The following is a 57073-nucleotide window of genomic DNA, read 5'->3' as shown; positions in this document are numbered from 1 at the left end:
TTATAAATATCGCAAAAAACCGGCGATTTTTGTGTTCTGGCATGGGCGCAGTTTAATGCTGAGTCCGATTATTTGTCTGGGCGGAATGCATGCATATGCAATTGCAAGTCGTCACAAGGATGGACGAATGATGGCAAAATTACAGCACCTGTTTGGATTGCGGGCGATTTATGGTTCTTCGCACAAGGGTGGGGTGTCGGTTCTGCGCGAAGGGTTGCGTATATTGGCGCGTGGGGATCATGGTATATGTATGTCACCAGATGGCCCGGGTGGCCCGTCGTTGCGCGTGAAAGAGGGTGCGCTGTATTTCGCAAAAATGTCCGGCGCGCCGATTATTCCGGTGTGCTATACCGCAAAGAAAGCATGGATTCAGGACAGATGGGATAAATATCTGTTGGCGTTACCTTTTAATAAAATTGTATGCAATATTGGTAATCCGATTTTTGTGCCAAAGCGTGCAAGTGCCGAAGAATTTGAAAAAATCCGCAAGGGGTTAGAGGACTTTATGGTTGCACAAATGCGTGAATTGGACGCAGAATTTGGTTTGCCATATATCGAACAAGATTTAAAAAGTAGTGCGTATAAAAGACAAAAACGCGAAGCAAAAGCCGCAAAAAAAATGCAAAAGAAAGAAGGTAGAAAATAATGAAGACGCCTTGGTGGTTTTTAAGTAAAAATCCCATATCGCTGATGTTGGTGCCGGTGTCGTGGGTATATTATGGCGTTGGACGCGTTGTTTATTTTGTGCGAAAATTGTGGCCTTTGAAATCGCGTCGGCCAATTATATGTGTGGGAAATATTTTGGCGGGTGGTGTTGGTAAAACGCCTGTTGTGCGCGCAATTGCAAATCGGTATGGTGCGCCGGTTGTTATGCGTGGATATAAAAAAAGTGCCAAGACCGGTAATATCGGAGACGAGGCAACAATGCTGGCGCGTACGGGGTTGGCGGTGCATGTTGGGGACAGAAAAAGTAATATTTTGTTATTGAACAAGCAAGATGACGATACACCAATCATTATGGATGATGGTTTGCAAAACCCAACAATTAAAAAAGATGTATCAATCGTGGTATTTGACGAAGGGCTGGGGTATGGAAATGGATTAATGTTGCCGGCCGGGCCGCTGCGTGTGCCAAAGCGTATGGCACGCAATGCAGATGCGATTGTTGTTATTAAAAATAAAAGAGCGAAAAAGAACTTTGTTTTGCCGGTTGGGGTGCCGGTGTTCTTTGCGAAAAATCAGACAACATCACCGTATGATGAAAATGAAAAGTTGGTGGCGTTTGCAGGGATTGGTTATCCAAAAAAATTCTTTAATTCATTGAAAAATGTTGTGGCAAAACGCAGTTTTCCAGACCATTACCAATATACAAGTGAAGATCTTGAAAAACTGATTTCGTTGGCGAACAAGAAAAAAGCAAAGTTAGTTACAACTGAAAAAGACTGGGTGCGGTTGCCGGTCGAAGTTCAAGATAAAATCAAATATGCCCGTCTGGAAACAGTTATCGATTATTCATTTTGGGTTTGGTTAAAGGAGAAATTAGGATGAGCACTTTGAAAAAACAAGTTAAAATTTCAGGGGTTGGTATTCATTCGGGTGCGCCTGTTAATATCGTGGTAAAGCCGGGGACTGAACGTGGAATTTTCTTTAAACGTGTTGATATGCCGGGAACTGGTTTAATTGCGGCAACATATGATAATGTTGGTGAAACAAAAATGCGCAATACAACCGTGGGCCAGGTTGATTCTGCGCATGTGCAGACAGTTGAACATTTGATGGCGGCGTTATTTATTGCAGGAATTGACAGCGCGATTATTGAAATTGATGGGCCGGAAACACCAATTCTGGATGGCAGTGCGGCGCAATTTATTGATGCGTTTGAAAATGCAGGTGTGGTGCGTGGCACAATGCGACGCGTTGTGGTCAAGCGGCCGGTTGTGGCGCACGCGCGGGAAATGCTGCGCGAGTTGCCGTTATTTGTGCGGTTCAAGATTTGGTTGTTTAATACAATTGCAGGACGCAAAAGTAATGGATTTGTTAGTTTAAGTCCAAATGATGGTAAATCATTAGATATCAAGGCGACGCTGATTTATCCAGAAAAAATTATAGGAAATCAGTCTTGTTCATATTCGTATGATAATTCAGCAGAATCGGTTGCAGACTTTGTTGAAAATTTTGCGCGCGCGCGTACATTTGGTAAATATTCGGAATGGGAATACCTGAAAAAACGTGGTATGGGACGTGGGGCAAATGAATCAAATGTTATTGCGTTAAATGATGCAGGGGATGGAACACTGAATAAAACAATATGGCCAGATGAATTTGTACGTCATAAAATTATTGATGCGGTGGGGGATATGTTTACATCGGGTGCGTTTATATGTGGCGCGCTGGAATCATACAAGGGCAGTCACGCATTGAATAATTTAGTGCTGAAAAAATTGTTCAGTAGTCCGGATAACTATGATATAATCGAAGAATGAAAGTAAGGAGAGATAGATGAAAAAGATTTTTGCGATTTTTGCGGTTCTGGTGTCGGTTGCTGGGTGTAGTAATATGATTAAAAATGAAAATGGCAGCCAGTATTTAGTCCAACTGGATGCAGAACCAATTGGTTGTACATTTTTATATAAATTAGAATCCGAAGTGTCGGTCTATGCCGCCGAAGATGCACGCAGATATCTGGAAAACCGTATCGCAGACCAGGCACGCCCAGGTAATGCATACTGGATTACCAGTCAGCGTACAAAACCGAATGAATGGGTGATATTTGGGCCGGAACGTGCATTCGTATTGGTTGCAAATGTTTATGATTGTCCACATGTAAATAATGTGCGTACCGCGCGCGATGGTGGGGCGGCAACTGTGTCGCCAGCAGATGTGCCAAATGGATGTACATATGGAACATGTTATTAAAAAATCCCCGTTTGGGGATTTTTTAATAATGATCATCCGTCTGTGCACAGCACAGCCGAGATAAAAAGCGCAAAGAGCAAATAAAGACTGATGTATAAATGGAATATATTTCGTTTTTATTAGGGTTATGTTTGTGATATAATATGGGGTATGAGAAAAAGAAATTTATTATTTTTGCCGATTTTGTCGTGCCTGATTTCCGGGGTGGCGGTTGCCGATTGGCAGTATCCAGGAACGTACGTTGGGGATGGTTGGTACGAAGATGATGGTTCGCGATTTGTTATTTCAGCGCGTGGTGGTGCGGCATTCGGTATGGGCAAGATAGAAAACCAGGTTGGCGCGGTTACGATTGATTACTATCTGTTGCCAGATTCAGGTCAAGTTATCCCATGGGGACAGTGTTTTGTGACAGGGGAATGTGATGAACTGGACTTGGCAGGGTGGGCAAATTTAAATGAATTGCCAGCAACCAAAGATTTTGAAAGTTTTTCGTTTGCAGCCGGTGCTAGTATCGGTTGGACAATTCCAAATAAATCACAATGGCGTATTGAGGCCGGTTGGGATCATATTTCAGAAAGTGAATATAATTCTTCGCCAATGTTTGCGGGTGAAATACCGTTGGTGGATGGGGTTTTGTCGTCGGCGTATATAGAAATGTCATCAGTTAATTCAAAAATTTCGACAGATGTTATCAGTGTGATGGCGTTCTATGATTTTTTTGATGGTGTGCAAAAACCAACGCGCAAAATGATTCCGTATGTTGGGTTTGGTATCGGGTATGCGGATACGAAAACGGTGTTGAATCTGTTTGACCCGTATGGTGATATCTCTGCGCAAGAAGAATTTGATCAGTATGGTGAACCTGATGAAAAATATGGGCTGACCCGATTTTATAAATCTGAATATGAAACGTCGAATGTTGTGGGACTGGGGGCCATCGGTTTTTCATATGGTATAAGCGAGGCTATATTTATGGACTTTGGTGTGCGCGCGATGTATATACCACAGGTAAAATGGGAACTGTCAAATGAAGATGGCAGTAAACATCGTGAATTTTTCAGCGCAGAAAATATGTTTTATGTTAATGCGATGTTAGGTTTGCGTTTCGAATTTTAATGAAAACCGCCGATTGGCGGTTTTTTGCTGTGAATATTCGTTTGCCATTGTTTGGGATTTTGTGTTATAATTTGTATCAGAATATTCAGAGAGAGAATTTAATTGGCCAGTCAAACTGTGTATGTTAATCGTAAAAGGTATGCGGTTGGGTTGTTTTGGCAACCTGTTTCCGCAGGGTTTAACGCGCGTAACTATGCGCGCAGTTTGTCGCGTAATGTTGATAAAAAATTAAATTTATATACCGAATATCGTGCAATGATTGGTTTGGCCGCGCGTAAAAATGGTGCGCGACCGGGTATGCGTGTGGCCGCCGCCGCAGTGATGGACAGTTTTTCAGAATATACATCATTTTTGGCGGTGTTTGCAGTTGATAAAAAATTCTATTTGGTGGCGGCGCGTAATGGAATTATTCTGGATGATCGGATTTTTGATTCCGAAGATGCGGCGCGCAGTGAATATGTAAAATTGTCTGAGATTCCAGATTGGGGGGCGTTCTTTGCGCCGGGAACATGGGGTATGCCACGGGCGGCGGAACGTAATCTGGCGGATATTTTGGATGGCCATAATAATACAACATTACATTCAATCAGTCGATTTGGTGCGGGAATGGTGTCGCTGATTCTGGTTGGTGTGTTTGTGTTGGGGTTGGGATTGGTTTTTCATGATTCTATTATTCAGGCCATGTCGCCACGGCCTCAGGTGGCAGAATTAAACCCAGAACTGGTTGCAGAATACAAGCGTCAGATAGAGGAAAGTAGCAAGCAATTAGACGAGCAATTTGAAATTGAAAAAACTTTGCCGCCTGAACCGATTGTTATGCCGTATGAATTATTGCCAGATGTTGCGGCGCGTGCAGCGCAGTGTTATCAGGCGATTGGTTTTGTTATGCAACCGATTGCGGGTTGGAATCAAGTGTACGCAACATGTGGTGAAACACATGTGGTGGCGGAATTTGTTCGCAGTTTTGGTACGGTTGGTGAATTTTATGCCGCGGCGTCGGGATTAATGCCGGGCGCATTCGTGACCGAGGTTGATGCAGATACAATTCGTGTGCGCGCAACACTGCCGGCGTTGGATGTGTTTGCGTCCCAAGATGAACGTGATCCGGATACGGTTGTGCGGGATATTACAACGGCTTTCCAGGGGATTGATACAAATGTTGATACCCAGATTGTTGTTGATACATTAACAAATGGTGTGGAAACGGCGTCTGTTAATGTGGTAGAAATTGGTGCGGAATCAAAACTGGTGCCAATGCAGTTTATGAAAATATTTGATGAATTTGGCGGTGTCTATTTAATGCAGGCATCGTGGGATGTGCGTTCGCGTTCCTGGAACTATGAGGTGATTGTCTATGCAAAATAAGAAAATGTTTTTGTTTGGGTTGATTTTTTGTGGGGCGATTTCAAATGCCTTGGCCGCGGTTGATGTGGTCGAAGAAATTGATGTGGATATGGAAGAAATATCGGCCGATGCGGTTGCAGGATATGATGTTGATGGGTCGCTGTTTCAACAAATTACAGACCTGGAACAGGAAAAAGTTTTAATGCAGTTGGAAAAAGAACGCGCGCAGTTGGATTTAGAATTAGACCGTTTGGCGGCCGAGAAAATCAAATTGCATATGGAAATTGATACACTGTCAGGGCGTGCAGAACAACAGCAACAGGAAATCGAAACACAAAAGGCCAAGTTAGAGGCCGAAGCTGCACGTATCGAACGTGAAAAAGAATCATGGTTAGCGGATTTAGAAGAACAAAAGTCAGCCAAGGCGACATCGGTGTTGAAAACCGCAGATGAAGAACCGGAAATCGATATCGCAAAGAAGTATCGCCTGGTTAATGTTGTGGGGGCAGGGGCGCAATTGCAGGCAACCGTCGAAGATTTAAATACGGGTCAATCAAAACGCATTAGTGTGGGTAAATCATTGGATGGGTTGACGGTAAAGTCTATATCGTTGTATGACGGGGTTGTGTTTGTTGATAAAAATGGTAATACGCAAAACCTGAATGTTAGTAATGGGAAATAATTCTTATGGTGCAGAAAACAGATAATTTTGATGATATCGAATTTCAAAACACGCCGTCGATTCCGGTGGGGTTGGAATCGGCCGAGTCCAAGGATATTATCGATTACTTGTTTTCAAATGGGAATCGTTTGCTAACAGCGACTGGGGCAATGTTTGAATTACCCCGTGATACACAGAGTTTGATTGCGTATTTCACCGGTGGTGAAATTATTGTTTCGCGAACACATCGTTATGATGGGCGTGTGTTGGCGTTTTTGGAATTACTGAAAAAACGTAATCGCAAAATGCGCGCGCCGTTTTATTCGGACCTGGGATTAATTTCTAATATTTACAAATCGTATGAAAGTCATTTGGGTGGGGCACATCGCAGTCGTGCAGATTTTGATAACCAAATGCAGAAGGACTTTGTTGATATTATCGCCAAGGCCGCCGCACAGAAAGTATCAGACGTTCATGTCGAGGTTGCAGACCAAACAACAATATATTTCAGAATAGACGGCAGTATGCAGCCGGTTATGGAATATAATTCACAGTGGGGGGAATCGTTCCTGCGTGCGGCATTTGCATCGGCGGATATTTCAAATGCGAACTATGCGGTCAATGAATATCAGTCAGCACAGAAAGACGGACGCACACCACTGCGCGGGACCAAGGATTTATACCTGCCGTCGGGGGTGTTGGGGGTGCGTATGCAGTTTAACCCGATTGCGTTTGGTACGCGATATGCGGTTATGCGTTTGCTGTATGACAATCCGTCCGAAGGTATCAAGACAGAACAAGAATTTGGCCCATATGAACAGCGTCTGTTGGCGCGTATGCGTTCGTTTCCAACAGGGTTGGTTATTGTGGCGGGGCCAACCAGTTCAGGTAAATCGACGACGTTGGTGCGGAATATGTCGTTGATGCTGAAAGAACGTAATTATGAAATCAATATGATTACGGTGGAAAACCCCGTTGAACAAAAGATTTTTGGCGCGCGTCAGATGCCGGTGGTTAATGCTATGAACGAAGAACAACGCGAAGATAAGTATGTCGAAGCATTGGCGGCGGCGTTGCGCAGTGACCCAGATACGCTGATGGTGGGGGAAATTCGTACGTTGGCGGCGGCAGAACTGACGGTGCGTGGTGCATTGTCGGGGCATAATGTTTGGACGACATTGCATGCAAATTCGGCCATGGCGGCGTTAACACGTTTGCTGGATTTGGGTGTTGAACCGTTTAAGTTAAAAGAAGAAACGCTGATGCGGGGGTTGGTGTCGATGCGTTTGTTCAAAAAGGTTTGCCCACATTGTCGCGAGCCTTTGGCAAATCATCCAGAACGTGGGGCATATCGGCGTGTGATGGATGCATATGGTGAAATTGGTCTGCGCCAGGTGTATCAGCGGGGGCCTGGCTGTGCACATTGCAAGGGTACGGGAAATATTGGACGCGTCAAAGCGGGCGAGATTATTGTCACAAACAGTGAATTTTTGCGCCTGGCATTGTCTGGAAATACAGATGGGGCGATGCGATACTGGCTGGAAGATATGGATGGACGCACGTTGAAAGAGGCCGCCGCGTCATTAATGTTGCAGGGAATTATCAGTGTCGATGAATTAGAACGCTGGGTCGGGCAATTAGACCAGCCGGGGGCATATTGATATGAATAAACTGGAATTATTATATGCAAAAATGATGTTCCGGTTAAATACGGAAAAGCGTATGTCAATTTGTCGAAAATTGGCGTCGCTGTTGCGTAATGATTTTACATTGATTGATGCGCTGGAACGATTGGAAATGGTTGAATCACACAATGGTACAAAACCGCGTGAACCGTTTGCAATTGTGATGCGCGAATGGCAAAAGAATCTGGAACGCGGTATGACTTTTTCCGAAGCGACGCGCGGTTGGGTGCCAGAAAATGAAACGTTGTTGGTGACATCGGGGAATTTATCAAACCTGGTCGTGGCGTTGGAAAATGTTGGGCGCGTTGTTGATGGAACACAACGGATAAAACGTGCAATGGCGTCTGCGATTGGGTATCCAATGTTTTTGTTGGCGTTGACGTTCGGTATTATCATTATGGTGGGGTTGTATTTGGTGCCACCGTTGGCAGAAATCGCAGGAAACGATGTTGTTTGGCGCGGGTCGGCGCGATCACTGGTGTGGTTGTCGGATTTTGCGATTGAATATTGGTATATATTCTTGGTTGTGTTTGCGTCCGTTGTTGCGGTTGTATGGATAAGTCTGGCAAACTGGTCGGGACGATTGCGCGCAATGTTTGATAAATTACCGCCGTGGAATGTTTATAAAATCCAAGTGTCGGTTGGTTGGTTGATGAGTTTGGGCGCAATGGTCAGTGCCGGTGTTACAATTCCGGATGCGATGCGAATGCTGGCGGACAGTGCAAACAGATATCTGAAAAGTATTTTAGAACGCGCGTTAAAGTATATTGCAAATGGTGAAAACCTGGGGCGGGCATTGGCGCACACTGGACGTGATTTCCCGGATTCTGAAATTATTGGGGATTTGACAATTTATGCCGATATGAACGAATTTGATGAAAATCTGAATCAGGTTGCAAATGATTATTTGAATGAATCAGTGCGCAAAATGGAAAAGATTTCCAGCACATTAAACAGTTTGGGAATTTTGTTGGTGTCTGCAATAATCGCCTGGGTTGTATTGGGGACGTTTCAGATGCAGGACCAGATTACAAGCGTATTATCATAAAAATTAAATATAATAATTCATCTACGAGCGGGGGCGACAACTCATGTAACTTTTGTACACTACGTTGTCACCCCCATCTCGTATCTAAATCATTCTATTTAATTTTTTCCACCGCAAGAGGTTGTGGTTTTGAGCGCATCTATACCATTATCTTTATTTTTTACCCCACTGCTAGGAATAGCGCGCTAAAAAAGCGTTACACCATAAATGGCAGGTTTTCCAATGTGCCTTCGGCGACGCGGACGTTGACGTCAATCATCATAAAGACAGAATCTGGTGTGCGCGCAGCGTGATTAGCAAATATTTCTGAATCCAGCAGGTGGCTGGTGTTAACAGATAATTTGGTAATCAAATGGTCGTCATCCAGCAGTGTATAGATTGGCCCAATGTCACGTGGTGTGTTCGCGCCGATTTCATGTTCGTTCTGGGGGCAACGCAGGCCGTCCATTATCGTTTTAACACGGTTGTCGATGTCAGAACGCGGTACACCAACGATTTCTGGGTGCAACATTTGAATGTCCAGTTCTGCAATCAATTTCAGATTTGGTGTAATAATTGGATTCCAATCGATTCCACCGACGTGGCGGGTGGTAATTGGGCTTTTAGTTGGGTTGGGCACCATGTACTGGGTTAAATTGTTCCAGGGACTGTGTTCAACCAGTTTTTTTAGTTGTGGATGAAACTGCATACGAATGTCGGCAATATGCTGGGCCCGTTTTTTTGGATTAATCAAAATATCGCCAAAATATAATAATTTAAATTTCATATTATTTACCCCTTTGTTCTAGGATTTCGCGGAACATTTCAAGCCCCAGTGGGTGCAGTTTATAAAAGTTTGCATGGTGCGAATACTTAGGCTTTATAATAAGTTCGCGTTTGCGCGATCCCTGGATTATTTTAGTGCCACGTTTGAATTCGGATGCCATGGTGGATTGAATTGTTTCTAGGTCGTATTTTTTATCAAATTTTTTTACCAAATCGTGTGCAGTCATAAAATCGTCTTTGGTAAATTTTGGTGTTGTGTCAACCATTGTTTTTATCCCCTTTTTCCTTGATAATTATACCAGAAATTGCTATGTTTTACACAGAAAAAAGAAAGGAATGTTATATGGCAGTTAATAATGAATATACAGGTGATTCGATTAAAGTCCTGAAAGGGCTTGATGCTGTTAAAAAACGCCCGGGTATGTACATCGGTGACGTGGGCGAGGGTGGTAACGGTCTGCACCATATGATTTATGAAGTTGTGAATAATTCTATTGACGAAGCAATGGCGGGTTATGCGGATACGGTCTATGTTTCGTTGAATCCAGATGGGTCTGCGACAATTCGTGATAATGGACGTGGTATGCCGTTTGATATCAATCATGATACAGGGCGCAGTGCGCTGGAACTGATTATGTGCGAATTGCATGCCGGTGGTAAGTTTGATAACGAAGGCAGTGGTGCGTACAAGGTTTCGGGCGGTCTGCACGGGGTTGGTGTGTCGGTGGTGAATGCATTGTCAACGTGGCTGGAAGTTAAGGTGTGGCGCGGTGACAAAGAAGCGTTTATGGCATTTGCCGATGGTGTGCCGACATGTGATTTGAAAATTACTGAAAACAAGTCTGGAATTGAACATGGAACGGAAGTGACGTTCAAACCGTCGCCGGATACGTTTACAGGGACTGAATTTAGTTTCGATACATTGGAAACATGGTTGCGTGAACAGTCTTATTTGAATGCAAATGTTAAAATTGTTCTGGAAGATTTGCGTGGCGGGGAAAAGAAAGAACGCGAATTTCACAGTGTTGACGGGTTAAAAGGGTTTGCGACATATCTGGATAAGTCCAAAGAACTGTTGAACAAAGAACCTATTCAGATGATTAAGCAGATTGATGATACATATATCGAAATTGTGTTGCAGTGGACGACGGCGTATACGGAAACATCGTTATGCTTTACCAATAATATTCCAAACCGTGACGGTGGAACGCATTTGGCGGGATTTCGTGCGGGACTGACGCGTGCGATTAACAAGTATATTTCTGAGAAGGGTACGAAAAAGGATATCAACCTGTCGGGGGAAGATTTCCGCGAAGGTTTAACCAGTATCGTCAGTGTGAAAATTCCAGATCCAAAATTTGGTTCACAGACCAAGGATAAATTGGTGTCCAGTGAAGTGCGTCCGATTGTGGAAAGTACTGTGTCGGAATTGCTGTATGAATTTTTGGATGAAAATCCAGCAATTGCAAAAACGATTGTTGATAAGATTATCGAAGCCGCCACCGCACGTGAGGCGGCGCGCAAGGCACGCGAATTATCGCGCAAGAAAACAGGCCCAGAACTGGGTGGTTTGCCGGGTAAATTGGCGGGGTGTTCAGAACGCGATCCGGCAAAGTGCGAACTGTTTATTGTTGAGGGGGATTCGGCGGGTGGTACAGCCAAACAGGGGCGCGACCGCAAAACCCAGGCGATTTTGCCGCTGCGTGGTAAAATTTTGAATGTTGAACGTGTGCGCTTTGACAAGATGTTGGGGTCGGATACGATTGGTGCGCTGATTACAACAATGGGTGCAGGTATCGGCAAGGATGACTTTGATATTGAAAAAATGCGTTATCACAAAGTTATCATCATGACCGATGCGGACGTTGACGGTCAGCATATTCAGACGCTGTTGATGACGTTCTTTTATCGGCATATGCCACAGGCGATTGAACGTGGGTACATCTATGTGGCGAAACCACCGCTTTATGGTGTGACGCGTGGTAAACAACAAATCTATTTACAGAACCAACGTGAAATGGATGACTATTTGATGGAACAGTTGGCGACCGACGGTATGATTGAAACATCCACAGGTGTCCAGGTGTCTGGGGCGGATTTGAAACGTCTGTTGGGATTGGTGTTGGATATGCGTAATATCTTGCAACCGCTGAATCATATTATTCCGTTGCGCTTTGTCGAAGCGTTGGCATTAAATGGCGCGTTCGAAAATGAAAGCGCGGATGTGTTCGAAAATGTTCAGCGTATGTTAGATGCCCAGGAATTAGAATTCGAACGTGGGTGGAAAGTATCGTCCAATGAACATGGTATCGAAGTGACGCGTACATTGCGTAGCGTGCGTGAAACATATGTGTTACCACGTGAAAAATTAAACGGTATGGAAATTCGCGCGTGGCACAAAATGGATGGACGCGATGAATTAATGGAAACATTTAGTAAGCCAACAGTACTGCGCGTAAAGTCCAAGAATCAAAAAATCTGGGGTGCGTTAAAGTTGCTGGATACGGCATTTGAATACGCGAAAAACGGATTAAAGATTCAGCGATACAAAGGTTTGGGTGAAATGAACGCCGAACAGTTGTGGGAAACAACAATGGACCCAAATCATCGTTCTTTGTTCCAGGTTACGGTTCAGGACGCGACCAAGGCAGACGAAGTTGTGTCTATGTTGATGGGGGATGTTGTTGAGCCACGTCGTGACTTTATCGTAGAAAATGCGCTGGATGCGAATTTGGACGTATAATGATAATGGCGCGGGTGACCGCGCCATAAATTTGTGGTGATTATTATGGCAGATGGATTTGTTAAGTGGGGCAGGTCAGAGAAAGAAAAACTGACCGAGGAATTACATAAATTAGAGGCCGAGATTGAAGCGTTAGGAACGGCGGTGTCTGATTCACAAATTTGGCATAAAAAATCGCGGATTGAGTGGATTAAAAAACGTATTGCAGAACTGGAATCGCCGGCGGGTAAGTTTAATGCGGGGACTGATAAGTTAAACGATATGATGGCAGCGCAAAATCAGCAACCGCAACTGACCCCGGAACAAATCGCAGAATTGCATGGTGGGCGCGGGTAATGGATTTTTCGCGGGATTGGTTTTTTTGTTTAGATGCGCGACTGCGTGATGCGGGGTTGGACAGTGATGCGCAAAGTTTTGATGAGATTTTGGAAAACCTGCGTGCGCGAAAAATTTATGATGCAGATGCGTTCGCGGGGCACTGTGCTTATGTAATTCTGGCGGGTGGGTTTTCACAAAAAACAGCAAAAAAAATTCATGAAAAAATTATGAATGTTTTAGATTCAGCCGGGGCAGATTTTGATGCACTGATAAAAATTTTTAACAACAAAAATAAAATTAATGCGATTTGTAAAATATGGGAAAATCGGGAACAGTTGCGCGGGGAATATTACAAATTAGAATTACTGGATGATAAATTAAATTTTTTGCAAAAATTACCACATGTTGGAAAAATAACAGCAAATCATTTGGCGCGAAATCTGGGCGAAGATGTTGTGAAATATGATATTTGGATTCAGCGACTGGGGTGTGCGTTTGTTGGGAAAAATTTGCTGATTGATAATGCTAAATTATCACCGGATGTAAAATGTGCATGCGATGATATGTTTGCGCATTTGGTAGCACAGACCGGATTGCCGCGTGGGTATATAGATGTGGTGTTATGGAAATCTTGTCAGGTAAAATTAATTTCTATGGACGATTGCTTGCACAAACCGCTGGTCATGTAGCGAGTGGTACACTCCCTTTGGTTTGTGCGGCGTACTCATCTCATATAAATTAATTTAAAAAAAAGTATGGACGATTACTTGTACAAACCGTCGGTCATGTAGCGATATAATTAATTTTAAAGTTGATTGAGGTTGATAGAACTATGAATGTGAAAATTGAACAATCTTGGAAAGATGCGTTGGGTGCGGAATTTGATAAGGATTATTTTATCAAATTAACAGACTTTGTGCGTGGGGAATATTTGTCTGGGAAAACGGTGTATCCTGCGCCACAGAATATTTTTAATGCGTTTAATTTGTGTCCGTTGGATAAGGTTAAAGTTGTAATCATCGGGCAAGATCCATATCATGAACCAGGCCAGGCGCATGGACTTTGTTTTTCAGTGTTGCCACCGACGCCAATCCCGCCATCGTTGCAAAATATTTATAAAGAGATTGAATCAGACCTGGGGCGAAAATCGGTTACAAATGGTGATTTGACACATTGGGCAAACCAGGGCGTGTTATTGTTAAATGCGACATTAACCGTTCAGGCACATGCAGCGGCATCGCACGCAGGCCGTGGATGGGAAGAATTTACAGACGCGGTTATTAGTGCGGTTAGTGCGCGTGATAATATTGTCTATATGCTGTGGGGCAGTTATGCCCAGAAAAAAGCAGCGTTTGTAAATCCGGAAAAAAACCTGGTGCTGAAAAGTGCGCATCCGTCACCGCTGTCGGCGTATCGTGGATTTTTTGGAAATAAACATTTCAGTCGCGCAAATCAATATCTGGAAAGTTGTGGTGAAACACCGATAGAATGGTAAAAAAATCCCCCGTTTTTATGCGGGGGTTATTGCATGAATTGGGTTGCAATACTGCCCAATGATTGCAGTGCACCCATGCCACCGCTGTTGGCGGTGCTGCTGACCGTTTGCATAATTGTGCCAGTGTTGGTCTTTTGACCCAGGTTGCCAACGGTATTAATCAGGAAATCACCCCACAGGGCCTTTTTCTTGGCGTTTAATTTGGCGTATGAACAATTTTCAATCTTGGATATCAGGGTGCCGGCCATCTTGGCTTCTTGTTGGGTATAGTCTGATGTGTCAAAGTCAATCAGATTAAATACATCATAGATGTTCGATACATATTGTTTATGTTTATCTGAACATGTTGTCAAAGAACCGTCGGTACAGTAATAGGTGCTGACCGCCATGGGAAATTTTTCCCATACCATGTCTTCGTTACCACTGCCACCGAACCAGTCATAGCATAGCATATCCTTTTCATCAGTGCCGGCGGCAAGGCGGACGTTTGCCTGGTATCCACCGGTTGGGGTGGTGCAACGCTTCATACCAAGGGTGGTTTGAACCTCGTCTGCGGTTTTAGCACCGGTTTTTGCCCATTCCTTGATTGTGGTGTTAACAAAGTTTATTTCAGTTGTGCTGGGTATGCATTCGGCGGTCAGGGCCTTTTGCTGTTGTGTTAATTGTTTTACACTGCTGACCAGGCCGACGACAGTGCCAACCAAACTGCCTGTGTTATCGGTAACGGATGTTTGTTTGGTGGCGACGGGTTTAGCCTTGGTAATAGTAATCGCCATGGCGGTATTGTGCGCCATGAACAATGTGCCGATAAAAAGCAGTAAAAATTTCTTCATCTCTCTTGGGTTCAATTATAACACAAAAAACAGTCCCGACAAATATAAAAATTGCATTTTCGTTATTTAGGGACTAAACTGAGAATGTGCACAAAGATAAACGCAATTTTATTATATTTACAAAACACAGACGGTTGAAACGTCTGTGGCAGTTCTTTTTTACAGGATGGGGACTGGTAATGGTGGCGGCGTTGGTTGCGGGGTCACTGTTTACAAAACAGATTTTGTGGACGCCAATATCGGCGATAAATATGACGGATATTGTCAGTAATCAGTTTAAAATGTCCGGTGCGTCGTTTGTGGGGACGGATAAAAATGGTGAACCATTTAAATTGCGTGCTAAAACAGGGTATCAGGAATATGATAACCCAGATGTGATATTTATGGATACTGTGTCGGGGACTTTGCGGCGAACAACAAATGAAGTCAAAATAACAGACAATATTACCGCAAATCGTGGACAATATAACAGACGAAAAAAAACAATAACACTTAGTGGAAATGTGCGGGTGGATTCCAGTAATGGGGATAAACTGCGTACAGATGAATTGGTGATAAGGCTATGAAACAATCAGTATTGCGTGTTGAACATTTGTCAAAATCGTACGGTAAACGTATGGTTATCAAAGATGTGTCACTGATTGCCCGCCAGGGCGAGTCGGTTGGACTGTTGGGGCCAAATGGTGCGGGAAAAACCACGGCATTTTATTGTATAACTGGACAGTTGGCGGCGACCGGTGGACAGATTTTCTTGAATTCTCAGGATATAACGCATTTGCCTTTTTATCAGCGGGCGCGGTTGCATATCGGATATCTGCCCCAGGAAAACAGTGTGTTTCGTGGACTGACAGTGGAACAGAATATTATGGCAATTCTGGAAGTTGTCGAACCTGACAGAAAAAAACGTATAAAAAAACTGGACTCGCTGTTGGATGAATTTTCAATAACGTCACTGCGGCGCAGTCCGGCAACGGCACTGTCGGGTGGTGAAAGACGGCGTGTTGAAATTGCGCGTGCACTGGCAAATGATCCGAAATTTATCTTGTTAGATGAACCATTTGCGGGTATTGACCCAATTGCAGTGAATGAAATTCGCAGCCTGGTGTCGCAATTGAAAAATCGTGGGCTGGGGGTGATTATTACCGACCATAATGTGCGTGAAACACTGGGGATTACCGACCGCAGTTATGTGTTGCATGATGGGAAAATATTAAAGCATGGCACAACGTCTGAAATCGTTCAGGACGAAATGGTGAAAAAAGTTTACCTGGGCGAAGATTTCGTTATGTAAATTTGCGCCATGCGCCCCTTAGAAATTATATGTCAGGCCGGCACCAAAGAATGCGTATGAATTATTCTCGGGCGCGGTGTTGCCGTTAGAATAGTGTTGCATAAACAATTCCAGATTTGTGCATTCAGACAGTTTATAACCAGTGCCCAGTTTAAATCCAAACAGTAATTTTGAACCAATGCGTTCATTTTGCTGAGCTTGCATGCCGACGGCCAGGCCGGAATAGAAATACCAGTTTTTACCGTGTGCCAATATAACGTCTTCGGACAGAGTGACGATTGGAATCGTATATTTGTCCCAATGCCATCCGCGCGATGTGCCCATGCCCAATGTCTGGGTTATGTTTAATGTGCGGCGCGCTGGCAGGCGAAAAAATTCAGTTGGCTGAGAATAGCCAGCGTTCAGCATGATAAATGGTGCCCATCGAACAGGTGCAGGTAACAGAAAACCACTGTCCACGCCCCAGCCGAAATTGAGAGCAATTTGGTTGTCGTATCCATTAAAAAACGGGTTTGTGTCTGCGTGGGCGGTTGTCGCAGCAGATATTATTAACAAACTACACAAGAATTTTTTCATAAGGTGTATGATACCATAAATTAGGGTTGGGTTCAAATCTATTTTGTTAAAAAAAATAATGATTGTAAATACGAATAAAATCGGCGTGTTTGTTTTTCTTGCTTTTGAAAAAAATGTTGTTATAATGCGTGACGCTTGGCAGCGTAGCTCAGTGGTAGAGCAGAGGAATCATAATCCTTTGGTCGGGGGTCCGAATCCCTCCGCTGCTACCAGAATTTCCCGGTTAACCGGGATTTTTTATTTAGCAAAAAGTTCTCAGTTTCGCCCGAATTTGTAATTTTTAGCAGATGTGTTTACATATACTGGACATAATTTCGGACATAGAAAATATATTTACATGTGTAATCCTTTTGCTTGTTTTACACTATGAATTATAAAGGGAAACAAACAGAAAGTCGCGACAAAAGCTTGCGAAGAATGACAAAGGTTTACAAAGGGGTATGACTCTTTACAAAAGTAATATAAATATAATTAAAAACACCGCCCCAAATAGGCGGTGTTTTTTAAGTTTTGCTCTTTGGCAGATATGTATATGTGCTGGATATAGAAATATATAATTCATGCTTGTATAAAATTCTAACAATGGTTGAATCAAGTGTTTTTTTCTAAAAAAATATTTATTGTTGATAGTATTTTTGTATACGCACTATGCGTCGGTTTGTAGTAATTGAAAAAACAAATCTTCTGTTAATTCGGCGCATTTTACAACAAAAAACCTACATTTTATGTAAGCTAAATTTTCATTTGAACTGAATAATGTTCCTCCATATCCAATTGAAAAACCGTAGTTGCCTAGACCATAAGTACATGAGTCTTGTAACGAGTATAATCCTTCATCTGTATTTTTTGCGTTTGATATTTGTAAAATAAAAACAGAAGGAATTAAGTTTTGTTCAATAGACTTGTCATAGAAATTTTTTATTTTTTTTACAAGAATATTGTATTCTATACTGTTTTCTGGTTGGTCTTTAATCTCTATAGCAGCTACGTAATTACCGTTATATTTATAGATACAATCTGGATTGCTTCCTGTTGAGCACAGATGTTTTCCTTCACAAAAAATACATTGATTTAAAAAATTATAATCATTTTTTTCTTTGCAGCTCCAATCTTTGTTCGATGTGATATTCTCTGCCTCACAGCAACCACATAAGGATTTTTCACTGTTACAAATACTACAAACAGGTGTTGATTTTTTCATTTTATTTGAACTCTGGCAAAAATTTTTTAGACTCATAAAAAGATTTGTAAATAACATCTTCGCCTTTTTCATTAAGGGAATTTACGTTTGTTATCTTTTTATTTTCAGGATCAGCAAAATAAAATTTTGTCTTTTTTACAACGTCTTTAGATTTTGCAAATTGTCGTAAGGCACTTATTAGTGTAGAGCTGTGTGTTGTTAATAATACGGAAATATTATTCTCAACAAGAGAAACCAATATTTCTGCAAGTTTTACTTGCCATTGAGGGTGTAAATGGTTTTCTGGTTCGTCAAAAATTAACAAATGATCAGAAGACAAAAAGCCCATTTTTGATAATCTTTGTAAAATGCCAAATAATTTTTCACCTGAGGCCATATTGTTGACATATAGTTTATTGCTGGTGCCTTTTGGGATAAAATAAAATTCTTGTTTTTCTGATATATGAATCAGTTCGCCACCAAGAATATCAGAAATTTCATCATAGACCCATTTGTTAATACCTGTATTAGCAGTATTTATATCAATTTTCAATTTTGAAAGTAGGTCACTCCAATACAAAGGCAATCCGCTACATTCTGATACTTGTAAGACAAGAGGGGTTTCAACAAATGTAACTCTAGGAAAAATGCTTTCTTTTAGAGGAGAGTCTAAATTAAGAATTTTGAACCTCTCTGAAAATGGCAGTATTTCCGCATTATTAGAAACCATGTATTCTAGGGTAGAACCGTTATTCTCGAACAAAACTTCAGATGTTTCGTGAGTGTTGATATTGTTGATCTGTTCTCTAAATATTTCTTGATACATATATTGTAGAGATTTTGTTATAGCATCATTATCGTTGATTTCTACAAAAACACTCAACAAATTATCTAAAAGCCTTTTGGCAGATAACTTACTTTTGTTGTCTAAAGTCTCCATAGAATCGACTAAAGCTATATTTTTTACTATGCGATTTCTGGCATCTATAAAAGAATTGGATTCTAGACATCTTATCAATGTCATAGCAAAAGGTCTATAGTTAAAGTTATCCATCAGGATGCTCAAGTCTCTGTATGATGGGTCTTTAGTGGTTAGCCCTTTGATATCCAAGTTGTTTTGTATAGCATAAAAAATTGAGCTACATAAACCTTTTATAATTTCTGTTCTATGCTCTTTTATAATTGCGTTTCTTTCACTTATGGATTTTATTATTGAAAAAACAGTTTTGCCAACGGTGCTTTTACCTGTTCCGTTTGGACCAGCAATTACATTTAAGCCAACTAAATCCACTTTGGCTTCTTTTATATACCCAACATTTTTCAGAGTTATTTGCATATGTAATACCTTGTTTTTAGAGAAAATATACTACATAAATAGCATTTCTCAAGTTTATTCTATATTTTTCTAATAAAAAAAACCACCAAAAAAAGATGGTTTGAGTTGCTAGCAAATTTTCTTTGCGTTCATGCTAGCAACTTTATCATAAAAAAATGAAAAAATCAACAAAAAACTATTTGTAGACAAACATAAAATTTGTTGATTTTTTTTCGTTTTGTTAAATCGAATCGGTTAATTCGATTCTATCTTTGGAACACAAACAAAACCACAGCCTATTTTTTTGGCATTTATCTGTTTTTCTTTAATAATTTGTCTAATTGCTTTTTGGCTATTGATTCATCGAGTTTGTGTATGATGTCTTCAAGGTTTTTCATATTTGGTTCGTCCAGGAATTTAGAAACCTCTTTTTGTAAATCCTGGTCGTCAAGATATAATGCCGACACGCGAAGTCCGCGTACAAATACAGGAGGCAAAGTATCTTAAACGCCCATTATTATATGTTGTCTGTGATCATCAAGTTGTTGGCGTATCATATATTTAATCAACAGCTCTATGCGATCTGCGGTTTCTTTGTCTATTTGCTTAAGGTCTAAAATCATTTTCAGGCCCCCGGCGGCTAATATGTCATTGTTGTTAAAATTTTCATACATTATGATTTCCTTTGTTGTATTATTTACAATATACAACACACTTGTCTTGGTAATGTTTTGGTAAATTTTTGGTGTTTTATTTATATTGATTCATAACAATAATACTGTTGGCCACAAATGCAAAGTTTTGTTTCTCTATTTCAAATCTCTTGTCAGCTGCCTCTTGTGTAAAAGCATAAGTGCTGCATGATATTGCTATAACTTTATTTTCATATCCAAAAAAGTATACATTGCCATGAGCGAACATTTCTTGACCGGCGCGGACTGCTAACCCAGTTCCTTCTGCGATAAAGCCGGGTTGTTTATCAAAATAAGTCATTTTTGAAGATAGTACTTTGGCATTTTGATAGGTTGATTCAAAAAACTCAATAGCCGTATTATCTTTTATGTAAACGATTATTTCTTCCCAATCAGATTTTGTTGGCGTCCTTTCCAAAAGTTCTTCCGCGTCCGTAAATTCTTTAATCGTTAGCACGCAAACAGCATTTGAATAATCTGTAGTCTCATTGTTGTAATCGCTGGTAAATGTTGCAAGAGTGTTTGGTCTTTTACCTGATGCAAATATCCAATGATCAGGATATTCAATATTTAACTCTATTCCCTTGCTTTTTGGATGTTCTGCTGTTGAAAATGTTTTTGCATTACAATTCCAACCAATTATTATAAAAAACAGACAAATGCTTATTGTTTTTAATTTCATTTTTACCAATCCATACCACATTGATCAAAAAACTCTTCCATAGAGGGACTTTTTGGCCTTTCAACAAAATATTCCTCGCCACCAATTACGCCCTTAAAACCAGTTTTGGCTGCACACAATGCTATTTTTGGCACAATCTCTTTGACCCATTCCCTGTTTTCTTCGTCATAGACAGAATTCAATAAGTTTACTGTACCGATTTCTTTATTTTTGTAAAAAACATATGTTCGATAATCAAATGTTGATTCTGTCGGACAAGTTGCCCAGGTTCTCAAAACCAAGTTGTTCGATTTGGTTTCGTATTCATTTTCATGTTCTTTTATTTCTGAATCCATAAACATATATCCACAGCCTTGGAATTTGTTTGTATTATCGTTTACCTTAAGAGCATAGTATGTTGCTATAAAATCTGAATCAAATTCTTTCTTAAAATCTTTTATCAAAAAATCTAGATTGGAATTATCGCACTTACCATTTTTGTATATGCATACACCATCCGGACCGTCAGTAGGTACAACCGAGGAAAACACTGCTTTGGACGGACTTGGATCTTGTTTTGGAACATCAATATAAAAAGACAAATACTTGGTCCTTGCGCTTTCAACACATCCAGTCAGCAGACAACATAATGACAGAAAATAAAAAGCTTTTAGTTTCATGTTTTTTACCGTATTAAAGGAATAAAATTTCCAAAATGATTCATTTCATAGTCTATCATTAAAAATCAAAAATCTCAATTAGATATTAAAAGTATGGGGTTTGTATTTGGTATGATTAAGTATGGGTAAAAACTTTACATAGAAAAATGGTTAAAAAATGGCAGAAATGTGAGTGGTGTAGCGATTTTTGTTAAAGTGAATTTTGTATTTAATCTGATTGCGTTTTTTCTTTCGGCGGACATATTGCGTACATAGAAATTTTGTATGCTTATGAAAGGTGCGGATTTCTGCCTAGCTCGTGCGGAGAAATTCCCCAGCGCTGGTATATCATAATCCTTTGGTCGGGGGTCCGAATCCCTCCGCTGCTATCAGAATTCAAACAGCCCGTGTGGCGGTTTTTGTGGCAGGTATAAATTCTTGTGTTTGTTTTGTTTGTGTTTTATGCTTAGAGAGACATTTATTTGAAAGGGGTTTGTGATGGTACGAAAATCAAAGTTGCCGATAAGCGTTGCTTTTTGTTTTGATAATAATATGTGGATGTTGGCTGGGGTTGCAATTGCGTCGCTGTTGTATCATGGTCAGGGGCAGGTAGAATACAATATATATTGTGTTGTCCCAAAAAATCTGGGGGTGGCAAAGCGGCGTGAGCTGGTTGATATGGTTGCCAGGTTGGATGAGAATAGCCGGATTGAGTTCCTGGATGCAAATAGTGATTTTGATGCGTCAGTGGTAAGGCAATATACAACTGGTATTTATTTTAGGTTTATGTTGGCTAAATTGTTGCCTGATACGGATAAAATAATTTACTGTGATGTGGATGTTAGTTTTGGCGACAGTTTGAAAGAATTGTTTGCGATTGATATGGGGCAAAATATTATAGCGGGTGTACGTGATGCATCACAGGGGCGTAAGTGGCCAAGTAATAAAAACGGATATGTTAATAGCGGGGTGTTGATGCTGAACTTGGCAGAAATTCGCCGTTTGGGAATGTATGAACAATGGATTGAATTATCAAGAAGTGAAGAGTTTGCATATCCAGACCAAGATATTTTGAATAAAACGTGTGATGGAAAAATTTTGTATCTGCCATTGAAATATAATTATATGTGTGGTGCAGATGGACATAGACTAAGTGCGGTAATTCCGCAGGGTATTTACAGCGCACAAGAAGTTGAAGAAGCCAAAGCCAATCCTGTTATTATTCATTATATTTTACGGCAACCGTGGTTGGGGCGGGCGCATATGTGTGGGGATCAGTGGTGGCGATATGCCGCAATGACGCCATTTTATGCGGCTTTTCAAGCGCGCATAACACAGATGCCGGATGTTGTAATCAAGAAAGTATTGTTATTTAATTGTATAAATTTGATGACGATAAAAATTAGACAGAACAATGTTAAGTACTATTTGTTTGGGAAAATTCCTTTGTGTCGTGTGAAAACAGTTGTTTGATAACCGCCGCCCGTGTGGCGGTTTTTATTTCCCAACCTGGGTGGTTGACTTTTTTTGTGATATTCAGAATAATACAGGTGATTATACGAAAAGGGGAAATGTTTATGCGTAAATTGTTGTTGGCGATGTTGGCATTGATTCCGACATCTGTTATGGCAAATCCGGCGTGTCCGGTGTGTACGATTGCCGTTGGGGCGGGGCTGGATATTGCGCGTCGCTTGGGCGTGCCGGACAGTATTGTTGGACTGTGGGCTGGGGCATTGTTGACGTTGCTGGGGTATTGGATGCTGAAATGGATGGACAAGAAAAATTGGCATTTCCGTGGGCGTGATACAATTGTTATTGTTTTGTCCGTTGCGATGATTGGGTTTGTATATCTGGGGACGGTAAAGTATAATCCGGTGTCAATCTGTGGCGCGTTCGTTATGGACCCGGTTTTGTTCGGGACGATTTGTGGGGCGTTGATATTTGTTGGAACGGGTAAATTGTATCAATGGATGAAGAATAAAAACGGTGGGCATGCGCATTTCCCATTTGAAAAGGTTGTGTTGCCGATTGTGGCACTGGCGTTGGCCAGTTGGGCGATGATGTTGTGTTTCTAAGTAAGGGGTGTTGAAATGAAAAAAATAGAATCTGTTCAGGAATTTGTTGAAAAATTAGATGCGGCAAAAAAGGTTAATCCAAAGGATTTGTCGTCTGACCAGGATTTAACCATTGGGATTATGAACCTGATTTCAATCGAAGAACATTTGATGTTTTCAGGTGCGAAAACCGGCAAGACACAGTTCTATGATTTGATTAACGAAGTGCGTGAAATGCGTAAAAACGCCATGCTGAAAATTATTCCAGCGTACGAAGGTGAAGTGTGGTGTATTTCAAAACACCTGTTGGCGGCGTCTATGCGTGTGTTCGAAGTGGGGACTAAGGCCCTGGCCGCGGGGGATAAGCAGACCGCATATGATTTGTTTGACCAGTCGTATGGATTGTATTCTATGTTCTGGGGGTTAAACATGGGATTGTTGACCGGGGATAAAAAGGATGCCAAGGCAGCAAAGAAATCGGCCCCAGCCAAGGCAGCAGAAGTCAAAGCCGAAAAAGATTCAGGCAAGGTGTCAAAGTTAAAGAGTTGGGTAAAGAACGCCGTCAATTGTTGTATAGAATAAAAATACCGGCAATGCCGGTATTTTTATTCTGTGCCGGACACTTTGTCCTTGATTTTTAATGTGTATCACTTATAATTGGGCGTAATCGTTGCCCTAATAGTCTAGTGGTAAAACACGTCCTTGGTAAGGACGAGTCGCAAGTCCGATTCTTGCTTAGGGCACCATCCGCTTTCGCTTGCGCTACAGCGAGATTGATTTTGAATAAAATCAAGCGAAGGTGTAGGGTTAGAGAAACGGATGTCGCGCTGTAATGAACGTAGTGAATGAAAGCGGACTTTTTGATGTTTTATGTTTATCTTTTGCGAAGTATAAATTTCCCAGAACGTTTTTATGTTGGTTGCACAGGTGATTTAAAAAGGCGCTTAAAAGAACATAATGATGGAAAATCGATATATACCAATAAATTTAAACCATGGACCCTGCATGGGTATGTGGCGTTTGATAGTGAAGAGAAAGCACGGAATTTTGAAATTTTTCTTAAAACAGGTAATGGTAGAATATTTCAAAAGAAATTCTTTTGATTGTATTTTTTTTATAAATTGCTTGCCATTGAGAAAAAAGGTAGATATACTCTTGTCTGTGTGATTCATCTGATTTGCGTTGTGATGATATGACTGACAACCATGGAATGACGCAACGGATAAAAAAGTTATAAATCAGGGTGGCACCGCGCGGCCGGTTTGACCTGCGCCCCTGAAGGTTAACAATTAAATGTGGGTGCCGAAATTCCAAATTCTGTTTTTTCGCGCCCGAAATAAAAAAGGGTCCAAAATGTTGTCTTTGAAATCAAAGTACAGAACGCATACATGTGGTGAATTAAATACATCTAATGTTGGTGAAAGTGTTGTGTTGTCGGGTTGGGTACATCGCAAGCGTGACCATGGCGCGTTGATGTTCGTTGACCTGCGCGATAATTATGGTATTACACAGATTGTTTTCGATGGTGGTAACGAGGCGTTGGAAAAAGTGCGCCCGGAATCTGTGATTAAGGTTATGGGGACGGTTGTTGCACGTGACGCGTCGGCCGTTAATGATAAAATCCCAACAGGTGGTATTGAAATTCAGGCGACATCGTTCGAAGTGTTGACTAATTCAGATGTGTTGCCGTTCCAGGTGTTCGGTGATGATGATTCAGTAGCAGAAGATTTGAGATTAAAGTATCGCTATATCGATTTGCGTCGTGAAAGTTTGCACAAGAATATTTTGTTCCGTAATCGTGTGATGAAATTCCTGCGCGATAAAATGTGGGATATGGGCTTTTCAGAATTTCAGACGCCAATTTTGACCGCGTCAAGTCCAGAAGGGGCGCGTGACTTTATTGTCCCCAGTCGTAATCATCATGGTATGTTCTATGCGTTGCCACAGGCACCACAGCAGTTCAAGCAGTTTATCCAGATTTCTGGGTTTGATCGTTATTTCCAGATTGCGCCATGTTTCCGTGACGAAGATTTGCGCGCAGACAGATTGTTGGAATTTTACCAGTTGGATTTGGAAATGTCGTTTGTGGACCTGCCGGATATTCAGGCGGTTGGTAATAAATTAATGCCAGAATTAATTCGCGAATTTGTCCCAGGGGCAAAGGTTTGCGCGGATATTCCACACATTCCATTTGATGAAGCGATGCTGAAATATGGTTCGGATAAACCAGATTTGCGTAACCCAATCATTATTCATGATGTGACGGAAATTTTCCGTGGATCTGATTTTGGAATCTTTGCAAACGCCGTTGAAAACGGCAGTGTTGTGCGCGCAATTCCGGCACCAAATTCGGCCGATAAACCACGTTCTTGGTTTGATAAATTGGGTGAATTTGCGGTCAAAGAATTGGGACTGGGCGGATTGGGATATATTGTTTTTGCAGATGAAGCCAAAGGGCCAGTTGCGAAAAAGTTAGATGCGGAACGTATTGCAAAACTGCGTGAAATTGCGGGTGATAATTCGTCGTTGTTCTTTGTTTGCGATGAAAAAAATACCGCAGCCAAGGCGGCGGGCAAGTTGCGCAACAAGTTGGGCGATGATTTAGGTCTGATTGACGAGAAAGAATTTAGATTCTGTTGGATTGAAGAATTCCCATTCTTTGAAGAAGATGAAGAATCACCAACAGGGATTGCATTTACGCATAATCCATTCTCGTTCCCGATGGCAACGTTGGAAGAATTGAATACTAAAAACCCGTTGGAAATCAAGGCGGCACAGTTTGACATGGTGTTAAATGGTGCAGAAATTTGCAGTGGTGGTTTGCGTAACTTTAACCCAGAGGTTATGTTAAAATGCTTTGACATCACTGGGTACAGTGAAGAGATTGTTAAGGAAAAGTTTGGTGGTATGTACACTGCGTTCCAGTATGGCGCGCCACCGCACGGTGGATGTGCGTTTGGGTTGGATCGACTGGTTCAGATTATGTTGGATGAACCAAACCTGCGTCAGGTGGTGATTTTCCCAACCAATCAACGTGGGCAAGACCTGATGATGGGGGCGCCGACAACTGTGACAGAAAAGCAGTTACGCGAAGTTCACATTCAGGTTCGCAAAAAGAACTAAATATAAATCCCCCAGGTAAGTGGGGGATTTTTTTTGTGGAATTCATACCTGTTGGCAAAGATTTTTTTCCATATATAATTTTGTGCATAAAAACGAGAGAGAATATATGCACAAAAATATAAATCAACTGTGTGAATTGATGGGACTGAATCAATACCAAAGTGGTAAATTAAAAATGCATTGCGAGCGTTATAATTTTTCACGTCTGGAACAACGTGGTGGGGTTCTGTTTGCGCCCTATGCAACACATGGATTGTGGCAATATATTGGAAAAGTTTTATTTGGCGTGCGTGCGGATTTAATTGGAAAAAATTCTGTGCTGTTGCGGGCGCGGCGTGGAATTCGGTTTTATTCAAATGGATATCATTGTGTGCGCGCGGGACGATATACATATTATGCAGATGCCACAGGACGTATTGTTTCACGCCAAGAATTTATGGATAATAAATCAAATTAAAATTTATTATGCGTTTTTACAAATGCACGCATAAAGCCAGGGTCGATTTGACGCATTATATCGGACAGCGAATATTCACGCATGCCGTCTGGGATAATGCTTAGTTGAATTGTTGCGGGGGTGGGGGCTGTGCCACGCAGGGTTAAATCAAATTCAGCCGTCATATATCCGTCGGTTATTGCAAAGCCGCCAATGCCAGTTGTGTGCCGCATTGCGATTGTTGTTGGTGCAGTGGTGATGAAATTGCCACGTTCATATTCGCCAATAATCTGCATTTGTTTTAGTGCGGTTTCACCCCCGCTTAGCGCGCGTGATAATGCATATTCTGCGTTTAGGGATGTTATGTTTTCAGCCGATGCGTAAAAGCCATCAATCCCAAGGCCCGATAAATATCCGCCGTCAAATGTTAAATCCAGTGTGCCACGCAGGTTGTAATAAATATCGTGTGCGATTTGGCCCGATGTTGTCATTTCAATTTGGCCGGTTATCGTCGTGTCGCGGATGTTTAGTGGCATATTATCGGATAACAAATAACCGTTTATGACAAAGCGATTTAATTGTGCAAAAATTTCATAGTTAATTTTGTCGCGTTCAATTGTGGCCAACATGTTACCACGTGATGCGTCCATGATTGAAAATGTCTGGGCGTTTGGCTTTAATGAATAAACAAAGTTGTTGTATTCATTGCCGTTGTATATTAATCGTTCGGCAGATAAAGCAATGTTTGCCGGAATGCCAAATAATATCAACAATGGTTCGTTGGTGCGAAATTCAAGTTCGGCATAGTTATCAATAAATGCATGATTCTTGAATGCGTCGATTGATAATTGCGGTGTGTGCAGTGTGATACTGTTGTTTGATGCACTGCCGGTAAATTCGTGGTCGTTTATTTTTATCGTCAGGTTGGATATTTGACCGTCTTGGTAGAATCCAGAAACAGTGTATTCGGAATCGTTTATGGATTGTAAATCAATATTTGGCAGCCAGGCCTTGAAACTGTGGCCGGATAGGTGAAAGTAATTGTCATATTGGGACAGTTGCCATGTGCCGTCGTATGGGGTAAATGTTAACATGCCACCACGCCATGCAAAATCACCGTGTGCGTCTTTCATAAATTCGGGTAAAAATGGGATATTCGTCCCCATAAATGCCAGGGTTTTGTTTTTTGCAAAGTTATATTTAGCATGTGTTTTGTCGCCGTTGATTTCGTATGTACCACCAATGTCGGAAAACTGAAAATCAATGCGACCAGATGTGCCCAGTTTTTTTATCATTTTTATAAATGTGTCATCCGTTGGCATTGGTTTGCTGGATTGGACCGATATGTTAAATTTGTCGCCATCAACAGACAGGTGGCCCGACAAGTCGCCGTATGTGAACATGGAGCATGTCCAATTGGTTGGTGTGCCGGAAAACAAGCACATAGAATTTGTGCCGTTAATGGGCATTGTTATCATTATATTTTCAGCACCGTTGGCGGTAATTGTGCCACCAGTGATTGCAATGTCATCGGCGACAATGTTGGCAATTTGCAATTTGTCAGATGTGCCGGTTGCCTGAATCCGCAGGTGATTGAATTTGTGATTGGCAAATGTCAGATTGCCATAAAAATCAAGATTCAAATTGGTTTTGTTGATTAACTTTCCCGGTGTTGTCAGAAACGAAAAGTCATAGTCTGTATTGTCCGAGACAAGTTGTATATTCTTTTCGCCGGTGGGTAAGATATCGATGTTGCCAGATACGTTATCTGTGTTTATGTTTGTCAGTTTATATCCGTTGCCACCATCCCATTCAAAGTTTGCGGTTAGTTTGATTGGTTGGTCCGTTTTTGGGGCGTCAAATCCAAACCATGAATTTATGTTGTCGGTTTCAATAGACAGGTGGCCACGGATTGTGCCGTCTGAATACATTTGGCCGGTGATGTCCAGGTTGTTATTTTTATTCTTGATATTAAATGTGTCACCGATAAATTCAATGTCGTATTTGTGTTCGGATGTACGGATAATGCCGTGAAATTCGCCGTTTGAAAATTCTGCGCGAACTATGTGGAATTTTAATCCCATAAATTCAATGTTACTGTTGTATATTTCAATGGTGTGATTAAAGTCCACAGGGGATAGTTTGTCGATTTTTATATCGGCGTCATAGACAACAACCGCATTCTTTAATTGTGCATGTTCCATGTCAAATAAATCATGGAATGGAACAGACAGCATCACAGAACCAATGCGCGCCGTTGGCACGACAACATCGTGTGCCACAATTGTTGCGCCACCAACCAGGCTGAAATGAATGTCGCCATTTAGTTTTGCAGGTACAGCCATTTGGTCGTAAATCGAACGTTCGATTATTGGCCGGAATTTATTCAGGGTTATCATCGGTGGGATAATTATGACAGCCAAGGCAAGCGCGCCGATGGCGCATATCAGCGTCCAGAATATTCTGCGTTTATGTCTGGGTTTTAATGCCATTCCCGTCCCCTTGTGTTTTCATTATAATGGATTATAATTAATGTTGTGAATAAAAAAATGAAACGTGCGGAATTTTATCTTGAAAGTTCTTATCAGCCGATGGGGGACCAGCCAACGGCAATTGCAGAATTGGTAGATGGGGTGAATGCCGGGAAACAATCCCAGGTGCTGTTGGGGGTGACGGGGTCTGGTAAAACATTTACCATGGCGAACGTTATCGCGAAACTGGGGCGGCCGGCGTTGATTATGGCGCCGAATAAAATTCTGGCGGCACAATTATATACGGAAATGAAGTCGTTCTTTCCACGAAATCATGTGGAATATTTTGTGTCGTACTATGATTATTATCAGCCAGAGGCATATATGCCGACAACCGATACTTATATAGACAAAGATGCATCGATTAACGAACAATTGGACCGTATGCGCCACAGTGCGACGCGCGCCATGCTGGAAGAACGCGATGTTGTGGTTGTGTCGTCTGTGTCGTCGATTTATGGTATGGGATCGCCCGAACAATACGCAGGCATGAAGTTGGTGTTAAAGGCGGGCGATGTGATGTCAATGCGCGATGTGATGCGCGCGTTGGTAGATATTCAGTACAAGCGAAATGATACCGCATTTGAACGCGGTGCGTTTCGTGTACGTGGGGATACGCTGGATTTGTTCCCGTCGCATGCCCAAGACCGGGGGTGGAAATTATCGTTCTGGGGCGATGAAATCGAAGAGATTTGGGAATTTGATACGCTGACCGGGGCAAAATTACAGAAATTAGAACGGGTGGTGGTGTATCCAAATACACACTATGCGACACCGATGCCCAGTGTATTGCAGGCATTGAATCAGATTCGCGCAGACCTGAAAGAAAGGTTGAATTATTTTCATGAAAATATGAAGTATATTGAAGAGCAACGTTTGCGGGAACGTGTGAACTTTGATATCGAAATGATGGAAAGTACAGGGACGTGTCGTGGGGTGGAAAACTATTCACGGTATTTGTCGGGGCGGTTACCGGGACAACCGCCGCCAACATTGTTTGAGTATTTGCCACGTGACGCAGTGTTATTTATTGATGAAAGTCATGTGACTGTGCCACAGATTGGCGCGATGAGCCGTGGTGACCGCGCGCGCAAGGAAACATTGTCGCAGTATGGTTTTAGATTGCCGGCGTGTATTGATAATCGGCCATTGACGTTTGATGAATGGGATAATTTGCGGCCCCAGACAATTTTTGTGTCCGCAACGCCCGCAGAATGGGAATTAGCCCAGGCGAATGGGGTGGTGTCTGAACAGGTTATTAGACCCACAGGCCTGTTGGACCCAGTGTGCGAAGTGCGCCCCACCCAACACCAGGTTGATGATTTATTGACCCAGGTCAGACAGACCCAGGGGCGCGTGTTGGTGACAACACTGACAAAAAAAATGGCGGAACAGTTGACGGATTATTTAAATGAAAATAACGTCAGGGCAAAGTATCTGCATAGCGATATCGAAACGTTGGAGCGCATCGAATTGTTACGTGAATTGCGTATGGGTAAATTTGATGTGTTGGTTGGAATTAACCTGTTGCGCGAAGGGTTGGATGTACCAGAATGTGAACTGGTGGCAATTATGGATGCAGACAAAGAAGGTTTTCTGCGTTCGACACGGTCGCTGATTCAGACGATTGGGCGCGCGGCGCGTAATGCAAATGGGCGTGTGATTTTGTATGCGGATAAAATCACGGATTCTATGCGGGCGGCGTTGGATGAAACAGCGCGCAGACGTGAAAAACAAATGGCGTATAACGCAGAACATGGAATTACACCAAAAACTGTGTCCAAGGCAATATTTGCCGAGGTTGGCGAAAAACAGGAAAAGACCGATAAAGCACGCAGGTTTGTGTATGATAAATCAGGTGGGGTGATGGATGCGGAATCGCTGCGTCGCGAGATTGCAAAACTGACCAAGAAAATGCATAATGCAGCCGAAGACCTGGAATTTGAATTGGCGGCGGAAATTCGCGACCAAATTCATAAACTGGAAGATGACCTGTTATTGGTGGAGTAGGGTATGAAAATAGACGTAAATAAAATTGTTAAAACAAATGGTATTTATTTTTCTCAACTGTGGCAAGATTACTATGCCGTGGAAGTTATTGTTAAGGTAGGGGAAAAATATTTAAGAGTCAGATATCCATACAATGTGCGTGCGGATGCAGAACGTACACTGGAACAAATAAAACAAAAAAAATCTGAAATAAAAACACCAGCATATAAACCGTTGGTTCATTGGATGGATTTGCAAAGGGAAAAAGTATTATGAAAGAATTTGTGTTAAATAATATCAATGAAACACGGGCATGGGCACGGGATTTTGCGAAAACACTGACCGCGCCATGTGTGGTTGCGTTGTATGGCGATTTGGGAATGGGCAAGTCTGAGATTGCACGTGCAGTAATTCAAACACTGCGTGGGGCGGATACGGTTGTCCCCAGTCCGACATTTACAATCGTGCAAAATTATGATGGGATTTCGCACTTTGATTTATATCGGGTCGAAGATGCGTCAGAATTGGCCGAAATTGGGTTAGAACATGCAATGCAAAATGATATAACGCTGATTGAATGGCCACAAATTGCATGCGATATGTTGCCGGAAAATACAATTAGTTTGCATATCACCCAATATGGTGATGGACGAAAGATAGAAGTTAAATAACCGGTATTGCCGGTTTTTTATTTTCCGTGTTTGAATGGGGGCAGATTTTATGATATAATTGACCCTATGAAGCGTTCAATCTGGTTTTGGTTGTGTTTTGTTGTTTCCGTGGTTCTGGCGGTTTATTTTGCGTCCCGGATTATTATGGTTGGAATGGGGCATGGCGATATTTCGCGGGTGCGCAATATTTTAATAACTGCGGATAAAGATAACAAAGATTTATCGGCAATTGCAAATGCGGTGTCAGTAGCACCGGGAACGCGGTCTTATTCGGTAAATTTGGATAATATGAATGCGCGTGTGGCGGCTGTGCCAGGGGTTAAGAAATCCGCAGTACGTAGATTGCCGAATGGTAACTTGGTTGTCCAGGTGTCTATGTATACGGCGGTGGCATTGTGGACAGATGGGGAACATTTTTATCCGCTGTCGGTTGATGGGACAATTGTAAATAAACCAACCGATGTGCGGGACGCAGGACATGTGGTTTTTCGTGGGGTTGTACCGGGTGATATTGATGCAATTACCAAGGCAGCACATAATCTGGTTGGGGATTTGGATTATTTAGAATGGATTGAAAACAGACGTTGGAATTTGCATACGACGGGGGGAATAACCATTATGTTGCCAGAACAAAATCCGGTCGATGCAATTGGACAGTTGGTGTCACTGAATAATAATCACAATATTTTAAGCCGAAAAATCAATCTGATAGATATGCGTGATAGTGCGCGAATCTTGGTAAAGTAAAGATATGAATTTGTTTGATTCGTCTTTTTTGTGTCTGGATATTGGCACGTATGGTGTACGTGGTATCGCACATCGTGTGCGCAGTGCACGAATTGACAAGTCGGCGTTCTTTGCAATGGACAGTTATGACACTGTGTTCGCAATCAAGTCTGTGGTGGACGAGTTGGAAAAACAGATTGGAACACATTTTGATTCAGCGTATATTACCGGTAATTTTGGTGTTTCAAAATATGAAATGTGCGCAAAAAGTACAGTTTGGGGCGGAGAGCACAAGATATCGCCAACCGATGTCAGAAATCAGATTGCCCAGATTGTGCCGGCGGATGGTTTTTTCCCAATGCATATTGTGCCACTGCGATATGATGCGCCACAGGCACGAAATATGGTGACGCCAATTGGACATGTTGATCGACAATTGATTTCTGCTTTTGGGGTGATTTTTTATTCGCGTGACGGGGTGGATGCTGTTTTTGAACATTTGCGCGGTGCACATATTCAGGCGGACGCTTTGTTTGACCCACAGTTTGTTCAAAACGCGATTTGTCGCGCGGAAAAACAGACAACACTGTTTATTGATTTTGGGGCGCAATTTACGGCTGCGTCGATTTGGACGGATCGTGGGCCAGTGTGGCATACCAAAATTCAGCGGGGTGGGACAGACATTACAAATGCAATTGTAGAAAAACTGAATATAGATTTTGATTCTGCCGACCGGATTAAGCGGGCGGTTGCATCATTGGTGCCCAAGGAAATGGATCGGTTTGCGCCCGCCGACCGGGCATATGATTTTTCGCGCGGGGATGTAAATGATGTTGTGTTGCCGATATTGGTTGATATTATTGGACAACTGAAAGATCAATGTTTGCCGTCCTTTACAAAATATCGGCCAACAAAAATTATCCTGACCGGGGGTGGGGCAGAAATCGAAGGTTTGCGTGACTTTATTGAAAATGCGTTCGCAGTTATGACCGAAGTGTTGCCGGTGGACGCAACTGTGCGTGCGTTGTCTGATTATGTTTGGCGGGGGCAGGGTGCACAACGTCAAAGGTATATCGCACGGCACGACCGGTGGGTGCGACGTACAAACTGGATTGGGAAATTGTTTAGAAAAAAGCAGAAAAAGGTTCAGAAATTTGTCCCAATTATGCCCAGCAGTTTATGTTTTGATATGCAACGGGCCGAAACGTATTCAATGTTTCGGGCGGGCGGGATTTCAATGATTCATATCGATATTATGGATGGGTTCTATGTTGACAGAATTGCAGGTGGAATTGATGAATTAAAAAATATTAGGGCGCGAACAAATGCGCATTTACATGTTCATCTGATGACCGAGAGTCCCGTTGTCTGGGCGGCGGACGCGATTGCAGCTGGGGCGGATACGGTGATATTGTCAACCAATACATCTGGGTTAAAGACCGCGGTTCGAAATGTTCGGGCGGCGGGTCGTCGGGTGGGGGTGGCGTTGCATCCAGATTCAAATGTTTCGTTGTTAAAGCCAATCCTGCGCGAGATTGACGAGGTAATGGTAATGGCAGTCGCGCCAGGGGCAGCGGGACAGGCCTTTGATCCGGGGGCGTTGCACAAGATTTCAGTGTTGGCAGGAACGCGTAAAAAGTATGGGTTGCAGTTTACGATTTCGGTTGATGGTGGAATTAATGAAAGTACCGCCCAGTTATGCTGGGATGCGGGGGCGGATTTGTTGGTGTCGGGATCATATCTGGCGCGGGCGGCTGATTTCCCGTTGGCGGTGCAGTCCCTGATGAAAAAGGGCGCGGAATAAAAATCTGTTTGTAAAATATATATAAAATATGTAAAATAGTATTAAGTAGGATTTATCATGATAAAACAATTTATTATTTCCGCAGTTGTAGTTTTGGCGACCATGTGTGGGGCGAATGCAACATTTACGTCGTGTGGGCCGGGATATGTGCTGGTGGAATCGCGAAAAAAAATTGATGGTATCCCATCGGCAGAATGTCAGAAGTTGTGGTGTCGTGATTTGGAAACAGGCAAAATGATGGGCAATGGTGACAAGGCTGGTTCAGGATATGTTTCAACTGGTTCGGCAAGTGAACTGTGCGATGCATCGGGAAATTGTGTTGAATGTTGGGGCGCGCGTAAGTGGTGCGGGGGCGAGGTTGCAGGCCAATGGAACCCAGAATATGGTGCGTATACGCGCGGTGGGGATAATTCGACATATCAATCGTATCAAAAGGGTGCATGCTTTGCATGGCGGTTGGAAAAGCCTGATTGTGATGCGGGAATGTCTGCCATATTGCAGGATGGTAAATGGATTTGCGTCAAAGAAACAAACAAGGCCGAGGCAGCACGTGCATCGACACTGCGTCGAACGGGGGCGGTCAAGCGTCTGGGGCGTTGATTTAGATTTGTTTTCCCGAGCACAGGTTCGGGATAATTTTTTTGCCAAATGTTTGTTTTTCAGGTTTTTTTATGGTATAATATGTCAGACAGAGAGAATGGCAACCGTAAAAGGGTATCCAATAATGCCAAGTAAAAAACTAGATTTTAAAACAGGACAGTATGTTGTCTATCCGACCCAGGGTGTTGGAAAACTGTTGCGTATAGAAGAGCAGACAATCGCCGGGCAGAAGATAAAAATGCTGGTGATTGATTTTGAACGCAATCATATGACGTTGCGCGTGCCGATGGAACGTGCAGAAATTTCCGGCCTGCGTCCATTGACAACCGCTAAAAAATTAGACGAAGCAATCGCATCAGCCAAGGGCAAAGCCGGCGCAAAACGTATGATTTGGGCGCGACGCGCCGCACAGTACGAAGAAAATATTAATTCGGGCGATCCAATGAAATTGGCCGAAGTGGTGCGCGACCTGCAACGCAGAAGTGCGGCGGACACGATGACGTTTTCTGCACGTCAATTGTATTTGCGTGCGCTGGAACGCATGGCCCAGGAATTTGCCGTTTTACATAAAATTGACCTGGATGCGGCATCGGACAAGATTGAAGATATATTGGGAATTCCCAAGGAAATAGATTTGAATGCCGTTGAATCTGATGACGACGACATAGAAGAAGAATCATAGAACAAGACCGCCAATGGCGGTTTTTTTGTACGTTGTTATTTTGTTATTGAAAAAATTTGTGGGGTGGGTATAATTGCCGGTGCAATTGGGGTGTCGTCTAATGGTAGGACAAGAGATTTTGGTTCTCTTTATCATGGTTCGAATCCGTGCGCCCCAACCACACTTCGCCTCTACGAGGCTTCGTGTGGCAGGCCACACAAGGCGAGAAGCATAGGCGAAGTAGTGTCGCCCGAAGTTTTAACGAAGGGGGACTTATAAATGTTTTATGTTTATCTTATAAAAAGTATTTCCAATCCAGAACAAAAATACATCGGTCAAACAGATGATTTAAAGAAACGACTAAAGCAACATAATGCGGGATATTCAATACATACAGCAAAATATAAACCTTGGGAATTGGTAAATTATTTTGCATTTAGTTCAAAAGATGCGGCATTAGAATTTGAACGATATCTTAAAACTGGCTCAGGATACGCATTCGCAAAAAAACATTTTTGGAAATGATTTCCCAAAACACTAGTGGGGAACATCCCCACGCCCCTGTGTGCGCGACCGACCAAAATAAAACAATGCCCGCAGGGGGCATTTTTTTGTATTGAATTTTGGTGGTTTTTCTTTAATCATGCAATTGTTGGAAGTGTCGAGAGAGCGGATTATAAAAAGGTAATGTTAATGTTGGATATTCCGTTGAAAACATCTGTCGTTTTACAGCACAAGGCACTGGCCAGGCCGGTAAATATCGAATTTAGAACCAAGTATGAACGCGATGCACACAGATATGAAGAATGTCTGTTTCTGACACAGTCGGATGGACGTTTGATATATACAACGTGTACCACTGGCTGCGCCATGCAATCGTGGGAAAATGTGGATTTTAAATTGCCGTATTCGTTGGCGTTGAATTTGTCGTCTGTGCCATATAAATTGAATGGTGATTATGTGCACTTGGAAATTCCAACATGTACGTTGGATACAATTGGCGCACTTTATGACAAGGCGCGGCCAAAATATATCAAAGATTCTGATTTGCAGACACGGATTGCGGCAGTCAATGGGAAACGTGTCAATATGGAAATGATTAATTCGGGACGGTTCGTGGATAAATTTGATAATATTGTTCAGGGGGTAAGGGCCAATCAAATTAGTGACCCAATGCAATATCAGTGGTTTTTGCGGGATACAGATGGGAAAATAGATTGTTCCACGATTGGTAAAATTTACAAAATTGTCCTGGGGCGTGATGTGTTTGAATATGAATATGTCCGATATTCTGGGGAAAAAATAATATTAGGGCGCATAAATGATTTGCACCGGGCGGTTGATATGTATGGGGTGTTGGAACGTGCAACAACCAATGGCGCGGATGAGGATCTTTTTAATTTGCCGGTGGCGATTTTTAAAAAGGCACAACAGACCATCATATGGCCGGGCATTGCGCAACGGGTAAAATAGGCAACGAATACACCGCCCAAATTGGGCGGTGTATATTTTGTTTGCGAAAAAAAGAAAAATATCCTAGGATAAAAGTACAACAGCAAAAGAAAGGATTGCCAATGTATAAATATGGTTTGGTAAGACGGGTTAGTTCTGTGGTCGCAGGATTGTTTGGAAAAACACGCGCCCAGCGTCGGTTGAATCGTGATAAAATCAGATACAAGGGATTGATTTCCACTGTGTCCGAAACCAGGATTCCACGCCAAAAATATCCAACCAAGATTCCTGTGGCGTTTTGTTTTGATGCGCGTGGTTGTAAAATGGCCGCCGTTACAATCAAGTCTTTGTTGTTGGCGTCCGCGGGACGTTGTGATTATGATATTTACTGTGTCGTGACCGAGGATGTAGATAAGGATTTAAAAGACATTGTTCGTGGTGTTGTCAAAGGGTCGGGGTCCAAGGTACATTTTGTTGTGGGCAATCATGACTTTGATGAATCCAGTCGTGGTAAATGGCCGGTTGCAATGTGGTATCGTTTGATGTTGCCAAAATTGGTGCCGGATGTGTCGCGAATTATCTATGCGGATTTGGATATCATATTCTTTGGTGATTTGATTGATATTTATGAATATGATCTGGGCAAGAATGTTATCGCAGCCGTGCCAACACGTACAAATATGTACATTAATTCAGGATTCTTGTTGATGGATTTGGATAAAATCCGCAAGGAAAATATTTATGAAAAGTGGGTGTTGGATTCCAAAACACACGACTATTATAACCCGGATCAAGATGTACTGAATTTTACGTTAAAGGGACGAATTGCATTTTTGCCGTTGCGGTATAATTTCCAACTGTCGCATGGGTCGCGTATATTCAAGATTTATTCGGAATCGCAACTGGATGATTTAAAACATAATTTGGTGGTTCTGCATTATTCTGATTATATCAAGCCATGGAGTACCGGTATTCGACCTGTGTTTTCAGAATATTGGTGGGATGTTGCGCGCAAGACAGGCTTGTTCCAGGAGTAGGGCAGATGTTGCATTTCCTGTCGAATGTGATTTGTCTGGTGATACCAAACAGAAAGTTGCGCGATAAAGTGCGGGTGATGATTCGATATCCCCAAACGTTGGCATATATATTGTGGGTGCGCAGGTATGCCGCTGGTATGAAAAAGCGCAAAATTAGAACGCGTGTTGGTCGTGGATGCAGAAATTTTGTGGTGATGCTGAATGACAAGTATGTGTTCAAATTTCCACTGTTTTCAGATGGGCGGGAAATTGCGTATCGGGAACAACGTATTGTTGAAGCGTTGGGGGCTGTGTCGCCGATAAAAATCCCAACAATGAAGATAATTCATTACAAGAATATCGTTATTCGCAGGTATGAATTTGCGCGCGGAACGCTGTTGTCGGATGTGTCGCCCGCCGTGGTCAGTAATCACAGAAAACATATTGCGCGACAGATTGCAAATATGTTGTATGTAATTGGTAAGTATAATCCAAAAGAAATTCAGGATCTGAAAGATAATCCAAAGGATAAACCTGATTATCTGTATGGGTGGTTTCAGGGGGATATTTGGCAAAACTTTATGTTGGATGAACATTGTAATATTACATATTTCATAGACTGGGAAGATACCAAGTTTCAAAGTTTTCTGCCGGCGTTATATGTTGCAACGCGTACATGGGAAAAAAGAAATTACCGATATTTGGGGATTGATGTTTTGGCAGAATATTCAAAACTGTACTTTCAAAAAGCAAGAAAAAATGCATAATCTGGAAAGTTTTGTTTGAAATGTTGTGTGTTTGCGTATAAGATAAAGCGCGTAATGATTGTTGCCCCCATCGTCTAGCGGTTAGGACATCAGATTCTCATTCTGGCAACACGGGTTCGATTCCCGTTGGGGGTGCCAGCCTTGAATAACGGCACAAGAGAGTCGGGTATCCTTGTGATGCGAACCATCCATCCGCTTTCTCTTACGCTACGGCGAGATTAAATGTATAGGAGTGCTGCGTCATGAAAAATAATAATGATAATTTTTGGAAACTTCATGTGCCGTTTATTATGACGGGTGGGATTTTGTTTGTGTTGGCCTTGGTGATGGCTATGGTGTATGACACTAAAAAAATCAAACGGATGGAAAGAGAGCAAAATACGAAAATAGCCAAGATTGATTCACAGGTTAAATCTGCAAATGCCCAGATTGACAGTTTGTATAGTGTGTCAGATTCTTTGATTGCGGATTCGTTGGTGCGCCATCCAGAGTATCAATGGGTCGTGCAAAACCAAGGGGCGATTGACAGTCTGCGTACAGTAAACCGGGATTTAATGACACGTGCCTATAACGCGGCGCAAAAGCATTCTATAATGGCGATTGTAAAAAATAATGAAACGGTATTTAGAGATTTTTCAGATGTCCCAGGGGTTAAAAATGTAAAATGGCAATATTATGCAAATAAAAATAAGATTCAGGAATTTGACCGTCGCGCACCAAATGTTCGTCATGTGCCGGATGCGGTGCGGGCACATTTTGATAAAAGCGCAAATGCCCAGGTGCGCACTTTGCAGGGGAAAATAGATTCACTGTTAAATGAAAAAAATCAATTGATACGATAAACAAATCCCGCCATGTGGCGGGATTTTTTGCAAACATTGCATTACTGGGATGTGGGTTCGGGGCCGTAAAAGACCCGTTGGGTTTGTTTGTGCAGTGTCCGCGTTTTGTATTATGTGATATTTTGGCTGGGGTTTGTATAGGTGTGTTTTCCGCACTACATCGCGCGCAACAGATAGCCACGACGGAACATACATTTGCGGTATGCACCAACTGATTTTGATGTGGTGTTGCGGGGGACGGACATCAGACTGCGTTGGCCGACGTCGCGGTATTCGTTTGATTGAAACGTGACCCACAGGCCGTCCCAGTCAGGCATCAGGCCAGATTGGTTTGGGGCAAGTAATTTAGCAATCCGGGACCGGGGTTGGTACGATGGTTTGTTTATGCCCAGGCAAGATTTGTGATCGCGTACGAACTGTTCGGTGGTGACCGCTTCGTTTTCCCAGTTCAGAACCGTTGCGTTATCAATGCTGCCACGGTTGACAGATGCGCACGATGCCAGGAAAAGCGATAATAAAATGGTCGGAAAATATATTCTCATGTTTTATATTATAATTTAATTGCCTTTTGGGGGCAATAGTTTTTATAATGTGAAAAAAGAGAGAAGGAACAACGCCCATGGCAATTAATATGCAACAATTTATCAAGTTGGCAAATTATTATAATCAGACCGCTATGCTGATGTCGGCAATTTGTGTGCAAAAAGGCGGAATTGCAATGGAAAACTATGTCGGGCGGTTCTATATGGCGGACGTGTTGGAATATGTTGTTGAATATGGACGCAGATTAATAGAGCAAAATAAAAATGTTGGGGCGGAAATTGTTGCGCTGGTCAATCGTTTCAGTGCCCAGTTCGAACGCGTGCGGGATTTAACAACGCCATCGCAAAAACCAATTCATGAAATGACATTGGAAGAATTTGAAAGGGTTATGAATATCTGAGAAAAAGAGCAAATAGCAATGAGCAAAGAGCAAAGGAAATTGGGGATGAAATTTGTAAAAAGTTTATTTGGGTTGTTTTGTATCTTTGGGATGCTGGGGTGTGTGCAGAATAAACAACAGGAACAGCCACTGTATGACAATATTACCGTTGTTGACGAGTTGGTAATTGATGAAAATTCTGTGCCGATTTTTCCGAAAAAGGCCGCGTTGACCACAGATACGGCGCGTCGGTTTTCAGTTGAATTGCCAATGCGGTGCGAGGTGGACTGGAACAATCAAAGCGTTGTGTCGGTTGTGCCGTCGGAACGTATTGAAATGGTGCGTTTAGGTGCGGGTGATCCGTTGCCAGAATTACAGGTGTCAGATTATGAGTTCAAGGATTTGACGGTGAAAAATGCGCTGGATAAATTGTTGGACGGGACAGATATTTCAGTGGTAGAGCAGGGCGCACTGTATGAAAAAATTACAGGCACAATTTCAACGGGCGAACTGTCGGATGCGGTTGAATTGATGACGAAAATGGGGCGTGTGTATTATTCGTATGATGCGCAAAATGGCGAATTAAATTTGTCGCATCGTGGAAAATGGCTGATTAAAATGCCGCAAAATCAGACCATTATTATGGCGTTGTTGGATGCAATGCATGGGGCGGATATGCGTAATCTGTTGGTAGATTGGAGTGACAAAACCGTTGTGTTCGAAGGGAATTATCAGACAGAACGCGAAGTCGCAAAAATAATCGCCGACATTTCGGGCAAGAAATATATGCTGGCGTGGGATATTGATGTGTATCGTGTGTATCCGCGTACAGATAACCCGATTGTATGGATGAATTTGTTGCCGGCGTTCGGTGAAAAAAATATCAAGATGTCAATCCCGGGTGTCGTTGGGCGCGCATTGGTGGTTGGGCCGGAAATCAATACAAAAACATTACAGGAATTTTTAGGACAGCAGGCAAATGTTGTTCTGATATCCCAGGGAACGTTCGCAATTCCAAATGGGTGGCAGTCGCGATTTGATATTGGTCAATGTGGGCGCGAAGAAAGATTGGAAACGGATTTAGTGATTGGGGCGACCGGGACATATGGGGACTTTGGCGGTCGTGACAAGATTGATGCCAAGATTGTTCTGCGTACCAGCCAGGGGGAATTGAGTTCGTTTAATATCCCGTCGACCATTGGTGATAACTATGTGATTATTGGTATTCCAACACATTCATTTGTGACAACGCCGGAAACATTGGTGTCGCCGTTTGCGGAATTGGTTGTGTTTATGTCGCCACGTGTGATTTCAATTGCGGATAATGCGGGTGTTGGGCAATCAAATGAACTGATTGGGGATGCGTTGCGGGATTTCTTGCAGGATTAAGGAAAGATAGGTTATGTTTTCAAAACTGGAACGGAAAATTGCATTTAGGTATTTGGGCGCGAAAAAACGCGGGTTTGGTTCTGTGATTTCGTGGGTGTCACTGATTGGTATTATGTTGGGGGTGGCAACGCTGATTGTGGTGATGTCGGTCATGGGCGGTTTTCATGATACACTGCTGGGGCGGATTGTTGGGATGAATGGGCATGTGGTTGTCTATCACCAGGATGGCGCGATTTCGGATTTTGATTTTCTGATTGATAAAATGAAACAGAACAAAGCGGTTGAACAGCGTGTTGTGTCGATTGTGCCAATTGCCGAAGGTCAGGTTATGGCAACCGCAAATGGGAATAATACGGGGGCGATGTTGCGGGGGATTCGGATGTCTGATTTGGCGGCAAAAACCCAGACCGGTACACGAATTTATGGCAAGGATTTGGCCGCAATCACAGATGGCGAACTGGTCGCGGGGGCGTCGTTGACGCGGGCATTGCGCGTTGGTATGGGGGATAATATTTCGTTAGTGTCTGCAAATAATGCAACGCCGACACCCTTTGGTTCAATGCCGCGGATTATGTCGTACCCGGTGATGAGTTCATTCTTTATGGGTATGTATGAATATGATTCAGGCTATATTTTTATGCCGTTGGAAACCGCGCAAAAGTATTTGAATATTGGCAATTCTGTGACGCATATTGATTTGTTCTTGGATAATCCCGAAGATACAACGGCGGTTGTCGAAAGTTTGGCGCGTCTGTTGCCGGATGGGTTTGTGGTGCGTGATTGGCGCGATTTGAACCGTGGTTTTGTTGGCGCATTACAGGTGGAATCAAATGTTATGTTTTTAATCTTGATGCTGATTGTGATTGTGGCGGCGTTTAATATAGTGTCGTCGTTGGTTATGTTGGTCAAAGATAAAAACAAAGATATCGCAGTGTTGCGCACATTTGGTGTGTCGCGCAGGTCTATGATGAAGATATTTATTTTATCGGGGACGTCGATTGGTGTGATTGGGGCGTTCTTTGGCACGATATTTGGGGTGCTGGTCGCGATTTATATTGAGCCAATTCGTCAGTTCTTTCAATGGATTACAGGGCGTGATTTGTTTCCGGCGGAACTGTATTATTTGTCTGAATTGCCGTCTAAATTGGTTTGGACGGATGTGTTGGGGATTGCGCTGATTGCGGTGTTGTTGGCATTTTTGGCGACGTTGTACCCAGCATGGAAGGCGGCAAACACAGACCCGGTCGAGGTGTTGAGAAATGAGTAAGAAAAAGGCAAAGTAAATGGCGAATATTTTAGATTCTTTGTCAAAGGTACAGTCTGGCGACGCGGTTATGTCGGTGCGGGATATTAAACGGACGTTTGTCGAAGGGGGGCAACCATTGCATATTCTGCGTGGCGGTGGGTTTGATTTGCATCGTGGGGAAATTATCGCGCTGGTTGGGGCGTCGGGTTCGGGTAAATCAACATTGTTGCAGTGTGTGGGATTGTTAGACCGACCCAGTGGGGGCAGTATATTAATTAATGGTGCGGCGGTTCAGAAAATGGATGAAGATATGCGGACACAAATTCGACGCAAAAAAATCGGATTTGTGTATCAAAAGCATAATTTGCTGTCAGATTTTACGGCGCTGGAAAATGTTATGTTGCCGATGTTGGCCAATGGTGTGGATGAAAATTTGGCGCGGGCACGTGCGATGAAGTTGCTGCGCGCTGCAAGTGTTGCGCATCGGGCGTCGCATGTTCCAGGGGAAATGAGTGGTGGCGAACAACAGCGTACCGCCGTTGCACGCGCGTTGGCGAATAATCCAGATATCTTGTTGGCGGATGAGCCGACGGGCAGTCTGGACCCAATGCATGCAGGCAGTGTATTTGATTTATTGCTGGATTTGGTGCGTAAAAACAAGATGGCAATGCTGTTTGTGACGCATGATATGAACCTGGCGTCGCGCGCGGATAGAATTATTACAATTAACAATGGGATTGTGGAATAATAAAAACATAAGGAGAGAGTTGTGAAAGTTAAGCAAAAAGTTCAGGTTGTTCACACCAGAAAAGAGAAGGTGTTTGGATGGTTGGCGTTGGGTGCACTGTTTGCGTGCGGATTGATGGTTGGATTGGGAATTAATGGCCGTCCCACCCCGGTCGCAGAGATAGAGCAGGTCGCAACGCCTGCGCCGGTGGTGGAATCGCAGACAAAAGAAACATGCGCGATAATCGAAGATTTGTTGCTGGGCCGTCTGATGCCAGAGGATAGCCAGGATGTTCGCGATCATGAATATAATATTGGTGTCTATGAAAAATTGGTTATGAATGGTTGTTCCCAGAATCAGCAGAAATATCATAATGCGGCGGCGCGTGAACGTGAAATTGTTGTGGCGTTACAGGATTCTGATGCGGGTCAGCAGACGTGCGAACAGATTGAAACACTGTTGTTGGGGCAATTGCCATATGCAAGTGATGATTCTGATGACAGGATTGAAAGGGCAAAAATCTATGCGAATTTGTCAGAACGTGGATGCGCAGAAAATAGTGCCAGGTATGTAGATTTGGCAAAACAAGAATTGGAAATTGCGCGCGCGCTGGAAGATGATGAATTTGATAACCAAGAGACAATCGAGGTTGTAGAAACATATAAAAGGTTGAATATGCAGGCGGCCGCAGAAGAGATTTTTGAAACCGCCAAGCGATTAACAAATCCAGCGATTGACTTCATTCTGGAAGTCGAAAAAATCATTAACGAACAATAGGTTATAGTTATGAAATTACTTTTTACTTTAATGTTAAGTTGCTTTGTGTCGGGGGCGTTTGCCGATGGCGCAGGCCAGGTTGTGTCAGAGAGGATGAGTTGCGCAGACATATCGGCGCGGGTGTCTGAAATTGGTAAAATAGATGAACCAACAGAAGCCGAGACGGCAGAACTGACAAAATTAAAGGCGGAATATCGTCGTACGTGTACGAAATCTGCGCGTGGGCGTCGGACGTCTGGGGAAGCGCGGATAGTTGTTGAAGTGACCGCCGCACCCGAAGAGGTATCGACTGTTGTAGAGGATGTCGTCCAAGAATCGCCAGAGGTAGAATCTGTGGTTCAGCAAGATGTTGTGGAAATTGACCCGATGATAGAGTTGGAACAGGAATTAGCCAATCTGGATGCGGGGCTGTGCGCCGATGGCAGTCAGCCCAATAAATTTGGGTGCTGTGGCGATGAAGTGTTCAAGGATTTGGGGAATACGGTGTTTGCGTGCTGTCCGAAAGAGGGTAGTGGCGACTGTTTCCCCCCGTTGAAATAAAAATAAAATCTAATGGCGTATCTACGGGCGGGGGCAACATCTCATGTAACTTCTGTACACTATGATGTCGCCCCCATCCCGTATCTATACCATTATTTTTTATTTTTTGTGCAAGGGTACATTTTTATATCAAAGGGATAATATATGAAAAAGAATATTAGTTCGTGTGTTGCGATTGTTATGGCTTTCTTGGTTGGATTTGTGCTGGGGATGTGGGCGCATGCGTCGCGTGATACGATTGCGCCGGGTGATGTGCCAATGTGTGATGGGGGCGAAATGCCCGATAAACATGGCTGTTGCCCAGGCGAGGTTTATACCGATATGTATGATTTGGGTTTTAATTGTTGCCCGGAATCAGGTGGCGATTGTTTCCCACCATTGCGGTAAGAATCCCGCATATGCGGGATTTTTGTTTATATAAATCGTGTCATATTTGTGTGGGCCAGGGCGATGGCGATGGCGTCGGCTTCGTCCGCGGTTTTTGGGTGGGCCGTGGGTAATAAAATTTGAACCATTTTATCAATCGCAGTTTTGTCGGCGTGGCCGGCGCCGGTCAGGGCCTTTTTAATTTTATTTGGTTCGTATTCAAAAACGGGGATGTCGCGGTTCGCCACTGCAACAATTGCCGCCGCACGCGCGTGTCCCAAAATAAGTGTGGTTTTTGGGTTTTTGTTCACAAACGTGATTTCAATGCTGCATTCGTCGGGGGAAAATGTTTCGCATAATTCGGACACGCCGCGAAAAATTGTCGTCAGGCGTTCGGCAAACGGTAATGTTGTTTTGGGCAATATAACGCCACTGGCAATATATTTGCGTGTTTGTCCCGCGGTATCAACCACCGCCCATCCGGTATGTAATAATCCAGGGTCAATGCCCAGTACGCGTTTTGTCATTTTCGAAAACTTATTTTGCCGACGGCGTCATAGCCGAAATATTTGTTAATTCGTTTTATTATTTCGTCGGATTGATATGATAGTTGTAATGCGTACGCCGGGTGGGTGGGGCGAATTACAACGTTAAATGTGTTGTCGCGATTCTTTTTTATTGCCGCCAGGCGCGCAACAGACGCGATATCAGTCCCCATGATTTCATCCCAGCGCGCCGCCAGGTCTGAATCCGATGCGCGAATCCCAAAAATTTTAATCAAACCACCCAATGCCCCGCCAATGGTTTGGGGGCGTTTGGTGCGTTCGTCAAATTTTTTATCGTGGTTTGACATAGGTGTATTCTTTGGGCATCAGGATGAACATCTGGCCCTGGGCGTGTTGACCCTGGGCGAATTTATAGGCTTCGTCCCCTTTGCCGAAAAAGATATCTGCGCGAATCCAGCCGCGGATGGCACTGCCGGTGTCCTGGGCAATCATCAGGCGGCGGAACGGGCGACCATCAGACAGGTTGGTATTGATGTATACGGGCAAACCCAGCGTATACAGGTCGTCGTCCATCGCAATACTGCGGATTTTTGACAGTGGTGTACCCAGTTTGCCAATTACGTCCGGTGGGGTGGATTCATAGAAATATACATAGCGTGGGTTTTTGTAAATTACATCGCGCGCAAGTGTTGGATTCGCTTTCAGGTGTTGCCAGACAGCCTCGGAAGAGAAGCCACCGGCGGGGCGAATGCCACGGTTGCGCAATTCTTCGCCAATCGATTTGAACGGCATATCGTTAACGGCGGCAAAGTTTAATTTTACGTCCGTGCCATCTTCTAGGCGCAGGTTGCCAGAACCCTGAATCTGGATATTTTGAACATCAACGATGTTTGCCCAGTACAGGACGCGACCGATTTTCTTTTCTACGATATCTTTCTTGGGCACGCCCTTGTAATTGCGGCCGTCGGTCGGGATGCCCATTAATGGTTCGTTACACTGGGCCGTTTTTGTGCGACATGCGGGAATTATTGGGGAATAATATCCGGTGTATGTGCCGCGATCGCCACCGTTGTCATTGTAAATCTGGTACGGTTGAAAATTTGATTCAAACCATGCGCGAACCGTTGCCACGTCCGCCGACGCACTTGGCAACATGCGACATTTTTCGGCAAATAATTCGCGGTCCGGTATCAGGCGGCCGGTGTATTGAATTTTAGCCTTGCATGAATTACGAAACGCTTGCAGTGCATAGCGCACATCGTCATCGCGCCAACCGGGCAGGTCGTTATAAGATACGCGCCGAAAATTAGATGGTATTACCGAATTGTCGCCCGATACGGTTGGCGTAGAAACATCACATGACGCCAGGATAAATGCGGATAAAATGCCCAGAATCCCATTAAAAACAGATTTTTTTGTTAAAAAAAGCATTTTTGGTTTGTCCCCCCACTTGTAAAAATCTTTTATAGTGTTATATTAACATAAAAGCAGGACGCAAGTCCAGACCACTTTTTAGCCAATAAGACCGAAGGAGAATTTATAATGGCAAAATTTAATATCATTTCACAGTTTCTAAAAGACATTTCGTTCGAAAGCCCAAATGTACCAGAATTGTTCTTTAAGTCCGATAACGGTCAGGCTAAATTAGAAATCAATATCGATATTCAAATCAAGGGTGCAGAAAACAACTTGTTCATGGTTGATTTGATTACCAAGGTTCATTCAAAGTTAGAGCAGGGTGATAAATCAATATTCCTGATTGAATCAACATATTCAGGTCTGGTCCAGATGGAAGAAGAAAAAGACGAAGAAGCGAAAAAACGTACACTGTTGATTGATGTTCCAACATTATTGTTCCCAGCGGTTCGTGCCCTGATTACACGTTTGACATCAGAATCCGGTTTCCCAACATTTGCGATGCAGCCGGTGGACTTTGCCCAGTTATACGAACAGAAACAGGCAAAATAAATTATAATAATTCATCTAAAAACAATTCGGGCATCTCATGTAGCGTCTGTACACTACGATGCCTGATTTGTTTTTATCTAAATCATTCTAATTTATTTTCAATAAAATCTAATGGCATATCTACGGGCGGGGGCAACATCTCATGTAACTTCTGTACACTACGATGTCGCCCCTATCCCGTATCTATATCATTATCTTTTATTTTAATTTATTATAAAAAAAACCCGCCGGTTGGCGGGGTGTTTAATTTTTACAGTTTTTCAACATAGTCGATGTCGATTTCGGTGCTGAAAATGCCACGGTCAACTTCGCCATACATTTTTACTGTGTCGGTTGGTCTGATGGTCTGGCCGCGCCAATTGTCGTCATCGATTTCAACAGTAATAGAACCGGTTGAATCTTCGAACAGGTATTTTTCATCGCCCATGCGCTGGATAATTTTGCCCTGGATAATAACAGGTACATCGTCGCGCATTTCGTTTACTTGTTTTACAGTGACGATTGTTTCGGCGCCGCTAACAAAACCACCACGTGCGTTTGTCGCAGTTGCCGCCGGTGCGTCAGGGCCTGCAAATTCAGCGGATGCCGCGCCCGCAAATAAAACGCCGATTAATGCAAATAAAGAAGTCTTTTTCATATTTGTCCCCTTTGATTTTATTGTTTGTATTTAAATTATATCATATGGATTGTGGCAGTTGTCTAGGATTTTTTGGCATTTTTTATTGCACGTAATAATCACTTGATTTTTATTTCATTTATTATATAATCGTTGGGCTTTGAATTTGTTGCGGGCATAGTACAAAGGCTAGTATGCAAGCCTTCCAAGCTTGAAATGCGGGTTCGATTCCCGCTGCCCGCACCACACTTCGCCAGAGCTTCGTGTGGCAAGCCACAAACAAGAGCATGTGGCGAATAAGTTCGGGCGTGCGCCGGAGTTGGAGAGCCGGGGCAGACTGTAAATCTGTTGGCTTAAGCCTGAGCTGGTTCGAATCCAGCCACTCCCACCAGAAATAAAAATACCCCCGAATGGGGGTGTTTTTATTTTGGTATGGTGGGGTGGCTGGATACGCCAGAGCGTCAGCCACCACGCCAGTGTTTGCCACAAAAAACCGACCATTTGGTCGGTGTGTCATTATCGTGTCATTTCGTCCAGCGTGCGAAGCATTGAATCAATTGCATCGGTGGTGGATTTGATGCCTTCTTGGACGGATTGGTTCATCGTTCCTGTCATCAACATTAAATTGCGCTGTTGTTCCAATGCTGTTTTTGGGGTGTCAAATACAAAAGTGTCCAGTAATTTTGATTGACCTTCTATCATTTGGGATACGATGTTTACACCCTCGTTAAATCCAGGGCCCAGTTTTTTAGTTTTTGATTTCGCAACAATGCGTTTTAATTCACTGGCGCGTTTTGCCAGTTCGGCCTGTGCGGTGTTAACGCGGTCGTTCACAATATCTTCCATGGTAAATCCTTTTGTTTGTTTTAGATTATATCACGATTTTGCAGAAATATCAATCTTCGTACACTTCGTATTCATCGATAAAACTGCGGGATACGCTTTCCAATTTTACCGGGGTAAAGTTCTGGGTTTGGATGGCGTCGCTGTCATCTTCGGGTAATATGGCGACAATTTCACTTTTTTGCACCATTGGGGAAATGGTGATGTTTGTGCCGATGGTTTTGCTGCGATAACTGGACGCAAGGCGTTCGGGCAGACGGATGTAGTTGTCTGGGTCAATGCCGGGCGTTTGTAAATCCATTGCGGGGGCCGGTGTTATGTGACGCTGTTCGATATTATACAGTGGTGACATGAAATCAGACGGGGCGGGTTTGATTTCACGTGGTGTGCCAGATCCATCCAGTTCAACAATACGCAGTGCGCGTTCAGATGCGCCGGTTGGTTGCATACGGAACAGGCCGTCTGTGCCCATATAGCCACTGGGGTCTAATAAATAGGCGGCGGTTGATTTATCAGAATATATCATGCCAATTGCCATGTTGGTGGCGTCGTATCCAAATGTCGCCAGGCGATTTGGCATATCCCCAGAAATCTGTTGATAAAGATTTGTAAATTCAGGATTAATGTCGGGCATAGTTGCAAATTTTGCGCCCATCATTGTTGTGTCATATGCAATGTCAGAACCGTCCCACATCGTTGTGCCATAGAAACGTGCGTCGCGTGCGGGTACGTCAAAATAGCGCAGATATGACGCCAGTGATTTTGTATCGTCGCCATTGCCAAGGAATAACACTGCATCATATGGTATGCGACCGATTGTGTCGACACGTTCTAATTTTTCCAGTTGGGTATTTAAATTTGACTTTTCAACAATGGTCAGACGTTCGTTTGTTAATATGTCGGATAAAACCTGGCGGGCACGGGTGTGGGCCATGGTGCGTGCGTTATGCATAGATGCAGCAGATGCCGCGTTCTTGATTGAATCAGGATTGCCAGATTCATAATAGAATATGCCCGCCAATGGTAATTCGTAAATTTCCGCTGCATTTTTTGCGGTTCCAGCCATCAGACGACCAGATTCTGAATCAGGGGCAAGTATAATAAATTGTTTAACATCATCGGATTTCATTTCGCGTACAATCGTTTCAACGCCGTTTGTTGGCATTAAATTCATTGTCATTAATCCGTTGCCCAGGGCGTCTGCGTCCGATGTAAATGACAGTGCCGGCAGGTGTTCAGGCTTGGTATCGCGCAGAGTTTTTGCATCAGATGAAAATACAGGGCCGATGATAATCTCAGGTTTTTTGGCCAGTGCGTTGTTAATGGTTTCGGTTGTGTTGTCGGCCGTGTCATAGAAAGATACCGTCAGGTTTTTTGGCGCGTTCTGCAATACCGCCATTTCAACAGATGTGCGGATTGTTTTGCCGACCGCGGCGTTGTCGCCCGATAGGGGCAGTAATACCGCCATACGGTGCGTGTCGGTTGATGTGTCGTTTGTGCCATAACCGTCGGACAGTGTGCCGTACATTTGGGATGGTGTGCCGGCCTGCATGTTTTCATATTCGTCAAACCAATCGACCGATGGTGCGGTTGTGTCCGGACCTGTGCATCCCGCCAGGATTAAAAGTGTCGTGATATATCCAAAAAATCTGTTTATATACATTGAAAAATCCATTTTATTTTGTATCATTTTACTATAAAAGGATTACGAATGCAAACGGGGCTTTATGTTGTTGGGACGCCAATTGGAAATTTGTCAGATATGTCGCCGCGCGCGATAGATGTTTTACAAAATGTTGATTTAATCGCTGCCGAAGATACACGCGTATTTGGCAAGTTGGCGGCGCACTTTGATATCAAGACGAAACGTGTTTCATGTCATGAACATAATGAACGCGATGTTGTGGGTGATTTAATCCAAAAAATTCAAAATGGTATGTCGGTGGCGTGTGTGTCTGACGCGGGTATGCCGGGGATATCGGACCCAGGGTTTCGTTTGGTGCGTGCGGCGCGCGCGGCGGGTGTGCCGGTGTTTGTTGTGCCGGGGCCGGTGGCGTGTATATCGGCACTGGTGTTAAGTGGGTTTCCAACAGACAGATTTACGTTCTGTGGTTTCTTTGATGAAAAGAAATTGCGCGATGACAACAAAATTCCGCATACTATCATTTACTATGAAAGTCCAAATCGTGTTATGGCGACAATTGCCGCAATGGCGCGTGTAATGCCAGAACGCAAAATTGCAATTGTGCGCGAAATTACCAAAATTCATGAAGAGGCGATTATCGGCTATCCGGCAGAATTGGTGAATATTGCGCCACCGCGTGGGGAAATTGTTATTGTGGTTGCACCACGGCCAGAAATAAAAATGAGTGACGCGCAGATTTCAGAAATTGTAAATGATATTGCGGCGACATCTATGAAATCGGCGGCGGCTGATTTGGCGGCGCGTACCGGGATTTCAAAAAAAGAAGCCTATAAACGTTTATTAGACAAAGGTGGGGCAGATGATTAAATTTGTAGGCAGTTTTGAAACAGTTAAATCTTTGCCAAATACGCATTTTGCAGAGTATGCGTTTATCGGGCGCAGTAATGTGGGAAAATCATCATTGATTAATGCGGTTGTGGGTGCGCCGGTGGCGCGTACGTCAAATACGCCGGGGCGGACGCAAAGTCTGAATTTGTTTAATCTGGATGACCGGGTGATGATTGTGGATTTGCCAGGTTATGGTTATGCCAAGGTGTCAAAAGTTGATGCGATGCGGTGGTTGAAACGATTGGAAGAATATCTGGTGACGCGACGACAGTTGAAACGCTTGTTCATCTTGATTGATTCGCGAATTGGGGTGAAAAATGCCGATTTAGATTTGATGGATTTCTGTGATGCGAATGCGATTGCATATCAAATCGTTTATACGAAAAAGGATAAAAAAGTACGCGAAGAAAAACAGTTGGAAATAAAGCATACCGATCATGGGGCGATGTTGCCGGAAATTCTGATGACATCGGCAGAAAAGAAAACAGGTCTGGATGCAATAAGGGAAACACTTGGCATTAAATAACAATATCTTTTATGCGACAAATCCGGCGCGGATGGCGGATGCGCTGTGGCGTGTTATGGTGGAATCTGGGGTGGATGTGGCAGACATGCTGATATTTCTGCCCAGTCGGCGCGCTGTGCGCACGGTCGAAAAAATGATTGCGGAACGGTCGGGTGGGGTGGCAATTTTGCCACGTTTGGTTGCACTGGGCGAAGGGGTGGACGAAGATGCAGATGATACAGAAAATTCCCCGGATATTATTTTAAATGTTGAACGTGTTGCGATTTTAACCCGATTGTTGGCGGCGGACGCAAATGTGGGAAATTTGACGACCGCATTGTCTGTGGCCCATGATTTGGTGCGTATGCAGGACTATATGGAAAACGAAGGGGTGGATGCAGCAACAATAGATTGGGCGTCGTTGGTTGATGAAAAATATGCCACACATTTTCAAAGCAAGGCAAAAATCCTGGGGATTTTGTCAGGATTTATGGATAAGTATGCGGGGGGGCGAATTACGGCGGTTGCGGCGCGAAATCGCGATATTCATGCATGGGCAAATCAACTGGATAAATATAAATTGGTGATTGTCTGCGCATCAACCGCCAGTGTGCCCGCCACAGCCGATTTGATGGAATCTGTTGCACGCGCGCCACATGGGCGGATTATCCTGTCGGGGAAAATTGCGGGGCGCGTGGAAGACTTTGAATTAGATACAAATCCGTACAATGCGGAATATAAGTTCTTGTCACGCCTGGGGTTAGGGGCGGGGGATGTTCGGCCAATTGATGTTGGGGCGTCAAAAATAGATTTTATGAATTATGCATTTGGGAATGATTGTGCGGCATGTGATATAGATGCGGATTTATCAAACTGTCACCTGGTCACTGTTCCACGTGAAGGGGTTGAGGCAGACGTGGTTGCGGAAATTGCCGCGCGTGCCGTTGCGCAGAATAAATCTGTGTTGGTGATAACGCCGGATGCGGCGGGAAACCAGCGTATTGCGGCGGCATTGCGTGCACGTGGTGTGGATGCAGATTTTTCAGGTGGTGTGCCCGGCACGATGACGGCACAGGGGCGGGCGATTCTGAATTTATTAGATACATGGATTGAACAAAAATCAAATGCGTTTGATAAAATCTATGCCGAAAATAATCATGATTTATTTAATACAATTGCGATGATTGTGGATTTGTATATGCCACAGTTTCAGCCACAATTTGTCGCGGATGATAATGTGGAAATTTGGTTGGCGTTGCGCGATATGTCAAATGCACTGAATGTGGCAGGGATAGATTTAACATTGTCGGATGCGCGCACGTTTGTTGGAGATGCGTTGTCGGGCGTGTCGGTACGTGGTGCAATGCGTGATGGGGCAGACGTGGTTGTGCTGGGGACAATTGAATCGCGTATGCAGACGGCGGATGTTGTGATTTTGACGGGGCTGAACGAAGGGATGTTTCCATCGCGCGGGTATGAAAATGCGTGGTTGCCACGTGTGGTGGCGGAAAAAATTGGGTTGCCATCACCAAATCGCAAAGTGTCCCTGCAGGCGCTGGATTTTATGAATCTGTCGTGTGGAAAGTGTGTGTATTGGTTGCGGTCGGGTGTGTCCGGCGGTGTTCAGACAACAGAATCGCGTTTTATATCACGCGTGATTGCGCGACGGGGTGTGTTTAATCGGGATACAGAAATTTTGGATGCGGTTTTGGCGCGTGATGATGTGCCGTATAGGCCGCTGGATTATTCTGCGCCTGTGCCACCCGCCGATTGGTCGGATGTATATGTGACAGAGTTAGAACATTTGATTCATAATCCGTATTCATTTTATGTGCGACATATTTTGCGGTTGCGGGTGTTGGATGATTATTGGGTTGGGGTTGATGCGCGTGATTTTGGAAATCTGGTTCACGATGTGATTGAACATGCGACGGATTTGCGCCCGGACGTATTGGTCGCAGAAATGGATCGGCGGGCGTTGGAAAAATTGGGCGCGGGCAGTGTGATATTTCATTTCTGGCATAAGCGGTTCTTGGAAATTGCGCCGGTTATTGCCAATGAATTGACAAGCGTTCAAAATGCGTATGCGGAAATTGGTGGGTGCGTTAAAATTGCGGGACGCAATGTGCGTGCGCGCGCAGATCGCATATGGGATGGTGGGGTTATGGATGTTAAGACCGGTGCCGCACCATCAAAAAGCCAGTTAGAGCAGGGCAATATGCCACAATTACCGTTGGAGGCGTATATTTTACAGTCGGGCGGTTTTCCAATTCAGACAACATCATTGTCGCGTGCGCCGATTATGCGGTTTTTACAACTGAAAAACAATGACGCGCGGGTGATTGAATATGACGCGGAACAAACCGCCCAAATGATGCGTATGGCGGTCGATAAGACAACAGAATTGTTTAATATCTATTCAGCGGGCGCGGCTGCATATGAATATCGCGAAACAGGTGACCAGAAATACAAGGTGTATGATGATTTAGCCCGCATTAAAGATTAAAAATAAAATCTAATGGCATATCTATGGGCGGGGGTGACATCTCATGTAGCGTTTGTACACTACGATGTCGCCCCCATCCCATATCTATACCATTATCTTTAATTTTATAAAATCCAATGGCATATCTGCTTGTGGTCGGTTCGCTCATGTAACTTCTGTACACTACGCTTGCCGACCACGGCGCATCTATACCATTATCTTTTATTTTTTTCGCAATCGGTTCGCGGTGTTGCGATTTGAACTATTTTAATTCCAGCATCAATCCACAATGATCGGTGGGTTTAGAGGCTAGGCGTGGTTCGATATCGATTTCGCAATTCTTAATCATTTTTGCCGCTGTTTTATTGCACAGGAAATAATCCAGGCGCAGGCCCTGTTTATTACCAACGGTGTCGCGGCCACGATATCCGTACCATGTGTAATCAATGTCATTTGGGTGCAGGGCGCGCCATGCGTCAACCCAGCCCGCGTTCAACCAATCGTTCATTATGGCGCGCGCCGCCGGGGCAGAAATGGCGATGCCTTCGTAATTTTTTGGTTTCCAGATGTCGCGGTCTTCGATTGCGACATTAAAGTCGCCGCCGATTATAACGGGTTCTGGGGAATCCAAGTATTGGGAAATATAGTCCGTGAATGCGCGCATCCATTCCAATTTATATGGAAATTTTGGTGAATCCACAGTGTCGCCATTTGGCATATATGTGTTGATAACACGCACGCGACCATCAATCACGCATTCAAGAAAACGGGCGTTTGGATCGGCATAATTTGGCATGCCAAGTATGGTGTCTTCGATTGAATATTTAGAAAAAATCGCAACGCCGTTCCAGGATTTTTGGCCAAAAACCTTGACATTATAGCCAAATTCATCGAGCAACATGTAGGGAAAATTGGCGGTTTCAACCTTTAATTCCTGGACCAGGATTGTGTCGTATTCGCCACCACGCAGGATGTCGATAAAACTTTCAATATGTGCACGGATAGAATTGATATTTAGGGTCAAGATTTTCATGTTTGCTTTCCTTTTTTTCATGAGTATAATATCCGTGTCCAATATAAAAAACAACAAGGAATTTTATAACATGAATATGTATCAGTTGTTAGAACGCGCCGCGCAAACATGGCCAGATAATCTGTATCTGGTGCGCGAAGGCGTTTCGTATAAAGACTTTGTCGGTTTGGTCAAGGCGCGTGCCGCCAGCCTGGATAAAGCCGGTGTAAAAAAGGGTGATGTGGTTGGTATCTTGTCGCACAATATCCCAGAATTTCCAATCACGCTGTTTGCGATTTGGTATTTGGGTGGGACGGTGTTGTTGCTGGATACAAATCTGACCCCGTACGAATATGACAATATGGCGACAATCACAAATTGTAAGGTGGTTTGTTCGGAAAAATCGTTCCAGTACAAAACAGATAAATTTAAATTCTATGATATTACCAAAAAAGACGGCAAGATTGATCCGGATTTAAAGCCGGCGGCGGTGGAATCGCTGGATATTGCGACAATGTCATTCACGTCGGGTTCAACAGGTGTGCCCAAGGTTGTGCCATTGACACACTTTAATATTATTGAATGCGCGAATTCTTTGGAATCAATGGCCGAATGGATTAAAGAGGGGGATATTCTGTATGGATTCCTGCCGATGTATCACGTGTTTG

General features: G+C 43.3%; 62 protein-coding genes and 6 tRNA genes (2 of these 68 cut by a window edge). 51 read left to right on the top strand and 17 right to left on the bottom strand.

What is annotated here, in order from left to right; genetic code table 11:
* The 9 genes from E7008_03725 to E7008_03685 form a co-directional block, all read left to right on the top strand.
* Positions 1-646, top strand: the 3' portion of a protein-coding gene (locus E7008_03725; protein MBE6457024.1) for a DUF374 domain-containing protein. It extends 158 nt beyond the left edge of the window; the window shows 646 of its 804 coding nt (coding positions 159-804); its start codon lies beyond the left edge, outside the window; it ends in the stop codon at positions 644-646.
* Positions 646-1548: a tetraacyldisaccharide 4'-kinase gene (gene lpxK / locus E7008_03720; protein MBE6457023.1), complete on the top strand. Its 903-nt coding sequence runs from the start codon at positions 646-648 to the stop codon at positions 1546-1548. The genes E7008_03725 and lpxK overlap by 1 nt, the downstream gene beginning before the upstream one ends.
* On the top strand, positions 1545-2483 hold the full coding sequence (locus tag E7008_03715) for a hypothetical protein (protein ID MBE6457022.1): 939 nt from the start codon (positions 1545-1547) through the stop codon (positions 2481-2483). Before lpxK ends, E7008_03715 begins: the two co-directional genes overlap by 4 nt.
* A gap of 16 nt (positions 2484-2499) precedes the next feature.
* Complete coding sequence (locus E7008_03710; protein MBE6457021.1) at positions 2500-2916, top strand: hypothetical protein; 417 nt, start codon at positions 2500-2502, stop codon at positions 2914-2916.
* A 150-nt stretch (positions 2917-3066) separates the two neighbouring features.
* The gene (locus E7008_03705; protein ID MBE6457020.1) at positions 3067-4032 is read left to right on the top strand and encodes a hypothetical protein; all 966 of its coding nucleotides are present in this window, start codon (positions 3067-3069) and stop codon (positions 4030-4032) included.
* 102 nt (positions 4033-4134) lie between these two features.
* Positions 4135-5397 carry a hypothetical protein gene (locus E7008_03700; GenBank protein ID MBE6457019.1) on the top strand — a complete coding sequence of 421 codons (1263 nt, stop codon included), beginning with the start codon at positions 4135-4137 and terminating at the stop codon, positions 5395-5397.
* Complete coding sequence (locus E7008_03695) at positions 5387-6058, top strand: hypothetical protein (protein ID MBE6457018.1); 672 nt, start codon at positions 5387-5389, stop codon at positions 6056-6058. Before E7008_03700 ends, E7008_03695 begins: the two co-directional genes overlap by 11 nt.
* A 5-nt stretch (positions 6059-6063) precedes the next feature.
* Complete coding sequence (locus E7008_03690; protein ID MBE6457017.1) at positions 6064-7698, top strand: hypothetical protein; 1635 nt, start codon at positions 6064-6066, stop codon at positions 7696-7698.
* Between the two features lies 1 nt (position 7699).
* Positions 7700-8770 carry a hypothetical protein gene (locus E7008_03685; protein ID MBE6457016.1) on the top strand — a complete coding sequence of 357 codons (1071 nt, stop codon included), beginning with the start codon at positions 7700-7702 and terminating at the stop codon, positions 8768-8770.
* Between the two features lie 196 nt (positions 8771-8966).
* Here the strand turns inward: E7008_03685 and E7008_03680 are convergent, their stop codons facing one another.
* Both E7008_03680 and E7008_03675 read right to left on the bottom strand, forming a co-directional pair.
* Positions 8967-9536, bottom strand: a complete 570-nt coding sequence (locus E7008_03680; GenBank protein MBE6457015.1) for a hypothetical protein — start codon at positions 9534-9536, stop codon at positions 8967-8969.
* 1 nt (position 9537) lies between these two features.
* On the bottom strand, positions 9538-9801 hold the full coding sequence (locus E7008_03675) for a hypothetical protein (protein ID MBE6457014.1): 264 nt from the start codon (positions 9799-9801) through the stop codon (positions 9538-9540).
* A gap of 77 nt (positions 9802-9878) precedes the next feature.
* On the opposite strand from E7008_03675, the gene gyrB reads away from it, so the two are divergent.
* The 4 genes from gyrB (at position 9879) to E7008_03655 (ending at position 14091) form a co-directional block, all read left to right on the top strand.
* The gene (gene gyrB / locus E7008_03670; protein ID MBE6457013.1) at positions 9879-12278 is read left to right on the top strand and encodes a DNA topoisomerase (ATP-hydrolyzing) subunit B; all 2400 of its coding nucleotides are present in this window, start codon (positions 9879-9881) and stop codon (positions 12276-12278) included.
* A 45-nt stretch (positions 12279-12323) separates the two neighbouring features.
* Entirely contained in the window at positions 12324-12614 is a 291-nt protein-coding gene (locus tag E7008_03665; GenBank protein MBE6457012.1) for a hypothetical protein, read from the top strand.
* Positions 12614-13285, top strand: a complete 672-nt coding sequence (locus E7008_03660) for a hypothetical protein (protein MBE6457011.1) — start codon at positions 12614-12616, stop codon at positions 13283-13285. Before E7008_03665 ends, E7008_03660 begins: the two co-directional genes overlap by 1 nt.
* Positions 13286-13428: 143 nt before the next feature.
* Positions 13429-14091: a uracil-DNA glycosylase gene (locus E7008_03655; GenBank protein MBE6457010.1), complete on the top strand. Its 663-nt coding sequence runs from the start codon at positions 13429-13431 to the stop codon at positions 14089-14091.
* 26 nt (positions 14092-14117) lie between these two features.
* On the opposite strand, the gene E7008_03650 is transcribed toward E7008_03655, so the two are convergent.
* Positions 14118-14924 carry a hypothetical protein gene (locus tag E7008_03650; GenBank protein MBE6457009.1) on the bottom strand — a complete coding sequence of 269 codons (807 nt, stop codon included), beginning with the start codon at positions 14922-14924 and terminating at the stop codon, positions 14118-14120.
* A 134-nt stretch (positions 14925-15058) separates the two neighbouring features.
* Here E7008_03650 and lptC point away from each other — a divergent pair, with 134 nt between their 5' ends.
* Together lptC and lptB are read left to right on the top strand one after the other, a co-directional pair.
* Entirely contained in the window at positions 15059-15490 is a 432-nt protein-coding gene (gene lptC, locus E7008_03645; protein ID MBE6457008.1) for an LPS export ABC transporter periplasmic protein LptC, read from the top strand.
* Positions 15487-16215 (top strand): LPS export ABC transporter ATP-binding protein, encoded by a 729-nt coding sequence (gene lptB, locus E7008_03640; protein ID MBE6457007.1) that lies wholly within the window; start codon positions 15487-15489, stop codon positions 16213-16215. The genes lptC and lptB overlap by 4 nt, the downstream gene beginning before the upstream one ends.
* Before the next feature lie 18 nt (positions 16216-16233).
* On the opposite strand, the gene E7008_03635 is transcribed toward lptB, so the two are convergent.
* Positions 16234-16791, bottom strand: coding sequence for an acyloxyacyl hydrolase (locus E7008_03635; protein MBE6457006.1), 558 nt, complete (start codon positions 16789-16791; stop codon positions 16234-16236).
* Between the two features lie 137 nt (positions 16792-16928).
* On the opposite strand from E7008_03635, the gene E7008_03630 reads away from it, so the two are divergent.
* Positions 16929-17003 (top strand) — tRNA-Met (locus tag E7008_03630).
* Between the two features lie 434 nt (positions 17004-17437).
* On the opposite strand, the gene E7008_03625 is transcribed toward E7008_03630, so the two are convergent.
* The 4 genes from E7008_03625 to E7008_03610 all read right to left on the bottom strand — a co-directional run bounded on the left by E7008_03625 (position 17438) and on the right by E7008_03610 (position 21319).
* Positions 17438-17992, bottom strand: coding sequence for a hypothetical protein (locus E7008_03625; GenBank protein MBE6457005.1), 555 nt, complete (start codon positions 17990-17992; stop codon positions 17438-17440).
* Between the two features lies 1 nt (position 17993).
* Entirely contained in the window at positions 17994-19307 is a 1314-nt protein-coding gene (locus tag E7008_03620; protein ID MBE6457004.1) for a hypothetical protein, read from the bottom strand.
* Positions 19308-20036: 729 nt separating this feature from the next.
* Positions 20037-20660, bottom strand: coding sequence for a hypothetical protein (locus tag E7008_03615; GenBank protein MBE6457003.1), 624 nt, complete (start codon positions 20658-20660; stop codon positions 20037-20039).
* A gap of 2 nt (positions 20661-20662) precedes the next feature.
* Positions 20663-21319, bottom strand: coding sequence for a hypothetical protein (locus E7008_03610; GenBank protein ID MBE6457002.1), 657 nt, complete (start codon positions 21317-21319; stop codon positions 20663-20665).
* 477 nt (positions 21320-21796) lie between these two features.
* Here E7008_03610 and E7008_03605 point away from each other — a divergent pair, with 477 nt between their 5' ends.
* From E7008_03605 to E7008_03575, 7 genes are all read left to right on the top strand, one after another.
* Positions 21797-22771: a glycosyltransferase family 8 protein gene (locus E7008_03605; GenBank protein ID MBE6457001.1), complete on the top strand. Its 975-nt coding sequence runs from the start codon at positions 21797-21799 to the stop codon at positions 22769-22771.
* 104 nt (positions 22772-22875) lie between these two features.
* Entirely contained in the window at positions 22876-23373 is a 498-nt protein-coding gene (locus E7008_03600) for a hypothetical protein (GenBank protein MBE6457000.1), read from the top strand.
* A gap of 15 nt (positions 23374-23388) precedes the next feature.
* On the top strand, positions 23389-23934 hold the full coding sequence (locus E7008_03595; protein ID MBE6456999.1) for a hypothetical protein: 546 nt from the start codon (positions 23389-23391) through the stop codon (positions 23932-23934).
* 90 nt (positions 23935-24024) lie between these two features.
* Positions 24025-24098 (top strand) — tRNA-Thr (locus E7008_03590).
* A gap of 117 nt (positions 24099-24215) precedes the next feature.
* A complete protein-coding gene (locus E7008_03585; protein MBE6456998.1) occupies positions 24216-24455 on the top strand; it encodes a GIY-YIG nuclease family protein in 240 nt (79 codons plus the stop codon).
* A gap of 250 nt (positions 24456-24705) precedes the next feature.
* Positions 24706-26475: an aspartate--tRNA ligase gene (aspS, locus tag E7008_03580; GenBank protein MBE6456997.1), complete on the top strand. Its 1770-nt coding sequence runs from the start codon at positions 24706-24708 to the stop codon at positions 26473-26475.
* Positions 26476-26581: 106 nt separating this feature from the next.
* Positions 26582-26932 carry a hypothetical protein gene (locus tag E7008_03575; GenBank protein ID MBE6456996.1) on the top strand — a complete coding sequence of 117 codons (351 nt, stop codon included), beginning with the start codon at positions 26582-26584 and terminating at the stop codon, positions 26930-26932.
* Here E7008_03575 and E7008_03570 read toward each other — a convergent pair.
* Complete coding sequence (locus tag E7008_03570; GenBank protein ID MBE6456995.1) at positions 26929-29403, bottom strand: hypothetical protein; 2475 nt, start codon at positions 29401-29403, stop codon at positions 26929-26931. The two genes, E7008_03575 and E7008_03570, sit on opposite strands and share 4 nt — an antisense overlap.
* 57 nt (positions 29404-29460) lie before the next feature.
* Between E7008_03570 and uvrB the strand changes: the two genes are divergently transcribed.
* The 14 genes from uvrB to E7008_03500 all read left to right on the top strand — a co-directional run bounded on the left by uvrB (position 29461) and on the right by E7008_03500 (position 39970).
* Positions 29461-31452: an excinuclease ABC subunit UvrB gene (gene uvrB, locus E7008_03565; GenBank protein ID MBE6456994.1), complete on the top strand. Its 1992-nt coding sequence runs from the start codon at positions 29461-29463 to the stop codon at positions 31450-31452.
* A 3-nt stretch (positions 31453-31455) separates the two neighbouring features.
* The gene (locus E7008_03560; protein ID MBE6456993.1) at positions 31456-31707 is read left to right on the top strand and encodes a hypothetical protein; all 252 of its coding nucleotides are present in this window, start codon (positions 31456-31458) and stop codon (positions 31705-31707) included.
* The gene (gene tsaE / locus E7008_03555; protein MBE6456992.1) at positions 31704-32102 is read left to right on the top strand and encodes a tRNA (adenosine(37)-N6)-threonylcarbamoyltransferase complex ATPase subunit type 1 TsaE; all 399 of its coding nucleotides are present in this window, start codon (positions 31704-31706) and stop codon (positions 32100-32102) included. Before E7008_03560 ends, tsaE begins: the two co-directional genes overlap by 4 nt.
* Positions 32103-32168: 66 nt before the next feature.
* Positions 32169-32849 carry a hypothetical protein gene (locus E7008_03550; GenBank protein ID MBE6456991.1) on the top strand — a complete coding sequence of 227 codons (681 nt, stop codon included), beginning with the start codon at positions 32169-32171 and terminating at the stop codon, positions 32847-32849.
* Positions 32850-32853: 4 nt separating this feature from the next.
* On the top strand, positions 32854-34632 hold the full coding sequence (locus E7008_03545) for a ribulose-phosphate 3-epimerase (protein ID MBE6456990.1): 1779 nt from the start codon (positions 32854-32856) through the stop codon (positions 34630-34632).
* A gap of 57 nt (positions 34633-34689) precedes the next feature.
* The gene (locus tag E7008_03540; protein MBE6456989.1) at positions 34690-35232 is read left to right on the top strand and encodes a hypothetical protein; all 543 of its coding nucleotides are present in this window, start codon (positions 34690-34692) and stop codon (positions 35230-35232) included.
* Between the two features lie 124 nt (positions 35233-35356).
* Positions 35357-35914, top strand: a complete 558-nt coding sequence (locus tag E7008_03535; GenBank protein MBE6456988.1) for a CarD family transcriptional regulator — start codon at positions 35357-35359, stop codon at positions 35912-35914.
* Positions 35915-36000: 86 nt separating this feature from the next.
* A tRNA-Gln gene (locus E7008_03530) sits at positions 36001-36074 on the top strand.
* 98 nt (positions 36075-36172) lie between these two features.
* Entirely contained in the window at positions 36173-36418 is a 246-nt protein-coding gene (locus tag E7008_03525; protein MBE6456987.1) for a GIY-YIG nuclease family protein, read from the top strand.
* Between the two features lie 168 nt (positions 36419-36586).
* On the top strand, positions 36587-37366 hold the full coding sequence (locus E7008_03520; GenBank protein ID MBE6456986.1) for a hypothetical protein: 780 nt from the start codon (positions 36587-36589) through the stop codon (positions 37364-37366).
* On the top strand, positions 37336-38382 hold the full coding sequence (locus E7008_03515) for a glycosyltransferase family 8 protein (protein ID MBE6456985.1): 1047 nt from the start codon (positions 37336-37338) through the stop codon (positions 38380-38382). Before E7008_03520 ends, E7008_03515 begins: the two co-directional genes overlap by 31 nt.
* Before the next feature lie 5 nt (positions 38383-38387).
* Positions 38388-39128 carry a hypothetical protein gene (locus E7008_03510; GenBank protein ID MBE6456984.1) on the top strand — a complete coding sequence of 247 codons (741 nt, stop codon included), beginning with the start codon at positions 38388-38390 and terminating at the stop codon, positions 39126-39128.
* Between the two features lie 63 nt (positions 39129-39191).
* A tRNA-Glu gene (locus tag E7008_03505) sits at positions 39192-39266 on the top strand.
* Positions 39267-39370: 104 nt separating this feature from the next.
* A complete protein-coding gene (locus tag E7008_03500; GenBank protein MBE6456983.1) occupies positions 39371-39970 on the top strand; it encodes a hypothetical protein in 600 nt (199 codons plus the stop codon).
* Positions 39971-40125: 155 nt separating this feature from the next.
* Here E7008_03500 and E7008_03495 read toward each other — a convergent pair whose 3' ends face one another.
* A complete protein-coding gene (locus E7008_03495) occupies positions 40126-40512 on the bottom strand; it encodes a hypothetical protein (protein ID MBE6456982.1) in 387 nt (128 codons plus the stop codon).
* A 77-nt stretch (positions 40513-40589) separates the two neighbouring features.
* Between E7008_03495 and E7008_03490 the strand changes: the two genes are divergently transcribed.
* From E7008_03490 to E7008_03460, 7 genes are all read left to right on the top strand, one after another.
* Positions 40590-40913 (top strand): hypothetical protein, encoded by a 324-nt coding sequence (locus tag E7008_03490; GenBank protein MBE6456981.1) that lies wholly within the window; start codon positions 40590-40592, stop codon positions 40911-40913.
* 45 nt (positions 40914-40958) lie between these two features.
* Positions 40959-42281: a hypothetical protein gene (locus E7008_03485; protein ID MBE6456980.1), complete on the top strand. Its 1323-nt coding sequence runs from the start codon at positions 40959-40961 to the stop codon at positions 42279-42281.
* Between the two features lie 13 nt (positions 42282-42294).
* Positions 42295-43548 carry a lipoprotein-releasing ABC transporter permease subunit gene (locus tag E7008_03480; GenBank protein MBE6456979.1) on the top strand — a complete coding sequence of 418 codons (1254 nt, stop codon included), beginning with the start codon at positions 42295-42297 and terminating at the stop codon, positions 43546-43548.
* Positions 43549-43564: 16 nt separating this feature from the next.
* Positions 43565-44275, top strand: a complete 711-nt coding sequence (locus E7008_03475; GenBank protein ID MBE6456978.1) for an ABC transporter ATP-binding protein — start codon at positions 43565-43567, stop codon at positions 44273-44275.
* Positions 44276-44296: 21 nt separating this feature from the next.
* Positions 44297-45031 (top strand): hypothetical protein, encoded by a 735-nt coding sequence (locus E7008_03470; protein ID MBE6456977.1) that lies wholly within the window; start codon positions 44297-44299, stop codon positions 45029-45031.
* A 9-nt stretch (positions 45032-45040) separates the two neighbouring features.
* Positions 45041-45571 (top strand): hypothetical protein, encoded by a 531-nt coding sequence (locus tag E7008_03465; GenBank protein MBE6456976.1) that lies wholly within the window; start codon positions 45041-45043, stop codon positions 45569-45571.
* Positions 45572-45715: 144 nt separating this feature from the next.
* Positions 45716-45958, top strand: coding sequence for a hypothetical protein (locus E7008_03460; GenBank protein MBE6456975.1), 243 nt, complete (start codon positions 45716-45718; stop codon positions 45956-45958).
* Positions 45959-45984: 26 nt separating this feature from the next.
* On the opposite strand, the gene ruvC is transcribed toward E7008_03460, so the two are convergent.
* Genes ruvC through E7008_03445 form a run of 3 tightly spaced genes read right to left on the bottom strand, consistent with a single transcriptional unit; the run spans position 45985 to position 47874 of the window.
* Entirely contained in the window at positions 45985-46464 is a 480-nt protein-coding gene (gene ruvC, locus E7008_03455; GenBank protein ID MBE6456974.1) for a crossover junction endodeoxyribonuclease RuvC, read from the bottom strand.
* The gene (locus tag E7008_03450; GenBank protein ID MBE6456973.1) at positions 46461-46790 is read right to left on the bottom strand and encodes a DUF721 domain-containing protein; all 330 of its coding nucleotides are present in this window, start codon (positions 46788-46790) and stop codon (positions 46461-46463) included. Before E7008_03450 ends, ruvC begins: the two co-directional genes overlap by 4 nt.
* Positions 46774-47874, bottom strand: a complete 1101-nt coding sequence (locus tag E7008_03445) for a hypothetical protein (protein MBE6456972.1) — start codon at positions 47872-47874, stop codon at positions 46774-46776. Before E7008_03445 ends, E7008_03450 begins: the two co-directional genes overlap by 17 nt.
* 111 nt (positions 47875-47985) lie before the next feature.
* Here E7008_03445 and E7008_03440 point away from each other — a divergent pair, with 111 nt between their 5' ends.
* Entirely contained in the window at positions 47986-48411 is a 426-nt protein-coding gene (locus E7008_03440; protein ID MBE6456971.1) for a protein-export chaperone SecB, read from the top strand.
* A gap of 250 nt (positions 48412-48661) precedes the next feature.
* Here E7008_03440 and E7008_03435 read toward each other — a convergent pair whose 3' ends face one another.
* Positions 48662-49048 carry a NirD/YgiW/YdeI family stress tolerance protein gene (locus E7008_03435; protein ID MBE6456970.1) on the bottom strand — a complete coding sequence of 129 codons (387 nt, stop codon included), beginning with the start codon at positions 49046-49048 and terminating at the stop codon, positions 48662-48664.
* A gap of 150 nt (positions 49049-49198) precedes the next feature.
* Between E7008_03435 and E7008_03430 the strand changes: the two genes are divergently transcribed.
* Positions 49199-49273, top strand: a tRNA-Gly gene (locus E7008_03430).
* A gap of 58 nt (positions 49274-49331) precedes the next feature.
* Positions 49332-49418: transfer RNA gene (locus E7008_03425), tRNA-Tyr, on the top strand.
* 125 nt (positions 49419-49543) lie between these two features.
* Here the strand turns inward: E7008_03425 and E7008_03420 are convergent.
* On the bottom strand, positions 49544-49873 hold the full coding sequence (locus E7008_03420) for a hypothetical protein (protein ID MBE6456969.1): 330 nt from the start codon (positions 49871-49873) through the stop codon (positions 49544-49546).
* Positions 49874-49922: 49 nt separating this feature from the next.
* The gene (locus tag E7008_03415) at positions 49923-51560 is read right to left on the bottom strand and encodes a penicillin-binding protein activator (GenBank protein ID MBE6456968.1); all 1638 of its coding nucleotides are present in this window, start codon (positions 51558-51560) and stop codon (positions 49923-49925) included.
* A 21-nt stretch (positions 51561-51581) separates the two neighbouring features.
* Here E7008_03415 and rsmI point away from each other — a divergent pair, with 21 nt between their 5' ends.
* Genes rsmI through E7008_03400 form a run of 3 tightly spaced genes read left to right on the top strand, consistent with a single transcriptional unit; the run spans position 51582 to position 55414 of the window.
* A complete protein-coding gene (gene rsmI / locus E7008_03410) occupies positions 51582-52382 on the top strand; it encodes a 16S rRNA (cytidine(1402)-2'-O)-methyltransferase (protein ID MBE6456967.1) in 801 nt (266 codons plus the stop codon).
* Positions 52375-52929 carry a YihA family ribosome biogenesis GTP-binding protein gene (locus E7008_03405; GenBank protein MBE6456966.1) on the top strand — a complete coding sequence of 185 codons (555 nt, stop codon included), beginning with the start codon at positions 52375-52377 and terminating at the stop codon, positions 52927-52929. The genes rsmI and E7008_03405 overlap by 8 nt, the downstream gene beginning before the upstream one ends.
* Positions 52916-55414 (top strand): hypothetical protein, encoded by a 2499-nt coding sequence (locus E7008_03400; protein ID MBE6456965.1) that lies wholly within the window; start codon positions 52916-52918, stop codon positions 55412-55414. The genes E7008_03405 and E7008_03400 overlap by 14 nt, the downstream gene beginning before the upstream one ends.
* Before the next feature lie 241 nt (positions 55415-55655).
* Here the strand turns inward: E7008_03400 and xth are convergent, their stop codons facing one another.
* The gene (gene xth, locus E7008_03395; protein ID MBE6456964.1) at positions 55656-56447 is read right to left on the bottom strand and encodes an exodeoxyribonuclease III; all 792 of its coding nucleotides are present in this window, start codon (positions 56445-56447) and stop codon (positions 55656-55658) included.
* On the opposite strand from xth, the gene E7008_03390 reads away from it, so the two are divergent.
* Positions 56365-57073, top strand: partial view of a hypothetical protein gene (locus E7008_03390; GenBank protein MBE6456963.1) — the start only. The gene runs 1004 nt beyond the window's last position; the window shows 709 of its 1713 coding nt (coding positions 1-709); its start codon is at positions 56365-56367; its stop codon lies off the right edge, out of view. The genes xth and E7008_03390 overlap by 83 nt on opposite strands.

It is taken from the genome of Alphaproteobacteria bacterium (genome assembly GCA_015062495.1).
Lineage (GTDB): Bacteria > Pseudomonadota > Alphaproteobacteria > Rs-D84 > Rs-D84 > Enterousia.
The sequence above is the reverse complement of the archived record's forward strand: the minus strand, read 5'-3'. Positions and strand labels throughout refer to the sequence as shown.

Coding starts and splice junctions, on each gene's coding strand:
- lpxK (MBE6457023.1), top strand. CDS start 646: ATGAAGACGCCTTGGTGGTTTTTAAGTAAAAATCCCATATCGCTGATG.
- E7008_03715 (MBE6457022.1), top strand. CDS start 1,545: ATGAGCACTTTGAAAAAACAAGTTAAAATTTCAGGGGTTGGTATTCAT.
- E7008_03710 (MBE6457021.1), top strand. CDS start 2,500: ATGAAAAAGATTTTTGCGATTTTTGCGGTTCTGGTGTCGGTTGCTGGG.
- E7008_03705 (MBE6457020.1), top strand. CDS start 3,067: ATGAGAAAAAGAAATTTATTATTTTTGCCGATTTTGTCGTGCCTGATT.
- E7008_03695 (MBE6457018.1), top strand. CDS start 5,387: ATGCAAAATAAGAAAATGTTTTTGTTTGGGTTGATTTTTTGTGGGGCG.
- E7008_03690 (MBE6457017.1), top strand. CDS start 6,064: ATGGTGCAGAAAACAGATAATTTTGATGATATCGAATTTCAAAACACG.
- E7008_03685 (MBE6457016.1), top strand. CDS start 7,700: ATGAATAAACTGGAATTATTATATGCAAAAATGATGTTCCGGTTAAAT.
- E7008_03680 (MBE6457015.1), bottom strand. CDS start 9,536: ATGAAATTTAAATTATTATATTTTGGCGATATTTTGATTAATCCAAAA.
- E7008_03675 (MBE6457014.1), bottom strand. CDS start 9,801: ATGGTTGACACAACACCAAAATTTACCAAAGACGATTTTATGACTGCA.
- gyrB (MBE6457013.1), top strand. CDS start 9,879: ATGGCAGTTAATAATGAATATACAGGTGATTCGATTAAAGTCCTGAAA.
- E7008_03665 (MBE6457012.1), top strand. CDS start 12,324: ATGGCAGATGGATTTGTTAAGTGGGGCAGGTCAGAGAAAGAAAAACTG.
- E7008_03660 (MBE6457011.1), top strand. CDS start 12,614: ATGGATTTTTCGCGGGATTGGTTTTTTTGTTTAGATGCGCGACTGCGT.
- E7008_03655 (MBE6457010.1), top strand. CDS start 13,429: ATGAATGTGAAAATTGAACAATCTTGGAAAGATGCGTTGGGTGCGGAA.
- E7008_03650 (MBE6457009.1), bottom strand. CDS start 14,924: ATGAAGAAATTTTTACTGCTTTTTATCGGCACATTGTTCATGGCGCAC.
- lptB (MBE6457007.1), top strand. CDS start 15,487: ATGAAACAATCAGTATTGCGTGTTGAACATTTGTCAAAATCGTACGGT.
- E7008_03635 (MBE6457006.1), bottom strand. CDS start 16,791: ATGAAAAAATTCTTGTGTAGTTTGTTAATAATATCTGCTGCGACAACC.
- E7008_03625 (MBE6457005.1), bottom strand. CDS start 17,992: ATGAAAAAATCAACACCTGTTTGTAGTATTTGTAACAGTGAAAAATCC.
- E7008_03620 (MBE6457004.1), bottom strand. CDS start 19,307: ATGCAAATAACTCTGAAAAATGTTGGGTATATAAAAGAAGCCAAAGTG.
- E7008_03615 (MBE6457003.1), bottom strand. CDS start 20,660: ATGAAATTAAAAACAATAAGCATTTGTCTGTTTTTTATAATAATTGGT.
- E7008_03610 (MBE6457002.1), bottom strand. CDS start 21,319: ATGAAACTAAAAGCTTTTTATTTTCTGTCATTATGTTGTCTGCTGACT.
- E7008_03605 (MBE6457001.1), top strand. CDS start 21,797: ATGGTACGAAAATCAAAGTTGCCGATAAGCGTTGCTTTTTGTTTTGAT.
- E7008_03600 (MBE6457000.1), top strand. CDS start 22,876: ATGCGTAAATTGTTGTTGGCGATGTTGGCATTGATTCCGACATCTGTT.
- E7008_03595 (MBE6456999.1), top strand. CDS start 23,389: ATGAAAAAAATAGAATCTGTTCAGGAATTTGTTGAAAAATTAGATGCG.
- E7008_03585 (MBE6456998.1), top strand. CDS start 24,216: ATGTTTTATGTTTATCTTTTGCGAAGTATAAATTTCCCAGAACGTTTT.
- aspS (MBE6456997.1), top strand. CDS start 24,706: ATGTTGTCTTTGAAATCAAAGTACAGAACGCATACATGTGGTGAATTA.
- E7008_03575 (MBE6456996.1), top strand. CDS start 26,582: ATGCACAAAAATATAAATCAACTGTGTGAATTGATGGGACTGAATCAA.
- E7008_03570 (MBE6456995.1), bottom strand. CDS start 29,403: ATGGCATTAAAACCCAGACATAAACGCAGAATATTCTGGACGCTGATA.
- uvrB (MBE6456994.1), top strand. CDS start 29,461: ATGAAACGTGCGGAATTTTATCTTGAAAGTTCTTATCAGCCGATGGGG.
- E7008_03560 (MBE6456993.1), top strand. CDS start 31,456: ATGAAAATAGACGTAAATAAAATTGTTAAAACAAATGGTATTTATTTT.
- tsaE (MBE6456992.1), top strand. CDS start 31,704: ATGAAAGAATTTGTGTTAAATAATATCAATGAAACACGGGCATGGGCA.
- E7008_03550 (MBE6456991.1), top strand. CDS start 32,169: ATGAAGCGTTCAATCTGGTTTTGGTTGTGTTTTGTTGTTTCCGTGGTT.
- E7008_03545 (MBE6456990.1), top strand. CDS start 32,854: ATGAATTTGTTTGATTCGTCTTTTTTGTGTCTGGATATTGGCACGTAT.
- E7008_03540 (MBE6456989.1), top strand. CDS start 34,690: ATGATAAAACAATTTATTATTTCCGCAGTTGTAGTTTTGGCGACCATG.
- E7008_03535 (MBE6456988.1), top strand. CDS start 35,357: ATGCCAAGTAAAAAACTAGATTTTAAAACAGGACAGTATGTTGTCTAT.
- E7008_03525 (MBE6456987.1), top strand. CDS start 36,173: ATGTTTTATGTTTATCTTATAAAAAGTATTTCCAATCCAGAACAAAAA.
- E7008_03520 (MBE6456986.1), top strand. CDS start 36,587: ATGTTGGATATTCCGTTGAAAACATCTGTCGTTTTACAGCACAAGGCA.
- E7008_03515 (MBE6456985.1), top strand. CDS start 37,336: ATGGCCGGGCATTGCGCAACGGGTAAAATAGGCAACGAATACACCGCC.
- E7008_03510 (MBE6456984.1), top strand. CDS start 38,388: ATGTTGCATTTCCTGTCGAATGTGATTTGTCTGGTGATACCAAACAGA.
- E7008_03500 (MBE6456983.1), top strand. CDS start 39,371: ATGAAAAATAATAATGATAATTTTTGGAAACTTCATGTGCCGTTTATT.
- E7008_03495 (MBE6456982.1), bottom strand. CDS start 40,512: ATGAGAATATATTTTCCGACCATTTTATTATCGCTTTTCCTGGCATCG.
- E7008_03490 (MBE6456981.1), top strand. CDS start 40,590: ATGGCAATTAATATGCAACAATTTATCAAGTTGGCAAATTATTATAAT.
- E7008_03485 (MBE6456980.1), top strand. CDS start 40,959: ATGAAATTTGTAAAAAGTTTATTTGGGTTGTTTTGTATCTTTGGGATG.
- E7008_03480 (MBE6456979.1), top strand. CDS start 42,295: ATGTTTTCAAAACTGGAACGGAAAATTGCATTTAGGTATTTGGGCGCG.
- E7008_03475 (MBE6456978.1), top strand. CDS start 43,565: ATGGCGAATATTTTAGATTCTTTGTCAAAGGTACAGTCTGGCGACGCG.
- E7008_03465 (MBE6456976.1), top strand. CDS start 45,041: ATGAAATTACTTTTTACTTTAATGTTAAGTTGCTTTGTGTCGGGGGCG.
- E7008_03460 (MBE6456975.1), top strand. CDS start 45,716: ATGAAAAAGAATATTAGTTCGTGTGTTGCGATTGTTATGGCTTTCTTG.
- ruvC (MBE6456974.1), bottom strand. CDS start 46,464: ATGACAAAACGCGTACTGGGCATTGACCCTGGATTATTACATACCGGA.
- E7008_03450 (MBE6456973.1), bottom strand. CDS start 46,790: ATGTCAAACCACGATAAAAAATTTGACGAACGCACCAAACGCCCCCAA.
- E7008_03445 (MBE6456972.1), bottom strand. CDS start 47,874: ATGCTTTTTTTAACAAAAAAATCTGTTTTTAATGGGATTCTGGGCATT.
- E7008_03440 (MBE6456971.1), top strand. CDS start 47,986: ATGGCAAAATTTAATATCATTTCACAGTTTCTAAAAGACATTTCGTTC.
- E7008_03435 (MBE6456970.1), bottom strand. CDS start 49,048: ATGAAAAAGACTTCTTTATTTGCATTAATCGGCGTTTTATTTGCGGGC.
- E7008_03420 (MBE6456969.1), bottom strand. CDS start 49,873: ATGGAAGATATTGTGAACGACCGCGTTAACACCGCACAGGCCGAACTG.
- E7008_03415 (MBE6456968.1), bottom strand. CDS start 51,560: ATGATACAAAATAAAATGGATTTTTCAATGTATATAAACAGATTTTTT.
- rsmI (MBE6456967.1), top strand. CDS start 51,582: ATGCAAACGGGGCTTTATGTTGTTGGGACGCCAATTGGAAATTTGTCA.
- E7008_03405 (MBE6456966.1), top strand. CDS start 52,375: ATGATTAAATTTGTAGGCAGTTTTGAAACAGTTAAATCTTTGCCAAAT.
- xth (MBE6456964.1), bottom strand. CDS start 56,447: ATGAAAAAAAGGAAAGCAAACATGAAAATCTTGACCCTAAATATCAAT.